The organism is Streptomyces sp. NPDC001634 (genome assembly GCF_040298185.1).
Classification (GTDB): domain Bacteria; phylum Actinomycetota; class Actinomycetes; order Streptomycetales; family Streptomycetaceae; genus Streptomyces.
The window spans coordinates 1-57,007 of the sequence record NZ_JBEOZU010000006.1; the positions used below are offsets into that span (position 1 = coordinate 1).

48 protein-coding genes, 2 tRNA genes and 3 pseudogenes (1 of these 53 cut by a window edge) are annotated in these 57,007 nt (G+C 70.3%); 31 read left to right on the forward strand and 22 right to left on the reverse strand.

The genetic code is table 11. The features are described 5' to 3' along the window. On the forward strand, window positions 1-462 hold a 462-nt coding region (locus tag ABT186_RS05370; protein ID WP_351923821.1), incomplete at its 5' end, for a hypothetical protein. A 129-nt stretch (window positions 463-591) separates the two neighbouring features. On the opposite strand, the pseudogene ABT186_RS05375 reads toward ABT186_RS05370, so the two are convergent. Then, a pseudogene (locus tag ABT186_RS05375) lies at window positions 592-825 on the reverse strand (IS256 family transposase); the annotation flags it as partial. 200 nt (window positions 826-1,025) lie between these two features. After that, window positions 1,026-1,160 (reverse strand): annotated as a pseudogene (locus ABT186_RS47900) (IS110 family transposase); the annotation flags it as partial. A 378-nt stretch (window positions 1,161-1,538) separates the two neighbouring features. On the opposite strand from ABT186_RS47900, the gene ABT186_RS05380 reads away from it, so the two are divergent. Together ABT186_RS05380 and ABT186_RS05385 are read left to right on the forward strand one after the other, a co-directional pair. Continuing rightward, window positions 1,539-1,751, forward strand: coding sequence for a hypothetical protein (locus ABT186_RS05380; protein ID WP_351228790.1), 213 nt, complete (start codon window positions 1,539-1,541; stop codon window positions 1,749-1,751). A 45-nt stretch (window positions 1,752-1,796) separates the two neighbouring features. Then, a pseudogene (locus tag ABT186_RS05385) lies at window positions 1,797-2,290 on the forward strand (tyrosine-type recombinase/integrase); the annotation flags it as partial. Between the two features lie 68 nt (window positions 2,291-2,358). On the opposite strand, the gene ABT186_RS05390 reads toward ABT186_RS05385, so the two are convergent. Together ABT186_RS05390 and ABT186_RS05395 are read right to left on the reverse strand one after the other, a co-directional pair. Further along, window positions 2,359-2,434 (reverse strand) — tRNA-Arg (locus tag ABT186_RS05390). A 324-nt stretch (window positions 2,435-2,758) separates the two neighbouring features. Continuing rightward, the gene (locus ABT186_RS05395; protein ID WP_351923702.1) at window positions 2,759-4,486 is read right to left on the reverse strand and encodes an acyl-CoA dehydrogenase family protein; all 1,728 of its coding nucleotides are present in this window, start codon (window positions 4,484-4,486) and stop codon (window positions 2,759-2,761) included. Window positions 4,487-5,072: 586 nt separating this feature from the next. Here ABT186_RS05395 and ABT186_RS05400 point away from each other — a divergent pair. The 3 genes from ABT186_RS05400 (at window position 5,073) to ABT186_RS05410 (ending at window position 7,940) form a co-directional block, all read left to right on the forward strand. Continuing rightward, complete coding sequence (locus tag ABT186_RS05400) at window positions 5,073-5,765, forward strand: ScbR family autoregulator-binding transcription factor (protein WP_351228794.1); 693 nt, start codon at window positions 5,073-5,075, stop codon at window positions 5,763-5,765. A 204-nt stretch (window positions 5,766-5,969) separates the two neighbouring features. Then, on the forward strand, window positions 5,970-7,202 hold the full coding sequence (locus ABT186_RS05405; RefSeq protein WP_351228796.1) for a cytochrome P450 family protein: 1,233 nt from the start codon (window positions 5,970-5,972) through the stop codon (window positions 7,200-7,202). A gap of 105 nt (window positions 7,203-7,307) precedes the next feature. Next, window positions 7,308-7,940, forward strand: coding sequence for a TetR family transcriptional regulator (locus tag ABT186_RS05410; protein ID WP_351228798.1), 633 nt, complete (start codon window positions 7,308-7,310; stop codon window positions 7,938-7,940). Window positions 7,941-7,972: 32 nt separating this feature from the next. Here the strand turns inward: ABT186_RS05410 and ABT186_RS05415 are convergent, their stop codons facing one another. Both ABT186_RS05415 and ABT186_RS05420 read right to left on the reverse strand, forming a co-directional pair. Further along, on the reverse strand, window positions 7,973-9,640 hold the full coding sequence (locus ABT186_RS05415) for an IclR family transcriptional regulator domain-containing protein (protein WP_351228800.1): 1,668 nt from the start codon (window positions 9,638-9,640) through the stop codon (window positions 7,973-7,975). 485 nt (window positions 9,641-10,125) lie between these two features. Next, the gene (locus ABT186_RS05420) at window positions 10,126-11,403 is read right to left on the reverse strand and encodes a M6 family metalloprotease domain-containing protein (RefSeq protein ID WP_351228802.1); all 1,278 of its coding nucleotides are present in this window, start codon (window positions 11,401-11,403) and stop codon (window positions 10,126-10,128) included. A 292-nt stretch (window positions 11,404-11,695) separates the two neighbouring features. Between ABT186_RS05420 and ABT186_RS05425 the strand changes: the two genes are divergently transcribed. Together ABT186_RS05425 and ABT186_RS05430 are read left to right on the forward strand one after the other, a co-directional pair. Then, complete coding sequence (locus ABT186_RS05425) at window positions 11,696-12,340, forward strand: TetR/AcrR family transcriptional regulator (protein WP_351228804.1); 645 nt, start codon at window positions 11,696-11,698, stop codon at window positions 12,338-12,340. A gap of 344 nt (window positions 12,341-12,684) precedes the next feature. Next, window positions 12,685-14,223, forward strand: a complete 1,539-nt coding sequence (locus ABT186_RS05430; protein WP_351228806.1) for an MFS transporter — start codon at window positions 12,685-12,687, stop codon at window positions 14,221-14,223. 179 nt (window positions 14,224-14,402) lie between these two features. Here the strand turns inward: ABT186_RS05430 and ABT186_RS05435 are convergent, their stop codons facing one another. Next, window positions 14,403-14,906: a MarR family winged helix-turn-helix transcriptional regulator gene (locus ABT186_RS05435; RefSeq protein ID WP_351228808.1), complete on the reverse strand. Its 504-nt coding sequence runs from the start codon at window positions 14,904-14,906 to the stop codon at window positions 14,403-14,405. Window positions 14,907-15,019: 113 nt separating this feature from the next. Here ABT186_RS05435 and ABT186_RS05440 point away from each other — a divergent pair, with 113 nt between their 5' ends. Both ABT186_RS05440 and ABT186_RS05445 read left to right on the forward strand, forming a co-directional pair. Next, the gene (locus ABT186_RS05440) at window positions 15,020-15,826 is read left to right on the forward strand and encodes a dioxygenase family protein (RefSeq protein ID WP_351923704.1); all 807 of its coding nucleotides are present in this window, start codon (window positions 15,020-15,022) and stop codon (window positions 15,824-15,826) included. Between the two features lie 80 nt (window positions 15,827-15,906). Continuing rightward, window positions 15,907-19,902 (forward strand): wHTH domain-containing protein, encoded by a 3,996-nt coding sequence (locus ABT186_RS05445; protein WP_351923706.1) that lies wholly within the window; start codon window positions 15,907-15,909, stop codon window positions 19,900-19,902. Here ABT186_RS05445 and ABT186_RS05450 read toward each other — a convergent pair. Beyond that, on the reverse strand, window positions 19,899-20,417 hold the full coding sequence (locus ABT186_RS05450; RefSeq protein WP_351923708.1) for a GNAT family N-acetyltransferase: 519 nt from the start codon (window positions 20,415-20,417) through the stop codon (window positions 19,899-19,901). The two genes, ABT186_RS05445 and ABT186_RS05450, sit on opposite strands and share 4 nt — an antisense overlap. A gap of 170 nt (window positions 20,418-20,587) precedes the next feature. Between ABT186_RS05450 and ABT186_RS05455 the strand changes: the two genes are divergently transcribed. Then, window positions 20,588-21,586: a sigma-70 family RNA polymerase sigma factor gene (locus tag ABT186_RS05455; RefSeq protein WP_351228814.1), complete on the forward strand. Its 999-nt coding sequence runs from the start codon at window positions 20,588-20,590 to the stop codon at window positions 21,584-21,586. A 590-nt stretch (window positions 21,587-22,176) separates the two neighbouring features. After that, window positions 22,177-22,818 (forward strand): TetR/AcrR family transcriptional regulator, encoded by a 642-nt coding sequence (locus ABT186_RS05460; protein ID WP_351228824.1) that lies wholly within the window; start codon window positions 22,177-22,179, stop codon window positions 22,816-22,818. 10 nt (window positions 22,819-22,828) lie between these two features. Here ABT186_RS05460 and ABT186_RS05465 read toward each other — a convergent pair whose 3' ends face one another. After that, window positions 22,829-23,803, reverse strand: a complete 975-nt coding sequence (locus ABT186_RS05465) for a helix-turn-helix transcriptional regulator (protein WP_351228816.1) — start codon at window positions 23,801-23,803, stop codon at window positions 22,829-22,831. Between the two features lie 62 nt (window positions 23,804-23,865). Here ABT186_RS05465 and ABT186_RS05470 point away from each other — a divergent pair, with 62 nt between their 5' ends. From ABT186_RS05470 to ABT186_RS05490, 5 genes are all read left to right on the forward strand, one after another. Continuing rightward, entirely contained in the window at window positions 23,866-25,380 is a 1,515-nt protein-coding gene (locus tag ABT186_RS05470; RefSeq protein WP_351228818.1) for an MFS transporter, read from the forward strand. Window positions 25,381-25,613: 233 nt separating this feature from the next. Further along, window positions 25,614-26,375 carry a DeoR/GlpR family DNA-binding transcription regulator gene (locus ABT186_RS05475; RefSeq protein ID WP_351228826.1) on the forward strand — a complete coding sequence of 254 codons (762 nt, stop codon included), beginning with the start codon at window positions 25,614-25,616 and terminating at the stop codon, window positions 26,373-26,375. Continuing rightward, on the forward strand, window positions 26,372-27,325 hold the full coding sequence (gene pfkB / locus ABT186_RS05480; RefSeq protein ID WP_351228820.1) for a 1-phosphofructokinase: 954 nt from the start codon (window positions 26,372-26,374) through the stop codon (window positions 27,323-27,325). Before ABT186_RS05475 ends, pfkB begins: the two co-directional genes overlap by 4 nt. Before the next feature lie 211 nt (window positions 27,326-27,536). Continuing rightward, on the forward strand, window positions 27,537-29,636 hold the full coding sequence (locus ABT186_RS05485) for a PTS fructose transporter subunit IIABC (protein WP_351923710.1): 2,100 nt from the start codon (window positions 27,537-27,539) through the stop codon (window positions 29,634-29,636). 206 nt (window positions 29,637-29,842) lie between these two features. Beyond that, complete coding sequence (locus tag ABT186_RS05490; RefSeq protein WP_351235889.1) at window positions 29,843-30,100, forward strand: hypothetical protein; 258 nt, start codon at window positions 29,843-29,845, stop codon at window positions 30,098-30,100. Window positions 30,101-30,142: 42 nt separating this feature from the next. Here the strand turns inward: ABT186_RS05490 and ABT186_RS05495 are convergent, their stop codons facing one another. The 3 genes from ABT186_RS05495 to ABT186_RS05505 all read right to left on the reverse strand — a co-directional run bounded on the left by ABT186_RS05495 (window position 30,143) and on the right by ABT186_RS05505 (window position 33,458). Beyond that, on the reverse strand, window positions 30,143-30,892 hold the full coding sequence (locus tag ABT186_RS05495) for a DUF6227 family protein (protein WP_351923712.1): 750 nt from the start codon (window positions 30,890-30,892) through the stop codon (window positions 30,143-30,145). A 157-nt stretch (window positions 30,893-31,049) separates the two neighbouring features. Beyond that, complete coding sequence (locus tag ABT186_RS05500; protein WP_351235893.1) at window positions 31,050-32,279, reverse strand: L,D-transpeptidase; 1,230 nt, start codon at window positions 32,277-32,279, stop codon at window positions 31,050-31,052. Window positions 32,280-32,429: 150 nt separating this feature from the next. Next, window positions 32,430-33,458 carry a P1 family peptidase gene (locus tag ABT186_RS05505; protein ID WP_351235895.1) on the reverse strand — a complete coding sequence of 343 codons (1,029 nt, stop codon included), beginning with the start codon at window positions 33,456-33,458 and terminating at the stop codon, window positions 32,430-32,432. Window positions 33,459-33,553: 95 nt separating this feature from the next. Here ABT186_RS05505 and ABT186_RS05510 point away from each other — a divergent pair, with 95 nt between their 5' ends. Continuing rightward, window positions 33,554-33,748, forward strand: a complete 195-nt coding sequence (locus tag ABT186_RS05510; protein ID WP_351235897.1) for a hypothetical protein — start codon at window positions 33,554-33,556, stop codon at window positions 33,746-33,748. An 83-nt stretch (window positions 33,749-33,831) separates the two neighbouring features. Here the strand turns inward: ABT186_RS05510 and mscL are convergent, their stop codons facing one another. From mscL to ABT186_RS05540, 6 genes are all read right to left on the reverse strand, one after another. Continuing rightward, entirely contained in the window at window positions 33,832-34,302 is a 471-nt protein-coding gene (gene mscL, locus ABT186_RS05515; RefSeq protein WP_351235899.1) for a large conductance mechanosensitive channel protein MscL, read from the reverse strand. A gap of 135 nt (window positions 34,303-34,437) precedes the next feature. Further along, the gene (locus ABT186_RS05520; RefSeq protein ID WP_502973141.1) at window positions 34,438-34,908 is read right to left on the reverse strand and encodes a hypothetical protein; all 471 of its coding nucleotides are present in this window, start codon (window positions 34,906-34,908) and stop codon (window positions 34,438-34,440) included. A 275-nt stretch (window positions 34,909-35,183) separates the two neighbouring features. Next, complete coding sequence (locus ABT186_RS05525) at window positions 35,184-36,017, reverse strand: S-methyl-5'-thioadenosine phosphorylase (protein WP_351235903.1); 834 nt, start codon at window positions 36,015-36,017, stop codon at window positions 35,184-35,186. A 75-nt stretch (window positions 36,018-36,092) separates the two neighbouring features. Further along, the gene (locus ABT186_RS05530) at window positions 36,093-36,404 is read right to left on the reverse strand and encodes an FmdB family zinc ribbon protein (protein WP_351235905.1); all 312 of its coding nucleotides are present in this window, start codon (window positions 36,402-36,404) and stop codon (window positions 36,093-36,095) included. A 68-nt stretch (window positions 36,405-36,472) separates the two neighbouring features. After that, complete coding sequence (locus ABT186_RS05535) at window positions 36,473-37,744, reverse strand: MFS transporter (RefSeq protein ID WP_351923716.1); 1,272 nt, start codon at window positions 37,742-37,744, stop codon at window positions 36,473-36,475. Between the two features lie 275 nt (window positions 37,745-38,019). After that, a complete protein-coding gene (locus ABT186_RS05540) occupies window positions 38,020-39,552 on the reverse strand; it encodes a potassium/proton antiporter (RefSeq protein WP_351235909.1) in 1,533 nt (510 codons plus the stop codon). A 257-nt stretch (window positions 39,553-39,809) separates the two neighbouring features. Here ABT186_RS05540 and ABT186_RS05545 point away from each other — a divergent pair, with 257 nt between their 5' ends. After that, entirely contained in the window at window positions 39,810-42,596 is a 2,787-nt protein-coding gene (locus ABT186_RS05545; RefSeq protein ID WP_351923718.1) for a penicillin acylase family protein, read from the forward strand. Between the two features lie 85 nt (window positions 42,597-42,681). On the opposite strand, the gene ABT186_RS05550 is transcribed toward ABT186_RS05545, so the two are convergent. After that, window positions 42,682-43,275: a 5-formyltetrahydrofolate cyclo-ligase gene (locus ABT186_RS05550; protein WP_502973144.1), complete on the reverse strand. Its 594-nt coding sequence runs from the start codon at window positions 43,273-43,275 to the stop codon at window positions 42,682-42,684. 132 nt (window positions 43,276-43,407) lie between these two features. On the opposite strand from ABT186_RS05550, the gene galU reads away from it, so the two are divergent. The 7 genes from galU (at window position 43,408) to ABT186_RS05585 (ending at window position 49,415) form a co-directional block, all read left to right on the forward strand. Continuing rightward, window positions 43,408-44,310, forward strand: a complete 903-nt coding sequence (gene galU, locus ABT186_RS05555) for a UTP--glucose-1-phosphate uridylyltransferase GalU (RefSeq protein WP_351234052.1) — start codon at window positions 43,408-43,410, stop codon at window positions 44,308-44,310. A 5-nt stretch (window positions 44,311-44,315) separates the two neighbouring features. Then, complete coding sequence (glp, locus tag ABT186_RS05560) at window positions 44,316-45,638, forward strand: molybdotransferase-like divisome protein Glp (protein ID WP_351234051.1); 1,323 nt, start codon at window positions 44,316-44,318, stop codon at window positions 45,636-45,638. A 468-nt stretch (window positions 45,639-46,106) separates the two neighbouring features. Further along, window positions 46,107-46,586 carry a cyclic pyranopterin monophosphate synthase MoaC gene (gene moaC / locus ABT186_RS05565; RefSeq protein ID WP_351234050.1) on the forward strand — a complete coding sequence of 160 codons (480 nt, stop codon included), beginning with the start codon at window positions 46,107-46,109 and terminating at the stop codon, window positions 46,584-46,586. Beyond that, window positions 46,583-47,164: a MogA/MoaB family molybdenum cofactor biosynthesis protein gene (locus tag ABT186_RS05570; protein WP_351923720.1), complete on the forward strand. Its 582-nt coding sequence runs from the start codon at window positions 46,583-46,585 to the stop codon at window positions 47,162-47,164. The genes moaC and ABT186_RS05570 overlap by 4 nt, the downstream gene beginning before the upstream one ends. Then, entirely contained in the window at window positions 47,161-47,853 is a 693-nt protein-coding gene (locus ABT186_RS05575; RefSeq protein ID WP_351234056.1) for a GNAT family N-acetyltransferase, read from the forward strand. The genes ABT186_RS05570 and ABT186_RS05575 overlap by 4 nt, the downstream gene beginning before the upstream one ends. Before the next feature lie 173 nt (window positions 47,854-48,026). Next, on the forward strand, window positions 48,027-49,247 hold the full coding sequence (gene sepX, locus ABT186_RS05580) for a divisome protein SepX/GlpR (RefSeq protein WP_351234048.1): 1,221 nt from the start codon (window positions 48,027-48,029) through the stop codon (window positions 49,245-49,247). A 94-nt stretch (window positions 49,248-49,341) separates the two neighbouring features. Further along, window positions 49,342-49,415 (forward strand) — tRNA-Ala (locus tag ABT186_RS05585). Window positions 49,416-49,634: 219 nt separating this feature from the next. Here the strand turns inward: ABT186_RS05585 and ABT186_RS05590 are convergent. Continuing rightward, window positions 49,635-50,111: a GNAT family N-acetyltransferase gene (locus ABT186_RS05590; RefSeq protein ID WP_351923722.1), complete on the reverse strand. Its 477-nt coding sequence runs from the start codon at window positions 50,109-50,111 to the stop codon at window positions 49,635-49,637. Window positions 50,112-50,178: 67 nt separating this feature from the next. Here ABT186_RS05590 and ABT186_RS05595 point away from each other — a divergent pair, with 67 nt between their 5' ends. Further along, a complete protein-coding gene (locus ABT186_RS05595; RefSeq protein WP_351923724.1) occupies window positions 50,179-50,982 on the forward strand; it encodes an exodeoxyribonuclease III in 804 nt (267 codons plus the stop codon). Window positions 50,983-50,985: 3 nt separating this feature from the next. Here ABT186_RS05595 and ABT186_RS05600 read toward each other — a convergent pair whose 3' ends face one another. Beyond that, entirely contained in the window at window positions 50,986-51,642 is a 657-nt protein-coding gene (locus ABT186_RS05600) for a MerR family transcriptional regulator (protein WP_351234042.1), read from the reverse strand. 175 nt (window positions 51,643-51,817) lie between these two features. On the opposite strand from ABT186_RS05600, the gene ABT186_RS05605 reads away from it, so the two are divergent. The 4 genes from ABT186_RS05605 (at window position 51,818) to ABT186_RS05620 (ending at window position 55,507) form a co-directional block, all read left to right on the forward strand. After that, window positions 51,818-53,353 carry a flavin-containing monooxygenase gene (locus ABT186_RS05605; protein WP_351923726.1) on the forward strand — a complete coding sequence of 512 codons (1,536 nt, stop codon included), beginning with the start codon at window positions 51,818-51,820 and terminating at the stop codon, window positions 53,351-53,353. Continuing rightward, window positions 53,350-54,348 (forward strand): alpha/beta fold hydrolase, encoded by a 999-nt coding sequence (locus ABT186_RS05610; RefSeq protein ID WP_351923728.1) that lies wholly within the window; start codon window positions 53,350-53,352, stop codon window positions 54,346-54,348. The genes ABT186_RS05605 and ABT186_RS05610 overlap by 4 nt, the downstream gene beginning before the upstream one ends. After that, complete coding sequence (locus ABT186_RS05615; protein ID WP_351234036.1) at window positions 54,345-55,229, forward strand: SDR family oxidoreductase; 885 nt, start codon at window positions 54,345-54,347, stop codon at window positions 55,227-55,229. The genes ABT186_RS05610 and ABT186_RS05615 overlap by 4 nt, the downstream gene beginning before the upstream one ends. A gap of 77 nt (window positions 55,230-55,306) precedes the next feature. Then, a complete protein-coding gene (locus tag ABT186_RS05620; RefSeq protein ID WP_351923730.1) occupies window positions 55,307-55,507 on the forward strand; it encodes a hypothetical protein in 201 nt (66 codons plus the stop codon). 82 nt (window positions 55,508-55,589) lie between these two features. Here ABT186_RS05620 and ABT186_RS05625 read toward each other — a convergent pair whose 3' ends face one another. Next, window positions 55,590-57,007: the final stretch of a S41 family peptidase gene (locus ABT186_RS05625; protein ID WP_351923732.1), read on the reverse strand. It continues 1,990 nt past the right edge of the window; only the last 1,418 of its 3,408 coding nucleotides appear in the window; its start codon lies off the right edge, out of view; the stop codon is at window positions 55,590-55,592.

Sequence of the window (57,007 nt, forward strand, 5' to 3'; positions counted from 1 at the left end):
CCACCCCCCAGATCATGGTCAACAGGGGGGACCAGTCATGCCGGGCCCGGAGGCCGGGAACCCCATTGCGGGGCCGATCAAAAAGGTAATGGGGGAGTACGCGCCCACCGCTACGACTCGCGGCCACACTGGGATGAGGAGATCGCCGACGGCACACCCGAGGATGCCGACCCCGCCGCGTTCCTGGACTTCGCGGCCGGCCCCGTGGACAGCCACCGCTTGGCCTGTGCGCTCGCGGACACTCCGATCGACGTCGAGGACATGGACGTTGACGGCGAACCGGGCTACGTCTGGGCCCAGGCCCTGCACTGGGACGTGCTGTGCGCGCTCGGCCACCCGGACCAGGTGATCCTGCGCGCGCAGTGGGACTACTTCCACGTACGCCGCGAGCCGCAGGCGTTCGGGAAGGTGCTGGACAGCACCGAACTCGTCGTCCTGGGTACGACCGATCGACCGTTCTGAAGTCCCACCAGCCCGCGCCGCCCCACCTGTCGCACTTTCCCCGGGTAGCCCCGGCCGACAACGCGCCCGGCGCCGGGAAGCTCCCCACTACGTTGAACGCCGGACCGAATGGGGCGACGAGCATGCCTGGCCGTTTTCAAGGATCCTCATCAGCACCTCGCTGATCTTCGGGGACTTGCGGCACCAAGGCGGCAGGATCGCGGAGGAGAACTGCTTGCGCTCGCCCGAGGCCTCGTCGACGCGCTTGCCGTTCACCCGTGGTGCCTTCACCTCGACCGCCCCGGCCGCGGTCGTGACCTTCCTCGGCTGGTGATAGCCGTTGCGGACCACCCGGCGGCGCCCGTGCTCGTCGCGCTGACCGGCCAACTTGCCGCACCATCTGTCGTTAGCAGCCGGACAGACCAACTCAAGGACAGCCCAGCAGGACGTCAGTCAGTGCCCGAGCCACGACCACCAGAACCTGCCTAGCAATATCAATGATCCGTTCCTTTTGGCGATATCCGGGCGCCGATGAAATACGTAGGTCGGCGGAGTCTGATTCGAAAATCTAACGTTCCCGCAGGTCATCCCACTTCCGCTGATTGGAGGGACACCTGATAACCGAGCATGTTGAGCTGGCTGACCAGGCGCCGTGTCTGGCGTGCCCGGCCGGTTCGCTGGAGGAAGTAGTCCGCTCCGAGATCGGCGTACTCAATGACCGAGTCAAGCTGCACTGAGGTGCGATCAGCAGCCGAAGAAGTGAAGGCCAGGGTCTCTGACCTGCGACCGCGTGATTGGCCAACGCTGTGACCTGCGACTTAGCCGTCGGCGGTTGTCAGCGTTGGTCGTCGTTGAGCGCCCCCGCACGGCCCAGGGGCGGCCCGAGCGGGGGCGTCGCGTGTTGCTGAGGCATGCCGGGCATGTCAGACGATCTATTCAGGGCGGTGACGGCTAAGGGCCTGTCCGACGGGTCGCGTCACCGACCCCACACCTGGCAGTCCTGTCACCCGAATGGCGCAACATGACGTGCCACCCACATGGGTGAAGATCAAGCTGGCTAGTGCCCCAACCGAGGCAATCCGCGAAAGGGGAACCACATGCGCAGTCGACGAATCCTCGCCGCCGTCATCGCCACGGCAGCCCTCGCCGGACTCGGCCTCACAGGCGCCGCCGCCGCCACCGCCGCCACCTCACAGAGTGCCTCCGTCGTCAGCCCTGGCCAGTGCCGGGACGGCGGCGGAACGCCCCGGATCGACTTGCCGGGCAACCCCTGCGTGGGCGGTAAGTACGACGGGCAGTCGGTCGACTAAAACCCACAAGGCGCCCCGCAGCCACGGCGCGCGGGGCGCTCCCACCTCGACAACCGCGTGCTCTACGTCCGCCACCAGGTCCAGCGCCGCCGTGGCGTCCTCTACGACGACGATCCCAAGAGCCGCCGTCGCCGAGCGTCCCGCTGCCCGCCCTCTGCATCGCGCCGTTGCGCTGGCATCGCATGCGGCAGGCGGGCGCCCGCGCCAAGGCGGGGGAGAGGTGGCAGGAGTCCGACTACGTCTTCGCCACCCGCACCGGCCGCCCCGTCGAGCCGCGCAACCTCTACCGCTCCTTCACCCGCGTCGCCGAGTCAGCCGGCCTCCGCGTCATCCGCCTGCACGACGCCCGCCACGGCACCGCCACCCTCCTCACGGCTGCCGGAGTCGCGCCTCGCGTCGTGATGGAGATCCTTGGGCACTCCCAGATCAGCATCACCATGGACGTGCACACGCACGTCGTGCAGGACACCCAGCGGGAAGCCATGAGCCACATGGACCGGCTGCTCAGGAACAGCAAGAGGCGCCCCGGTCGTGAGTGACCGCCCACGTTGATGTCAAAAGTGGATGTCAAAGGCCCCGGACCATGATCGGTCCGGGGCCTTTTGCCTGGTGCCCCCGGCAGGATTCGAACCTGCGACACCCGCTTTAGGAGAGCGGTGCTCTATCCCCTGAGCTACGAAGGCGTGTGGTCGGCCGACCGGGCCGGGCGTCCTTGGGGTGCGCCGCGGGTGGGTAGCCGACCGGTGACAGCCTAGCGGATACCCTGCGTGGTGGTCGCACCGGTTCTGTCGCAGTCGTGTCTTCGGTCCGTTCAGCCTGCGCTCCGATCCGTGCAGGGGCCGTGCCCCTGTGCCGACCGCCGGCTTCTCCCCGCCGTTGCGTGTAGCCCCTGCGCGACGCGGTAGGCCTGGGCCCCGCCCGGCGTTGCCATGTGCGCGGCATGCGGCGCCCCGTAACCGACAGTCATCAGGCGTGTGCAATTGGTCGTCAGTATGTCGGCCCGGCCCTCAGTGCTGCACCGGCGACGGCTTCGGCGTCTCTTCCTCTTCTGCCAACCAGCCGATCGACCCTCCACTCGCGATCGGAATCGCCGACAACATCTCCGCCGGGAAGTCGAACGCGTCCACCAGGGTCATCATCTGCGGCGCGAGGTCGGCCACGGTCGTGTCCAGTGTCTTCGGCAGGGTCCTTACCTGGTCCGGCGTCAGATGGCCCTCGGCCAGCAGGTCGCCGGTGTGGTTGCGGATCTGGTGGAGCAGGAACAGGCGGCACAGGGAGTGGAGGAGGGCGCGGGTTCCCGGGGCCGTCGCCCGGTCGGCCGCCGTGGTGAACGCGTCCGCGGCCTGGAGGCGGGCGTGGGCGGAGACCATCTCCAGGGCGGCTTCCGAAGTGACGTTCCAGCGGCCGAGCGGGTCGTCGGAGGGGCCCTCGCGCAGGGCCGTGCGGGCCCGGGTCTGCCAGATCGTCTCGACCTGGGCGAGCAGGCCGCGGAGGTGGGGGAGGTCGGAAAGGTCTCCCGGCGGTCGCGCGTCCGGGGGCGCCGACCGGTGGCCGAAGACCATCTCGGAGGCGGCCTTGACCCAGATCACCAGGTTGTCGCCCTCGGCGGTGATGCCGCCCTCGATGTTCGCCGACAGCTCCGAGATGCCGTTGGCGGGGAACAGGCCCTGTGCGCCGCAGCGTTCGCGGCACTCGGTGGTGATTCGGCGCGCCTGCCAGGTGATCCAGCCCTTGGTGATCGCCGCGAGCCGCTCGACCTCCTCACGGTCCTCCTCGGTGTGCGCGGCGAACCGGTCCACGACCGTGCGGTGCAGGAACGTCATCGCGTACGCCGTCGCCAGCGCGTCGAGCAGCCGGCTGTGGTGGCTGCGATGCGCGGCGAGCGCTATGCGTTCGCCGGTACCGGTCCCGGCGATCAGACGGCTGTGGGCGTGGCGGACCGCGATGGTGAGCGCGGCGCGGGCCATGCCCAGGGTGCCGGCGCTCATGCACAGCTTGCCCATGGTGACCCGGTTGATGGAGCGCAGGAACCGCTTGCGTCTGTTGCCCAGGTTGCTCGTCAGCATGCCGTCGTGGTCGAGGCGGCCGTGGTCCGCCTGCAGAAGTGCCTCGCGCGGAAGCCACTTGTGCTCGAAGGCCGTGAGGGCGTGGTCGACCGGGGTGCCCGTGCGCTCCGGCAGCCGGCGGACCGTGACCCCGGGCAGGTGTCCGTTCTCGTCGCTGAGCGGCGTGAGGAAGAGAAAGATGCCCTGGTCGTTGTCGTCCACGATGAGCCGGGCCGCTACGACCGCGCTCTTGGGGCCGCCCGTGAGGCTGGTGTTGGGCATGAACTTCTGCGCGCCGGGCGTCGGCGTGTGCAGGTGGAAGCCGCCGCTCGTGCGGTCCAAGACCGCCACGGTCTCCATCGCCGCCACATCGTTGCCATGCTCAAGCTCCGTGCACAGAAACGTTCCTGTGTGCTGGAGCGAGGCGAAGGCGGACAGGTCGCGACCCGCGTCGTCGTGGTCGACGAGGCTGCCCAGGAACAGGTTGTAGTGGATGCTCGCCAGGGTCGTCAGCCCGCCGTCCACGGGGCCGATCCACTCGTGCAGTGCCGCCAGCCGGTGTGGGTCCGCCGCGAACCCGATCGGGTCGTCGACAGTGTCGTTGAGGAGGCGCAGGCGGTCGTACGAGAGGGTCGTCCGCTCGGTGGGGGAGAGGCCGGGCCGGAACGCGAAGGCGCGGCCGGAGATCATCCTGCGCCAGGTGCCGTGCGTACGCTCGCGGCTCTCGCCCTCGAAGAGGAGGTCGGCCAGTTCGGCGGCTGCCGAGTGTCCCGTGGCGCATGGGAGTGAGTCCTGAGAGTCCTCCGAGTACCGCAGGTTCTGTAAGTTCCGCGGGGCCCATGGGTCCTGCGAGCCCCATGAGCCCCATGAGTCCCACGAGTCCCGTGACTCCTGTGAGTCCCATGAGTCCTGTGAGTCCCGCGAACCCGGTGAGCCGGTCTGGTTCGGCGCGTCCCTCGCGTCCGCCGGGGCTGTCGCGTGCGTCGCGTCTCTGGCGCCCGTTGTGCCTGTCGCTTCGGTCGCTTCGGTCGCTTCGGTCGCTTCGGCCGCTTCGGGCTCTTTCGTTTCTCCCGTTTCCAAGACCTCGTGCGTCATGGTCGTCATCGTGAGCTTCCCCCTGGTGTGGGTTCGGTCAGGTGTGAAGCACGGGACTGAAGATACGTACCATCCGGTTTTGTTTTCAACCCCTCCCCGTACTCCTTCCGGATGTCAGCGTTGTTGAAAAACCGTACGGCTGGTTTTATCGTCCGAAGACGACGGCAGAGAGGACTCTCTTGTGGCGCGGCAGGAGCGGGCCATTCGGACGCGGCAGGCGATCCTGGTTGCCGCGGCCGAGGTGTTCGACGAGGTCGGATACGAGGCGGCGACGATCTCCGACGTGCTGGAGAGGTCGGGGGTCACCAAAGGTGCCCTCTACTTCCACTTCGCGTCGAAGGAGGAGCTCGCCCAGGCGGTCCTGGCCGCGCAGGTCTCCTCGCTGCCGCGCGTCCCGGAGCAGGCTCTGAAGCTGCAGGAGTCGCTGGACGAGGCGTTGCTGCTGGCTCATCTGCTCATGAAGGGCACCGGTGACCCGATCGTCCAGGGCAGCGTGCGCCTGACCGTGGATCAGGGATCGCCCAAGGACCACCTCAACCGACGGGTCCCGATGCAGGCATGGACCGAGCACACGGAGGCTGTGTTCGAAGAGGCCAGGCGGAGGGGGGAGATCCTGCCGCACGCCGATGTTCCCGCGCTGGCCAAGCTGTTCGTCGGCGGGTTCACCGGCGTTCAGGTCCTTTCGCGGATCATGACCGAGCGGGCGGATCTGGCCGAGCGCGTGGCCGACCTCTACCGGCATCTGATGCCGTCCGTCGCCATGCCGGGGGTCCTGGTCCGTCTGGACTTCTCCCCTGAGCGGGGTTCGAAGGTGTACGAAGCCGCCGTACGGCAGCGTGAGTTGGAAGCAGAAGCGGCGGATCAGGCGGAGTGACGTCCGGACGGCATGCAGCCTGCACGCTTCGGCGGCGGCCCCGCGTGCCATGGTGCCACCGAGCCTCGATGGCGGCCCGGCGTGCCTCGGTGCCACCGCGCCTCGGCGGCAGGCTGCCGTCCCGCCGTGGCTCCGCGTCACGCCGGCTCCGTGCCGCTGGGCGCAGACCGGCCGTAAGACCGACCAACCGAACGGAGTGCACGGATGGACATGACCGCATGCCCGTACGCCCTCGACGTGACCGGGCGGGACCTGGCCGGCGAGACCGGGAAGCTGCGGGCGCAGGGGCCGGCCGTCGAGGTGATGCTGCCGGGCGGGGTGCGCGCCTGGGCTGTTGTGCGGCAGAAGTACGTCAAGCAGCTCCTCATGGACTCCCGGGTGTCGAAGGACGCCCGGCAGCACTGGCCCGACTTCGTCGAGGGCCGTATCGGCGAGGAGTGGCCGCTGTACCCGTGGGTCGCGAACGAGAACATGCTCTTCGCCTACGGAGAGCGCCATGCGCGGCTGCGCCGGCTGGTCGCCGCCGCGTTCACCGCCCGGCGCACGGAGGCTCTGCGGCCCCGTGTCGAGGAGATCACCGGGGCGCTGCTCGACGAGCTGGCCGCGGTGCCCCACGGTGAAGCGGTCGATCTGCGGGCCCGGTTCGCCAAGGTGCTGCCCATGCGGGTGATCTGCGAGCTGTTCGGTGTCGCCGAGGAAGCACGCGAACCGTTGTGTACGGCACTGGAGTTGGTGTTCGGTACGGCGGTTCCCGGTGACGAGATGGCCGCGGCGCAGGTGAGGGTGTTCGGGATGCTGGCCGAGCTTGCCGCCGAGAAGCGGGCGAGCCCGCGCGACGATCTGACGACGGCTCTGATCGAGGCCCGCGACAGCGACGACGGCCGGCTGACCGAGCAGGAACTCCTCGGCACGCTCTATCTGATGATCGCCGCCGGGCAGGAGACGACCTGCACGCTCATCACCAACGCCATCGGCGCGCTGTGCGCCCACCCGGAGCAGCGCGCGCACCTGCTCGAGGGCCGCGCCGACTGGGCCGAAGCGGTTGCCGAGACGCTGCGCACGCACAGCCCCGCAGCGTATTCGCCCATGCGGTTCGCGGTCGAGGACATCGAGCTGGACGGCGTACTCATCAAGAAGGGCGACCCGATCCTGGTCTCCTTCGCCGGAGCGGCCTCCGACCCCGCGGCTTACGGGGACGACGTAGGCGTCTTCGATGTGCTGCGGACGGGCCGGCGGGACGACCTGGGCTTCGGCTACGGCGTGCACCGTTGTCTGGGGGCGCCGTTGGCCCGGCTGGAGGCGACCTCCGCGCTGGCGGCGCTCTTCACTCGATTCCCGGATCTGGAGTCTGTAACTCCGATTCATGCGGTCGAGCCGGTGCAGTCCTTCATCATCCATGGATACGGGGCGCTGCCCGTCGTGCTGCGGCCGAACTGAACCGGGAGGTCCGCCTGTTCAGGACCCTCTTTGCAGATGCATGCTCCCTGGCAAACCGCATGCGCGGTTTGTTAAGCTCCCGATCCCGGCAGTACGGAGCGTTTGATGGCCAAGCAGGAACGTGCGTTACGAACGCGCAAAGTCTTGATCGAGTCCGCCGCCGAGCTCTTCAGCCGGGACGGCTTCGAGGTGGTCACGCTGGCGGCCATCAGCACCAGAGCCGGGGTCAGCAACGGCGCGCTGCACTTCCACTTCCCCAGCAAGGCCATCCTCGCCGCGGCGGTGCGCGAGGAGGCGGCCCAGCGCTTCGAGCGGATCATCTCCGGAGAGCGGCCGCCGCCGCAGTTCGGCGGCTCGCTCCAGGCGCTCGTCGACACGAGCCACGCCCTGCTGCAGAGCCTCGGCCATGACGCCGTCCTGCGCGCCGGGTTCGGCCTCGGGGACGGCGCGGCGGGCGTCGGCGGTGGCCGGGACCTCCACAAGCGCTGGCACGCATGGGTGGACGACGCCGTCGCCCGGTCCGCGCACGAGGGGCTGCTCTCCGACGTGTCCCCCCGGGACCTGGTGGCCACGGTGGTCGGCGCGACTGCCGGCTTCGCCGCACTCGGCGGGCACGACGTGCGCTGGCTGTCGCGCACCACCCTCACCCGCTTCTGGACGCTGCTCCTGCCGCGTATCGCCTCGGGGCAGGGGCTGCGGGGAGTGGTGGCCGCCGGAAGGCAGGCGGAGGCGAGCTGAACCAGCCACCGCGGGCCGCCCGAGCGGGTCCGTCAGCCGCTCGGCACCTTCCTGAACCGGCCCGCCACGTGCAGGTCCGCCTCGATGCGGCTCGCCGTCGCGCGCAGCTCCGGCAGCACCTCGGTCACGCACTCCTCGGCCGTACGGCGGCTGCTGTGCATGGCGACGTTGACCGCCGCCACCACCCGGCCCCCGCGGTCCCGCACCGGCACCGCGATCGACCGGAGCCCTTCCTCCAACTCCCCGTCGACCAGGGCGTATCCCTGGCGCCGTACGCGATCCAGTACGGCCCTCAGCTCGCCCGGGTCCGTGACCGTCCGGGCCGTCAGCGCGGCCGGCTCGGGCAGCGACGGCTCCGGCAGGTCGGCCAACATCACGCGGCCCATTGACGTCGCATACGCCGGCAGCCGGGTCCCCACGGTGACGTTGACGCTCATGATGCGGCTCGGGGCCACCCGGGCGGTGTACTGGATGTCGTCACCCGTCAGCACCGCGAACGAGGCCGACTCGTGCACCAGCTGGGAGAGTGCGTTCAGGTGCGGGGTCGCGATGTCCGACAGCGTCGTCCGGGACAGCGGCGGGAAGCCGAGGCCCAGGACGCGCGGGGTGAGCCGGAAGACCCTGTCGTGCGCGGTGACGTACCCGAGGTGCTGCAGCGTGATCAGCGCCCGGCGCGCCGTCGCACGCGCCAGCCCCGTCGCCTCCGCGACCTCGGTCAGCGTCAGCTCGGAGCGCCCCTCCCCGAACGCCGTGATCACCGTCAGCCCGCGGGCCAGCGACTCCACGAACTCCCGGCCCAGCTCCTGCTTGGACGCCCCCGTCCAGGTCGCGAGCCCGGACGGGGCGGTGGGCAGGGCGGGCGGCGCCTCGCGCAGCTCCCGCTCCATCACCGCGACCGCAGTGCGCAGCCGCGGCAGCAGCGCCCGGCGCAGATCGTCCGCCGAGTGCCGGCTGGTGTGGCTCACCACGCTGACCACACACGCGATCCGTCCGCCGTCCTCCCGTACGGGCATCGACAGCGCCACCAGACCCGGCTCGATCAACTGGTCGTCCAGCGCCCACCCCTGCGCCCGCGCCTGCTCCGTGCGCTCCTCGAAGTCGGCGCCCAGGGTGCCCTCGTCGGATCCGTCGAGCGGGCGGCTGCGGGCCGGCACCGCCGGGAAGCCGCGGTCCTCGGGGTCCGCGGCCCGCCGCTCGTGCCACCGCTTCCAGTCCGCGTCGTCCCACTCCGTCGCGAACAGCGGCCCGGGCGCGGTCCGTTCGGCGGGCAGCAGATCGCCGATGCGGAAGCTCAGCGACATCGCGCGGCGCCGGGTCGCCTGGTGGATGAAGCGGATGCCGTCGCGGTCGGCCACGGCGAGCGACACCGACTCGTCCAGCTCGTCGGCGAGCGCGTCCGCGTGCGGGTCGAGCAGCCCCGGCAGCCGCAGGGCCGCCAGGTAGGCGTTGCCCAGCTCCATCAGCCGCGGCGCGAGAACGGCGTCCCGTCCGTCGAGCCGGACGTACCCCATGCGCGCGAGCGTCGCCGTGATCCGGTCCACCGTGGACCGGGCGAGCCCGCTGGCCCGCTCCAGCGCGCTGAGGCTGCAGATGCCGTCGGCGTCGGTGAGCCGGCGCAGCACGGTGAGCCCGCGCATGAGGGGGGCGACGGCTTCGGGTGGTACGGCGCTGTCCGGGGCCGGGGTGACGTTCAGGGGCATGGGGTCACGGTAATGCGCGGGTCGCCGCATCCGCCGCGTTCACATGCGCCGTACGGAGGCCGAGGGCCCGGCCTCCGTGCGGGGTCGGCCGCCTCGGCCTCCGTGCGGGGGCGGGGTGCCTCGGCCTCCGTGCGTGGGCGGGTTGCCTCTGGCTCGGGTGCGTGGGCGGGTTGCCTCTGGCTCGGGTGCGGGGGCGGGGTGCTCCTGGCTCGGGTGCGGGGGCGGGGTGCTCCTGGCTCGGGTGCGTGGGCGGGTTGCCCCTGGCCCCGGTGCAGGGGCCGGCTGTCCTGGCCTCCGTGCGCGGGTCGGCGGGCCGCCGCTCCGACCTCCCTGCGCGGGCCTGCCCTCGGCGTCGGTACTTCGGGCCTGCCCTCGACGTCGGTACTTGAAGTGCCTCCCGGCTCCGGGGTCGCGGCTCGTCGGGAGTGGAAGGTGCGGACCCGCCCCCGTACCCCCAGGCGCCCGTCATCCCCCCGGCCGTCCCCTCACCTCCGCGTCACATGCACCCGATAGTTCCCGGACGGATCCGACCCCACCACCGTGATCACGACCCCCGTCTTCGCGTCCTTGAAGGTCTCCCCGGGGGCGAACGGCGCGTCGGACAGTTCGGCCTGGACGTTCGGGCTGCGGGTGCAGCCCCCGCTGTTGCGCTGGGAGTCGTAGACCGTGATGGGGCCGCTGCCCGTGTCGACGTCCGCGTCGACCTTGTAGATGAGGATGCCGGGTCGGCACACCGCCTCGTCGTTGCCCTCGCGGGTGCGCAGTTCGAGGGCGAAGCCGGACCGGGAGTTGATCGGTACGAAGACCAGCTTGCGGCCGCCGGGGCGGCCCAGCGGGGTCAGTATGTACTCGGTGGTGCCCGCTGTGGTCGCACAGCCGACCTGGGAGTCGTCGAGCCAGCCGAGCTTCCACTTGTGCCAGCCGAGCAGGTCGTTGTCGGCTCCCCAGTCCTCGCTCATGATGTCCCAGTGCCCTACGGCACCCCCGCCCTCCTGGGTGTAGAGGTCCGGCAGCCCGAAGACATGGCCGTTCTCGTGCGGCAGGACCCGGTAGCCGGTCAGGGCGTAGGAGCCTGAGCCGTCGTCCTGGCGGCTGTAGATGAAGGACGCGTTCGAGATCGGCACGCCGTCGGCGACGGGCGCGTCGGTGTTGCCCGCGAAGGTCACCGACAGCACGGTGTCCAGGGCGGCGGGCCCCGCATTCGGGGTGATCAGCACGTTCACTATGTCGTAGTGGTGGAAGTCCACCTGCGGGCCGACGGCTTCCACGATGTCCTGGATCAGTTGGCGGTAGCCGGGGTCGAAGGGGGCGCCCCGTTCTATCCCGTACGCCTTGAACGGCTTGGGCATGCGCAGCCAGTGGCCGATCGGGGCCTCCTGGCGATAGTCGAGGCGGCCGTAGGAGCTGGTGGCGAACCACTTCTGCGTCTGCGGGAAGAAATCCGCGACGCGGTCGAGCGCGCTGCCCTGGCCGGGCGCGTCGGAGAAGTCGACCATCAGGTTCAGGGCGTGGACGGTGCCGGTGGAGCGGGCGTAGCCGGAGGCGGTCGGGATGCCTTCCGACATCTGGACGCCGAGGCGGCCGTGGATCATGCAGGGGCGGAGCGCCGAGGAACGGGCCGGTGCGATCGGGCCCGCCGTCGCGGAGCCTGCCGTCAGGTGTCCCGTGGTGGCGGAGGTGGAGACTGCCAGCGTCAGGGTGGTCACCGAGGCGAGCGTGGCGACGCGGCGCGGGCGTATCCGGCGGCGGGTGGACAACGGCATGCAGTGGCCCTTCACTCCACGGCAGCCGCCGGTCTCCGGCTGCACCCTTGCGATCACCCTGTGTCGAGGGGTGTGCGGACGCGCGCTGGAGGAGACCGAACGAGGGGGCACTCCGATGGCCGTCACCCGGAATCCCGAAGCCTTGAAGTGTGATCCAGGTCACGAGAAATCGCTGCCGGACCGGGAAATAACCGGGGACCGAATCCCCGTTTAGACCTGTGTCCGACCGAAACGGGGATTCAATCCCCGGATCGAACCCAGGAACACACCCAGCTCACCCGAGGAGTACGCCGTGCAGACCGCGACCCCCGTACAGCGCCGAGTGACCCGGCCTCGTGCCGATGCCCTGCGCAACCGGGAGCGGATCGTCACCGCCGCCCGGGAGATGTTCGTCGAGTACGGCCCCGATGTGCCGTTCGACGAGATCGCCCGCCGGGCCGGCGTCGGCAACGCCACGGTGTACCGCAACTTCCCCGATCGCGACGCGCTCGTCCGCGAGGTCGTCTGCTCGGTCCTGGACCGCACGTCCGAGGAAGCCGAACGGGCGATCGCCGAGAGCAGCGACGCCTTCGAGGTGCTGGAGCGCTTCGCGCACGCCGCCGCCGATGAGCGGGTCTCCGCGCTGTGCCCGATGGTCTCCAGCACGTTCGACCAGTTCCACCCGGATCTGGAAGCGGCGCGCGAACGGATCGAAGGGCTCATCGAGGAGATCATGGACCGCGCCAAGGCGGCCGGACAGCTCCGTCCCGACGTGGGCGTCGGCGACGTGATGGTCGCGGTGGCGCAGCTCAGCCGGCCCCCGGCCGGTACCGCATGCCTCAGCGCCGACCGTTTCGTGCACCGTCATCTGCAGCTGTTCCTGGACGGGTTGCGGGCCCCCGCCCGCTCCGAACTGCCGGGCACGGCCGTGACCATAAAGGAGCTGCGCCAGTCCTGAGCGATGAGTTCCGCGCACTTCGACCGTCTGTACCGACGGCAGACGTTCCGCACCAGCAGACGTTCCGTACCGACAGACCTTCCGCCATCGACACACGTTCCGTACTGACCGGCCTCCGGCCATCGACACACGTTCCGTACTGACCGGCCTCCGGCCACCGACACACGTTCCGTACTGATCGACCTGCCGTACTGACCGACCTGCCGTACTGACCGACCTTCTGTACTGATCGACCTTCTGTACTGATCGACCTTCCGTACTGATCGACTTCCGGCCGTCACCGTCGACGAGCCGTGTCTTTCGACAGCTTTTTTCCGTCACGAAGTCCCGAAGTGGGTACCCCCATGTCTCAAACGGCCCGAAGTGTCCCCGACGCTTCCGCTGACTCCAATCGCTGGAAGGCGCTCGCCTTCATCGCGCTCGCCCAGCTGATGGTCGTCCTCGACGCGACCATCGTGAACATCGCGCTCCCGTCCGCCCAGAAGGACCTGGGGATATCGGACGGCAACCGCCAGTGGGTCGTGACCGCCTACGCCCTCGCCTTCGGCGGACTCCTCCTCTTCGGCGGCCGGATCGCCGACCTGTGGGGCCGCAAGCGTGCCTTCGTCATCGGCCTGACCGGCTTCGCCGCGGCCTCCGCGCTCGGCGGCGTGGCCCAGAGCGGGGCGATGATGTTCGGCGCCCGCGCCCTCCAGGGCGCCTTCGGCGCCCTCCTTGCCCCGGCCGCTCTGTCCCTGCTGGCGGTGATGTTCACGGACGCCAAGGAGCGTGCCAAGGCCTTCGGCATCTACGGCGCGATCGCCGGTGGTGGCGGCGCCGTCGGCCTGATCCTCGGTGGTTTCCTCACCGAGTACCTGGACTGGCGCTGGACGTTCTTCGTCAACATCCCGTTCGCCGTTGTCGCCGCGGCCGGCGCGTACTTCGTCATCCGTGAGCCGGAGGGCGGCCGCAACCGCTCGCCGCTCGACATCCCCGGCGTGATCCTCTCCACCCTGGGTCTGGTCTCCCTCGTCTACGGCTTCACGCGCGCCGAGTCCGACGGCTGGGGCGACTCCCTGACGATCGGCCTGTTCGTCGCGGCGGCCGTCCTGCTCGCGGCGTTCGTGGTGACCGAGTCCAGGGTCAAGGCCCCGCTGCTGCCCCTGCGCGTGGTCACCGACCGCAACCGCGGCGGCGTCTATCTCTCCCTCGGCCTCGCGATCATCGCGATGTTCGGCACGTTCCTCTTCCTGACCTACTACCTGCAGGTCGTGAAGGGCTACTCGCCGGTCAAGACCGGCTTCGCCTTCCTTCCGATGATCGCGGGCATGATCACGGGTTCCACCCAGATCGGCACCCGGCTGATGACCCGCGTCCCGGCGCGGCTGCTGATGGGTCCCGGCTTCCTGGTCGCCGCCACCGGCATGTTCCTGCTGGCGCAGCTGGAGATCGGTTCGTCGTACGCCTCCACGGTGCTGCCGGCCATGCTGCTGCTCGGCCTCGGTATGGGTACGGCGTTCATGCCGGCCATGTCCCTGGCCACCTACGGCGTGCAGCCGCGGGACGCCGGTGTCGCCTCCGCGATGGTCAACACCTCGCAGCAGGTGGGCGGCGCGATCGGTACGGCCCTGCTGAACACGATCGCCTCCTCGGCGACCACGTCCTACATCAAGGACCACATCGCCACCGCCACGACCAAGCCGCAGCAGCAGCTGGTCCAGCTGCAGGGCATGGTGCACGGCTACGCGAACGCGATCTGGTTCGCCGTCGGCATCCTCGTGGTCGCCGCGGCGGCCGCCCTGACGCTCGTCAACGCCGGCCGCCCGGGCGCCGCGTCCGCCTCCGGCCAGGGTGCGGGCGAGGGTGTCGAGGACGAGGTGCAGGTGCCGGTGGTCGCCCACTGACCGCAACCGCATCTGCCGGGTACCCGCACATCGGCACTTCCGGTACGGAACGTCGCGTACGCGTACGGAACTTCGCGTAGGGACGAGGGGTGGGGACGCCTCGCCCGTACGCCTTCGGGGTCCGCCCCGGCTCCGCCACTCGGCGGGGCCGGGGCGGACCCATGTCCGGGCCGGCGGGATCAGCGCAGCCAGGGCAGGTCCGCGCCCGCCTCCTTCGGCTGGAGTCCCTCCGCGATGATCGTCATGATGTCGCCGAGGGACTTCTGCTGCTCCGGGGTGAGCCGGTCGAAGAGTGCCTGGCGGACGGCCGTCACATGGCCGGGCGCGGTGCGCGCCAGCACCTCGTACCCCTCGTCCGTGAGGACAGCGAGCTGCCCGCGCTTGTCGGAGGGACAGTCCTCGCGCCGCACCCACCCGTTCTTCTCCAGGCGGGCGATGGCGTGCGAGAGCCGGGAGCGCGTGATCTTCGCCCGCATGGCCAGCTCGGTCATCCGCAGCCGCCGACGCGGCGCCTCGGCGAGCTGGACGAGCAGTCCGTAGTACACGTGCGGCATGCCCGCGTCGCGCTGCAGCTGGCGGTCGAGGTGGTCCTCGAGAAGGGTCACGGCGTGCATGTACGCGCGCCAGATGCGCTGCTCCTCGTCGGTGAGCCAGCGTGTGTCTTCAGCGGGTGCCGTCTTCATGTACTCCACTCTACGAGCCCCCTTCTTGAAAATTAAACAAGTGCGGGTTACCCTTCCTCCAGGAAAGCTTGATATTTCAAGTAAGTCTGGTCAGCCGGAAGGGAGCCGCCGCCATGGCCGCCGTCATCGAGGAGCGCACCGCGCCCGAGCGCATGCCCGCCCTCTACCTCAGTCATGGTGCGCCTCCGCTGGCCGACGACCCGATCTGGCCCGGACAGCTTGCCGCCTGGTCCGCCGACCTGCCGCGCCCCAAGGCGATACTCATGGTCTCCGCCCACTGGGAGGAGGCTCCGCTCGCCCTGGGCGCGGTGGAGGCGGTCCCGCTGGTCTACGACTTCTGGGGCTTCCCCGAGCACTACTACCAGGTGAAGTACGCGGCCCCGGGCGCACCCGAACTCGCCGAGTCCGTACGCAAGTTGCTGCGCGCCCCCGGTGTGCCGGTCCAGGACATCCCGGACCGCGGCCTCGACCACGGCGCGTACGTCCCCCTGGTCGAGATGTTCCCCGAGGCCGACATCCCGGTCCTGCAGATCTCCCTGCCGACCCTCGACCCGGTGAAGCTGATGGAGATCGGCCGCAAGCTGGCGCCGCTGCGCGACGAGGGCGTCCTGATCATCGGCTCCGGCTTCTTCACCCACAACCTGGCCGCCCTGCGTCATATGGGCGGGGGAGTGCCGGGCTGGTCGGCGGAGTTCGACGACTGGGGCCACCGCGCGCTGGACGCCGGCGACATCGACGCGCTGCTCGACTTCACCCGCAAGTCCCCGGCGGGCCGCCTCGCCCACCCACGCACGGAGCACTTCGCCCCGCTGTTCGTCACGATGGGCGCGGCGGACGCGACGGGAGAACTGGACGGGCAGCGGTCGGTGATCGACGGGTTCTGGATGGGGCTGGCGAAGAGGTCGGTGCAGTTCGGCTAGACGTCCACGAGGCGGCTGTCCTGCCGGTTTTCCCTGCGTTTTCCCTGCTGGGGCAAGGGAGTTGCTTCTACTCTTGAGAGGTGACGGAGCGGGGCGGGACGGACAACCGGATCAGTGGCGGCACGGTCAACGGGTCGCCCGTCCAGGCGCAGAGCGTGGGATCGGTGGAGATCCACCATCACTATGGCCTGCCGTCCTCGCCCGCGGCTCCGGAAGAGGCGCCCCACCCCTGGGTGAGCCAGGTGGCGCAGCCGTATCTGTGGACGCGTATACCCCAGGACCGCGACAGCGCTCCGACACTCGCGGCGGCCCGGGACATCGCGAGCGTCCTGGCCGCGCTGCACGACGACGGTGAACGGCAACTCGCCGACGACCCATGGTGGGACCGCGGCTTCGCCGGCCGGTTCCTCGGCCACATCGTCCAGTTGGTGTGCAGCGACACGGACGAGGACTGGGACTTCCACCCCGTGGAGGTCCTGCTGCTGACGCTCACCCCGTATCTGTCGCAGACGTTGTGGGTGCGTACCGCGGGGGACCGGGTCGCAGTGCGGCCCGACGACCTGCGGGAGCGAGGCGGGGACGACCTGCGCACCTCGTTCGAGAAGTTCTGCCGCGACGGCCACGAACGTCTTGTCCGCCGGGCCACGCTCGGGCTGCCCAGCCGGCCGGGCGCAGAGTCGGACATCGGCTGGTGGCTGTTCCACCAGTGGCTCGACCACGACCTGCGGGGCCGCACGGACCACTGGGCGGCGTACGAGGACCTGGTGGGCCTGCTGCCGCTGCACGAACCTCCGCTGCGCGACGCGTTCGCCCGCAAAAGGGCCGGGCAGCTCCTGTACGGGCTGCGCCTCCCGCTGTGGGAGATGTGCCGGGACGAGCGGCTGAAAGGGCGCTACGACACGTATCTGGCGGGTGGCAGCCTTCCGGTGCCGCAGAAGCTCCGTCTCAAACGGGTCGCACTGCTGCTGGCCGTGGCCCGTGCCCGAGCCCTGGATGCGCCCGCGCTCCCGGACGACCTGGTGGAGAACCTCGGCATTCCGCACCCGGTGGACCTCGAACAGCTCCGCACGACCGTGGCGGAGGCCGGCTGGACCAGTGAGCACGGATCCATGGTGCTCAAGGCGGACGACTGCCGGCACGAGGCGGTGGTGGAGTCACTGCGCCAGCACGTCGAGCAGGTGGACGGACTGCTGGACGACGTCCATCGCGCGGCACGTGCCGACGAGGAACTGCGGCCGCTGCGGGCGCTGCCCCATCGGGCCCTGGCGGACGGCGTGGAGCCCGCGCGGGACGAGAACGGCCGGTTCATGTTCGAGAGCTACAGCAAGTTCCGGGTCGACCCCCGGCGGGTGCAGACGCTGCTGATGGGCGACCAGCTCTACCGCAGCCCCGGCCTGGCCGTCCGGGAGCTGTACCAGAACGCGCTGGACGCGTGCCGGTACCGGGCGGCGCGCACCAGGTACCTGGAGGAGACACGCGAGGACGGCTTCACCCCGGACGAGGACGGATGGCGGGGGCAGATCCGCTTCAAGCAGGATGTGTCGAACGACGGACGCCCGTATCTCGAGTGCTGGGACAACGGCATCGGGATGGGCGAGTCCGAGCTGACCCGGGTCTTCGCCCGCGCAGGCACGCGCTTCACGGACCTCACGGACGTACGCAACGAACGCGGCAGCTGGGAAGCCGTGGGCATCCGCATGTATCCCGTCAGCCGTTTCGGCATCGGCGTGCTCAGCTACTTCATGATCGCCGACGAGATCGAGGTGGTCACGCGGAAGATGGAGGAGGACGGCTCGACCGGGGAGTGCTACAAGGTCGCGATCTACGGGCCCAACCATCTGTTCCGCATCCAGCCGGTCAACGGCCGCAGGGAAGCGGGGACGACGGTGCGGCTGTATCTGCGGGACAGGGCGCCGTCGTGTGTCCAGGAGCTGAAGCGGCTGCTGGGGTTCGCGGAGTTCGACACGTACGCACGTCACCGGGCGCTCACCGCGGAATGGGAAGCCGGGGAGTTCCGGCTGCGGCAGGAGTGGCGCGCGGACGAAGTGGACGAAGGGGACAGTCTGCGTGCTTACGGCAGGCAGGTGCCCGGAGCGCGGGGAGCGGACGCAGGCCCACCGCAGGTGGTCTGGTGCGAGACGGGCGGCGGTGTACTGGTCGACGGGATCCTTACCAGGCCCACGCGGCGGAGAGGGGTCCTCGCGGATGGGGGAAGGCACAGACGGCGTTACTGGGAGCCGGGGACGCCTCGGAACGAAATCCTGCGCGGAGCTGTCGTAAACCTCACCGGGACGCGCGTTCCCAGGCTCTCCATCGACCGTCTGCAGATCCTCGACGACGTGTCGAAGGACGTGGAGAGCCTGCTGCGGGTCGCTGCGGACGATCTGGCCCGCTCGACGTCCCCGCTGCTCGACTTCGAGTGGGTCGCGCAGGTCGCCGGTTCCAGCCCGAAGGTCGCCGACATCATCATCACGGCGGTCATGAGGGCCGGCCGGGTACTCAGGCTGCCTGGCGGCCGTCCCTTCCGGCCGGCTGAGGTGGGCTTCCTCAAAGAGGACCCGGAGCTGATCGCCTGGAGCAGGGGTGACATGGAAAGCGGTGTGGCCAGTCAGGTGCCGGACCACATCCTGTTGTGGCGTCTCATCGCCCATGGCGAGACGGAGCGACTGGTCGAAGTGGTCCCCGAGCTGTCCGAGGTGGGCGCGCTCCTGCCTGCGATGCCTTCGGACGGCACCGTTTTCGACGACTACGGACTGTGGACCGACTTGGACAGCTGGACACCCGGCTACGTCCTCGAAGTGGCTGTACGGACCGGCATCTCGCCCCGGAACATCGTCCTGCGTGCGTCACGCTTGCACACGACCCCCCTTTCGGCCGACCGGTTCCCGGACGCCGAGCCGGATCCTCTCGACCTGGCACTGCTCAGCCGCCGTCTGGACGGGGGGCCGGGCTGGCTCTCCACCGGCGATCCGGTGCCACTGGAGCACTTCATCGTGGCCCAGCTGCGGCACGGCTTGAGCATCTCCGAGAGCGTCCGACGTCTGGAAGCGTACGGATTCGACGTCTCCCTGGCCTCGGGGCTTCCGGAGATGCTCGGGGAGACCGACCTCGAGCTGTTGAGCGTCGACGGCGACTTCGACGACTGGTGGGGCGCCGAGGATCCGGTTCCGCCCGGGCATGTGCTTGCGGTGGCCGGGCGCACGGGACTCACAGTCGCCGCCGTCTGCGAGAGGTTGCGGCAGTACGGCTTGACCGTCAGCGACCTGCCCGAGCAGCAGGGGCCCGATGACCTGCGACTTCTCAGCTGGAACCTGAAGGCGAGACCTGCGTGGATCAGCCCGCGCGGTACGGTTCCGTACGAGCATCTGCTGACAGCTGCGGAGCTGCTCGGCATGGACGTGTCCGCCGTGGCTGCCGTTCTGCGCGCCTACGGCCTGCATCCGCAGACCGTCCCGCCGACCGAGTGGTCGGAGCCGGAACGATTGCTGCTCAGGGCCGTCCGAGCTCCGGACAGGTGGTCCGGGTCTGTGCCCATCAACTGCTCGCGCTTGTGGGACGCGGCGGAGGAGCTCGGGATCTCACTGACGGCTGTGATGGACCAACTGCGCCGGCTCGGCATGGCCGGCCCGTTGACCTTTCCCGAACAGCCGACAGATCTCGACGAAGCGCTCCTCGTTTCCGGCCTGGCCCTCTGGGACCGTCGAATCGATGAAGCAGACGTCTCCATTCGTGAACTGCTCGTGACCGCGCACAGTGTGGGGAAGGATCCGAGCCTGGTCGCTGAGCGCCTGGTGTCGTACGGACTCAGAGTCCCCGCTTACGAGGAGCTGGAGGCGCACGACATCCGCGACGGCCTGCTCCTGCTCAGCTCCGACCTGGACAGCCAGTCTCCCTGGATCGAACCCGAAGGGCCGGTCCGCCTGGGCCACCTCTGTGGCGCCGCCGGCCGCCTGGGCATCACCATCCCCGAGGCCGCCGACCGCCTCCGCCGCCTCGGCCTGGACGTCCCCGACGTCAGGGACATGATCCGCGCCGCGATGGAGAAACTGCCGGGACGCGACGCCCCGAACCCCTAGAGCTCCTTCTCGTACCAGGCCACATCCCAGTACCGCCCGAACTTCCGCCCCACCTCGCGATACGTACCCACGTGCCGGAAGCCGAAGTGTTCGTGCAGGCGGGCCGACGCCTCGTTCGGCTGGGCGATGCCCGCGTATGCGCGGTGGAGGTCCTCGCCTGCCAGGGCCTCGAAGAGGGCTTTGTAGAGGAGCGTGCCGACGCCGCGGCCCGTCGCGTGCGGGGCGAGGTAGATCGTGACCTCCACCGAGGTCGTGTACGCCGGCTTGGGGCGGAAGGCGCTGGATGTGGCGTACCCCAGAATCTCCTGTGAGCCCGGGGCCACGGCAACCATCAGCCGGTGCGGGCCGTCTTCAGGGTGGGAGAGCAGCCAAGGTCGTCGCTCTTCCGGCGTGAAGACTGCGGTATCGAAGGTGATGGGCGTCTCACGTACGTAGTGATTGTAGATGTCCGTGAGGGCTTCGAGGTCGTCCTCGACTCCTGGTCTGACCTGCGCCTCTGTACGTTCCGGCAACACCGTGCCTCCCTCGTGGCGGGACAGGGTACTGCATGATCAGAAAAATTGAGGCGAGGGTTGGGAATTCTGTCCTGATTCCAGTCGTTGTTTCCATCAGATGCCGGGCACCCGGAAGGGTGTCCGAAGCGTCACAGGACCATCCGCTAGCCCACCATCGCAAGGGAGCACGCATGGCAACCCGTGCCGTCGCCCGTCGCAAGGCCTCCGAAGGCGAGACCGTGGACGCGGCAAACAGTGTTCGCGCCCATGGCGGCGAGATCGCCGATCGCGACCTGGTCGGCATGTACCTCGACGAGATCGCGCGCACACCGCTGCTCGATGCCGCCAAGGAGGTCGAGCTGTCCCAGGTCATCGAGGCGGGCGTGTTCGCGCAGCAGATCCTCGACGGTGAGGAGGAGGCCAAGGCCGAAGCCACCCGCGAGGAGCTTCAGGCCCTGGTCGCGGAGGGGGAGCGGGCGAAGGACATCTTCATCCGTTCGAACCTCCGGCTGGTCGTCGCTGTGGCGCGCCGCTACCCGCGCAGCGGTCTCCCGCTGCTCGATCTGGTCCAGGAGGGCAACGCCGGCCTGGTGCGCGCGGTCGAGAAGTTCGACTACCGCAAGGGCTTCAAGTTCTCGACGTACGCCACCTGGTGGATCCGCCAGGCCATCACGCGGTCGATCGCCGACCAGTCGCGGACCATCCGGCTGCCCGTCCATCTGGTCGAGGAGCTGGGCCGGATTCGCCGCGTCCAGCGCGAGTTCAACCGTGAGAACGGGCGCGAACCCGAGCCGTCCGAGATCGCGGCCGAGCTGGGCTCGACCGCGGAGCGCATCACCGACGTGCTCGACTGGGCGCGCGACCCGGTCTCGCTGAACATGTCGGTGGACGACGAGGGTGAGACGCAGTTCGGTGACCTGCTGGAGGACACGTCGGCGGTGTCGCCGGAGCAGTCGGTGCTCACGCTGCTGCGCAGCGAGGAACTCGACGACCTCATCGGCCGGCTCGACCAGCGCACGGCCTCGATCATCAAGATGCGGTACGGCATCGAGGACGGCCGGGAGCGCACGCTGACGGAGGTCGGCAAGGAGCACGGCCTGACGCGCGAGCGGATCCGGCAGATCGAGAAGCATGCGCTGCTGGAGCTGAAGAAGCTCGCACGGCAGACGGGGTTCGACGCGGCGGCGTAACGGTATCCGCGCGGCCGGGGCGTGATTCCGGCCGGGCGGCGGGCGCCTTGGTCGTAGGACTTGGCGGTGTTCCGTCGCTTCAACCCTCCGGGTCCGGGGCACAAGACCTCCGGGTCCTCCGCAGGCATGGGCCGGGCCGTAGGGTCCGCGCCCCGCAGAGCCGAGTCCCGACGCACTCCCCCCGGCGCCGGGACTCTCCCCGAGCCGGGCTTCGGCGCCACTCCCCCCTGGCGCCGGGGCCCGGCTCCTCCCTGTCCGTGGGCAGGTCTCCCCGTGCCGTTTCCGGGCAGGGGCGGGCTGACGGGTCGCCCCGGACCTGAACCCCGGGGCGGCCCGGATGGCAGATTGTGCCACAGCGGCATAACCTGCCGTTCGTGACCGGTACCAAGCGTGTGACCAGGACTTCGTCCGGCCGCACGGAGCAAGAACCCGAGGGCGCGTCCGCGAGCCGCCGGAGCGTGTCCCGGGACGAACGTGATGCGTCCATGAACGAACGTGACGCGTCCGCGAACGAACCTCACGCATCCCTGAGCGAACGTGACAGGTCCTCGAACGAACGTGGAACGTCCGCGAACGACGTCAGCGCATCCATGAACGAACGCGGCACCTCCCTGACCGAGCGCCGTAAGGCAGCGACCCGCATGGAGATCGCCCGTGCCGCCGCGAAGCTCTTCATGGCGAACGGCCTGCGGGCCACCCGGGCCGAGGACATCGCCCGTGCCGCGGGGGTCGCCCCGCGCACCTTCTACCGCTACTTCGCTACCAAGGAGGAGGCGCTCGCCCCGCTGTTCACGGCGGGTGCCCACAGGTGGGCGGAGGCCGTCCGGGACGCCCCCGACGATCTCCCCGTCGCCGCCGCCCTGCACCACGCGGCGGTCAGCACGCTGACCCCCGGTGTCGGCGTCTCCGCGACATCCCTGGAGTGGGTCCGCGCCCTTCTTCGTCTCATCGACACCAACCCCGCGCTCACCAAGGTCTGGGCGGAGATCTGCCGTGCGGCGGAACAGGAGCTGGCCGAGGTGATGGCCGTACGGATGGGGGCTGGTGACGGAGCGTCGGCACAGATCGCCCCGGACCTCCGTTTCGCCGCCGCCGTCGCCAGTGCCGCCGTCCGCGTGGCCATGGAGAGCTGGGCCACGGGCGACGAACCGGCCGGCGGTCCGCAAGGGCCGGCCGCTCTCGCCGTACGCAACCTCGAAGCCCTGCGGGACTTCGTGTGGAAGAGCGGCTGAGCCGGGCCCCTCAGAGCTCTCGTGCGTCCGCCGCCCGTGTCATACGTGCCCCCAAGTCCCGTACGCACGCGACCAGTTCGGACGGACGGTGCACCGTGAACTCGCAGTCGACCAGGGCGAGCCGCACCGCCAGCCACTCCACGGAGTCGCTCACCGCGCCACGCAGCCGGCAGCTGTCCTCGCCGAGCGGCTCGGGCGCGTCGAACCACCGGGGCAGACGCGCCGCGACAAAGTCCGCGGGCGCGGCGAAGGTCGCCTCGAACTCGTAGGTCTCCTGCCGCTGGTACATCGACCGGCGCAGATACTCCGCCGCGTTGCCCGCCGGCAGCTCCCTCGGTGCGAACCGCGCGCCCGTCGCGAACGGCTCGGTGACCCGGTCGACCCGGAACGTACGCCAGTCCTCGCGCTCCAGGTCGTATGCGACGAGGTACCAGCGGCGTCCGGTCGACACCAGCCGGTACGGCTCTGTGAGGCGCCGTGAGGGTGTTCCGTCCCCGGAGCGGTACGCGAACCGCAGCCGCTCGTGGCCCGCGATCGTCGAGGCCATCACGGTCAGTGTCTCGGGCGCGATGCTCGCCCCGTCGCCACTGGTGAGGGGGGTGGTGGCGGCCTGGAGCGTGGACACGCGGTGGCGCAGCCGGCTCGGCAGCACCTGTTCCAGCTTGGCCAGGGCCCGTACGGACGCCTCGTCCACGCCCTCGACCGCGTGCCCGGCGCCGGCGCGCAGCCCGACCGCGATCGCCACGGCCTCCTCGTCGTCGAGCACGAGCGGCGGCATGGCCTTCCCGGCGACCAGCCGGTACCCGCCGTCGGCCCCCTTGCTGGCCTGGACCGGATAGCCGATCTCGCGCAGCCGGTCGATGTCCCGCCGGACCGTGCGCCGGGACACTCCGAGCCGCTCGGCGAGCTCGCCGCCCGGCCATTCGCGCGGGGTCTGGAGCAGAGAGAGCAGCTGGAGGAGCCGAGCCGGAGTGTCGGTCGTCATGAGTTCGAGGATGCCTGAGAACTAGGACGTGATCTGACCTAATGCACTCCTAATGTCGAAGCATGACCTCCACCGAGACCACTCTCAGCAGCAGCCCTGCGGGCGCGGGCGACCGCCGTCGCTGGTTCGCCCTCGCCATCGTGATGACCGCCGCCTTCATGGACCTGGTGGACGTCACGATCGTCAACATCGCGATCCCGTCGATCCAGCGGGACGCGGGTGCGTCGTTCAGCCAGATCCAGTGGATCACCGCGGGTTATGCGCTCGCCTTCGCCGCCGGGCTCATCACCGGCGGCCGGCTCGGCGACATCCACGGCCGCAAGCGTCTGTTCCTCATCGGCATAGGCGGTTTCACGCTCGCCTCGGCCCTGTGCGGCTTCGCCGCGAATCCGGAGATGCTCGTCGCCTCGCGGATCCTGCAGGGTGCGATGGCCGCGATGATGGTGCCGCAGGTGCTGTCGATCGTGCACGCCACCTTCCCGGCGCACGAGCGGGGCAAGGTCTTCGGCCTGTTCGGCGCGATCGTCGGGCTCGGGGCCGTCTCCGGTCCGCTGCTGGGCGCACTGCTCACCGAGTGGAACCTGTTCGGCCTCGAATGGCGGCCCATCTTCCTCATCAACCTGCCGGTCGGCATCGCGGCCTTCGCCCTGGGCCGTCGCTTCATCAGGGAGTCGAAGGCGCCGCGGGCCCTGCGTCTCGACCTCGTCGGCGTCGCCCTGGTCACCCTCGGTCTGCTGATGCTGCTCTACCCGCTCACCCGTGGCCGCGAGCTGGGCTGGCCGCTGTGGGGGTACGCGTCGATGGCGGGCGCGCTCGTCGTCTTCGCGGCGCTGGTGGCGTACGAGAAGCGGAAGACCGCGCGCGACGGTTCCCCGCTCGTCGAGTTGTCTCTCTTCCGGGTGAAGAGCTTCGCGGCGGGCATCGCGGTGCAGACGGTGTTCGGTGTCGGCCTCGGCATCTTCTTCCTGGTCTGGACGCTGTACATGCAGGTCGGGCTGGGCTGGAGCGCGCTGCGGGCCGGGCTGACGGGCGTGCCGTTCTCGATCGCGGTCTCGACGGCGGCCGGGATGTCCGTGCAGAAGCTGGTACCGCGCTTCGGCCGCAAGGTGCTCCAGGCGGGCGCGCTGGTGATGGCGGCGGGCGTCCTCCTCTACATCTGGGAGTCCCACCGGTACGGCCTGGCCATCGCCTCCTGGCAGATGGCGCTGCCGCTGGTGGTCATGGGCGCCGGTATGGGCCTGATCGTCGCCCCGCTGACGGACGCGGTTCTCTCCGAGGTGCCGAAGGAGCACTCCGGCTCGGCATCCGGCCTGATCAACACGGTGCAGCAGATGGGCAACGCGCTGGGCCTCGGGCTCGTGTCGGTGGTCTTCTTCGGCGAGATCGGCGACCGGCTGACCCCGCGGCAGGTGGGCCCGGCCTTCGTGCACGCCTTCCAGCACGCGCTGGGCTGGGTCGTGGCGGTGATGGCGGTGATCTTCCTGCTGATGTTCGCCCTGCCGAAGCGGCCGGCCCAGCATGTGGAGGGTTCGGAGAACGAGGCGGAGGCGGTCGAGGAGCCGGTGCTCGTTTCCTGAGCCGTGCCCTTGTCCTGAGCGGTAGGTCGGTGGCGCCCGGCGGGTCGCGTTCTGCGCGACAACTGCCGGGCGCCGCCGCGTGTGGGGCATGGGACATGCACGTTCTTCGCCCGCCGCAGGATCGATGCCCGTTTGTGTCCGGACCCCCGCCCGAACCTGTTTACTTTTCGGAAATCCGGTCGTAGCCTCCTAGTGAAACCACACGTTCGGGCATGACTCGGAGGCGAACGGACATGTACGCACCGGAGCGGCAGCAGGAGATTCTCCGGCTTGCCCGTGACGGCGGCAGGGTGGACGTGATCTCGCTGGCCGAGGAGTTCCAGGTCACGGCGGAGACGATCCGCCGCGATCTCAAGGCCCTCGACCGCGCCGGCCTCGTGCGCCGGGTGCACGGCGGTGCCATTCCCGTTGGACGCCTGGACTTCGAGCCGGACCTCGCGGAGCGGGAGTCCACCGCGGCCGACGAGAAGGACCGGATAGCGAAGGCGGCGCTTGCGGAGCTGCCGAGTGAGGGGACGATGATCCTCGACGCCGGCTCCACCGTCGCCCGACTTGCGGGGGCCATCCCTCTGGACGCCACGCTCACCGTCGTCACCCACAGCCTGCCCACCGCGGCCCGCCTCGCGGATCACCCGGGGATCCAGCTCCATCTGGTCGGGGGACGCGTGCGGCACCGTACGCGCGCGGCCGTGGACGCCTGGGCGCTGCGCGCGTACGGCGAGATCCGTGCCGATGTCATGTTCATCGCCGCCAACGGCTTCTCCGCCGACCACGGACTGACCACGCCCGACCTCGCCGAGGCCGCCGTCAAGCGCGCCGCGATCCAGGCCGCGCGCCGGGTGGTGCTGCTCGCCGACTCCTCCAAGCACGGCCAGGAGCACTTCGCCCGCTTCGGCGACCTCGGCGATGTGGACCTGCTGATCACCGACAGCGGGCTGAGCCCCGAGGACGCGGCCGCGATCGAGCGCGGTGGCACGGAAGTGGTGCGCGCATGATTCTCACCGTCACCCCGAACCCCTCCCTCGACCGCACCTACGAGGTCCCGTCCCTCGACCGCGGCGAGGTCATCCGGGCCACCGGCGAACGCATGGACCCGGGTGGCAAGGGTGTGAACGTCTCGCGCGCGGTCGCGGCGGCCGGGCAGCGCACGGTCGCCGTGCTGCCCCTGGGCGGTGCGCCGGGCGCGCTCGTCGCCAATCTGCTCCACGCCCAGGGCATCGACGTCGCCGCGGTCCCGATCACCGGAGCCACCCGCTCCAACATCGCCGTCGCCGAGCCCGACGGAACGCTCACCAAGATCAACGCGCCCGGCCCGGAACTCTCCGCCGCCGAGGCCGAACTCCTCCTGGAGGCGGTCCGCGAGCAGTACCGCGCCGCCGACACCACCTGGATCACCTGCTGCGGCAGCCTTCCGCGCGGCCTCGCCCCGTCCTGGTACGCCGATCTGGTCGCCCGCGCCCACGCGGCGGGCGCCCGGATCGCGCTCGACACCTCGGGGCCCGCGCTGATCGAGGCGCTGCGCGAGCGCCCGGACGTGGTGAAGCCGAACGCCGAGGAGCTCGCGGAGGCCGTGGGGCGCCCCCTGGCCACCGTGGGCGACGCGGTCAAGGCGGCCGAGGAGCTTCGGGAGATGGGCGCGGGCGCCGTGCTCGCGAGCCTCGGCGCTGACGGACAGTTGCTCGTGGACGGCGCCGGCACGTGGTTCGGCAGCGCCCGCGTCGATGTCGTACGCTCCAACGTCGGCGCCGGTGACTCCTCCCTCGCCGGTTTCCTGATCGCGGGCGGCGGTGGGCCGGAGGCCCTGGCCTCGGCCGTCGCTCACGGTGCCGCGGCCGTTCAGCTGCCCGGCAGCGTGATGCCGACCCCGGCCGACCTCGACCTCGCCGCCGTGACGGTCACGGCAGGGGTACCCGTGGACCGCGTTCTGACGGAGCCGGTGTCATGAACGTTCTGACCTCCACGACCACGCAACCGTCCCTCGAGCGGCGAGGCTCCCCGTTACTCGCCGCAACCGGGAGGCAGGGCACCCTGAGCCGCCCTGCCGCCCAGCGGAGGCGGGGTTCCCCCGGCCCCGCCTCCGCCACCCCCCACAGGACCCCCGTCCCCACCACCGCCCACGAATCCCCCCGGGCGATACGCGTGCGAAGGAGCCCGCGATGAGCGAGATGATCACCGCGGACCTGGTCGACCTCGACCTGTCCGCCGACACCAAGGAAGCGGCGGCGCGTGCCCTCGCCGAGCGGATGGTGGCCCAGGGCCGGGTGACCGACCTGGACGGCTTCCTCGCCGACGTCGCGGCGCGCGAGGCGCAGATGCCGACCGGCCTCGACGGCGGCATCGGCATCCCGCACTGCCGCAGCGAGCACGTCACCGAGCCGACGCTCGCCTTCGGGCGCAGCGCGCAGGGCATCGACTTCGGCGCCCCGGACGGCCCGGCCGACCTGATCTTCCTGATCGCCGCCCCGGCGGGCGCGGACGACGCGCACCTCACGATCCTGTCGTCCCTGGCTCGTCAGCTGATGAACGCCGAGTTCACGTCCGCGCTGCGGGCCGTGGGCGAGCCGGCGGCCGCGGCCGCTCTCATCCGCGGGGAAGAGGCCCCGGCGGAGGGCGGCTCCGAGGACTCCGCGGTGGCGCCGGCCGGAAAGGCCTCCTCCGGCGCCACCGCGGACGGAACGGCCCCGGTGCCGGGTGCGCGCGTCGAGGACGCGGCTGCCCCGGCTCCGGGCGCCCCCGGTGCCCCGGCCGAGCGTCAGTTCCGTATCGTCGCCGTCACCTCCTGCCCCACCGGCATCGCGCACACCTACATGGCCGCCGAATCGCTGGAGAACGCGGGCCGTGAGGCGGGCATCGAGGTCGTCGTCGAGACGCAGGGCTCGGCCGGCTTCACCCGGCTCGACCCGGCCGTCATCGAGGCCGCCGACGGCGTGATCTTCGCCCACGACGTGCCCGTGCGGGACAAGGACCGCTTCGCCGGCAAGCCGACCGTCGACGTCGGTGTGAAGGCGGGCATCAACCGCCCCGCCGAGCTGATCGCCGAGGTGCGCGACAAGGCCGCGCGCGGCGAGGTCACCGCGGCGGCCGCCCCGGGGACGGGGACGCCGGTGGAGCGTGCCGGTGACGCCGGCGAGGGCTACGGCACCAAGCTGCGCAAGTGGCTGATGTCCGGCGTGAGTTACATGGTTCCGTTCGTCGCCGCCGGCGGTCTGCTCATCGCCCTCGGCTTCGCGATCGGCGGCTACAAGATCAACAAGGCGCCGTCGGTCATGGACCACTTCGTGTGGACCCAGGCGGACAGCTGGGCCGCGCTGATGTTCCAGATCGGCGTGGTGTCCTTCGGCTTCCTCGTTCCGGTCCTGGCCGGCTACATCGCCTACGGCATGGCGGACCGCCCAGGTCTCGTGCCCGGCTTCGTCGGCGGCTCGATCGCCCTGACCATCAACGCGGGCTTCCTCGGCGGTCTGGTGGCCGGTCTCCTCGCCGGTGGTGTGGTGCTGGGGATCCAGAAGGTCAAGATCCCTCCGACCCTGCGCGGCATCATGCCGGTGGTGGTGATCCCGCTGATCTCGGCGGCGGTCGTCGGATTCCTGATGTTCGTCGTCGTCGGAAAGCCCATCGCGTCCGCGCAGAAGGGCCTGACCGACTGGCTGAACGGCCTCACCGGCACCAACGCCGTCCTGCTCGGCGCGCTGCTCGGCCTGATGATGTGCTTCGACCTCGGCGGCCCGGTCAACAAGGTCGCCTACACCTTCGCCACCGCCGGTATCGCGGTCTCCAACCCGAGCGACTCCGCGATGAAGATCATGGCCGCGGTGATGGCCGCCGGCATGGTTCCGCCGTTGGCGATGGCGCTGGCCACGACCGTGCGCGGCAAGCTCTTCACGCAGACCGAGCGTGAGAACGGCAAGGCCGCATGGGTGCTGGGTGCCTCCTTCATCTCCGAGGGCGCGATTCCGTTCGCGGCGGCCGACCCGCTGCGGGTCATCCCCTCGTCGATGGTCGGCGGCGCGATCACCGGTGCCCTGTCGATGGCCTTCGGCGCCACCCTGCGCGCCCCGCACGGCGGCATCTTCGTGGTCCCGCTGATCGGCAACCCGTTCCTCTACCTGATCGCCCTCGTCGTCGGCGTGTGTGTGAGCACGGCCCTGGTGGTGGTCCTGAAGGGCATGCGCAAGCAGAACCCGGAGGCCGCGAAGGATGCGGCGGGGGCGCCGATATCGGCCCGGGGTGACTCCAAGCAGCCGGTCGCTGCCTGATCGGGCTCCTCACCGCAACGTCTGTCGGCCGCAACCCCGCTCGGAGGGGTTGCGGCCGACACGCGTATCCGCAGCTCGATCATCTGCCCGGGTCGGTCTCCCATGCCCCATTACGGCATCTCTGAACCCTTCACGGTGCTCGTCGGATCTGCGATATGCGTCACGGTCCAGGGCTAAAGGCCCGGATCGTGGTGTCTACTTGGGGCATGCCTGCGCACGTGTCGATCCTCCAGCTGTTGGGTGTTCCCGTACTCGCCCTGATCACCGCTGCCTGGATCGTCTACGTGGGACGCGTTGTGCAACGCCGCCGTATCGAGGACGCGGTACGGCGCCACAGCAGGTTGCTCAGGGCCCTGCCCCACCAGCCGCGGACGGGCCCGGAGCTGGAGTCCGTCGAACTCACCCCGGCCGAACGGGACGCCTTCGCAGGCCTTGTACGGCGGTTCGGCGAGGGCCGTTCCTGACGCCGGAGGCGGCGACGGCACTTCGGCCCTGGCTCCGCAGTGTCAGCCGAGCGTTGCCGCGCGCCGTTCCATGGCCTCCCGGGCCGCCTCCTCCGTCGCGTACACCTCGCACATGTGCCGGCCGTCCGGAGTCGCCGTGTGCTCGACCTCCCACAGGGACAGCTCCCGGCCGTCGCGCAGCAGGAACGCGTGCTCGTAGAGCGAGAAGCACAGCCCGCCCTGACCGGCCCGGCACGGCCGTCCGAAGGCCTGCGTGATCTCGTGCGCAAAAGCCGAGTGCAGCAGTAACGTCGCCAGGTCCGCGCCCGGCCGGTCCGGGTTCTCCGCCCGGCGCAGCAGACGGCGAGCGTGGTCGGCCGAGTCGTCGGGCACATACGCGTGCCGGGGCTCGGGGACCGGCGACAGCTGCACCAGCACGGGCAGTTCGAAGTCGGGCGCGTCCGGCGGCAGCGGAAGCCGGGCCGTGGCGGCGCGCAGCTCCTCCTCGTCCACATACACCTCGTGTTCGAGGTGACCGCCCGCCGCGGTGTTGTGAACGAGCTCCCACAGCGTGACCGCCGAGCCGTCCGCGAGCAGCCATGTGTGCCGGTAGGTCTCCCGGTGCAGTCCCGCGCTGTGGTGCGCGGAGTGCAGCGAACTGTCGTACGCCAGCGCGCAGTCGAGCTGCCCTACCGTTTCGTCGGGCAGTTCGAAGGAGTTCAGGGCGCGGCCGAGGAGTCGCGCGAGGTGCTCCTCCGGAGGCTCGGGCGACTCGGGTGGCTCGTACGCTGCCGTCTCGTACGGAACGCTCAAGGCATCTCCCGGCGTTGCTGCATGTCACCTTGTGGGTGCATACCGTAGCCCCTCGGCCGGACATCATGTCCGGGAACCGAGAAAACGTACGGCGGGAAAACGCGCGGGCCGCGCCGGAAGTTCCCGCGCGGCCCGATCGAACGTCATTCTGCCCTGGTCAGACGGCACTTCCCGCGGTCCACTCGCTCCACGGCATGTTCCAGCCGTTGAGCCCGTTGTCCGGCGCGACCGTCTTGTCCGGGGAGTTCTTGACGATCACGACGTCCCCGATGAGCGAGTTGTCGTAGAACCACTTGGCGGTCGTGTCCCCCTGCGCCCCCTGAACGTCGGCGAGCCCGACGCAGCCGTGGCTGGTGCCCTCGCGCCCGAAGGGCGGGTTGCCCTTGTTGTACCAGTAGTTGCCATGGATGAACGTTCCCGAGGTCGTCAGACGCATCGCGTGCGGCACGTCCGGGATGTCGTACTCACCGCCCAGACCGACCGTCTGGCTGTTCATGCGCGTCTGCACGAACTTCTCGGAGATCACCATCTGCCCGTTGTACGTGGTGTGCTGCGCGCTGCCCGTCGAGACCGGGACCGTCTTGAAGGTCTTGCCGTCCCGCACGATCGTCATGGTCTGCGTGTTGGCGTCGACCGTGGAGACCTGCGAGCGGCCGATGGTGAACGTCACGGTCTTCTTCTGCACCCCGTAGACGCCGTTCGCGCCCTGGACCCCGTCCAGGTCGATCTTCATCGTGACCTTGGAGCCCGCCTTCCAGTACTCCTGGGGCCGGAAGTCCAGCCGCTGCGCATCGAACCAGTGCCCCACGACCTGCTGCCCGCTGCTGGAGGTCACCGTGATGTGCGACTGCACGGCCTTCTTGTCGCTGATCGCCTTGTCGAAGGTGAAGGACACCGGCATGCCGACACCGACCGTCGCCCCGTTGTCGGGCGTGTAGGTCCCGATGAAGCTGTTGGCCGAGGTGACCGTGGTGAAGATGGAGTTGGCGGCCGCGGTGCGGTTGGCCGAGTCCTTGGCGGTGGCGGAGATCTCGTACTTCGTCCCGCGCTCCAGCTGCTCCTTCGGCTTCCAGGACGTCCCGTCCGCCGACAGCTCACCCGGAACGGCCGTGCCCGTCCCCGCCACCGTCATCGTCACCTGGGTCAGCTTCCCGTCGCTGACCTTCACTCCGGTCGCGTTGATCGACGCGTCCGTCGAACCGTCCTTCGCGGAGATGGTGATCTTCGCGGTGGAGGTCTTGGCCGAGTTCTTGTCGTCCTTGTCGTCCTTGCCGTTCTTGTTGTCGGCAGTGGCGCTGCCGCCGCAGGCAGTGAGGGTCAGGGCGCCGACCATCAGGGCGGCACAGGCCCCCAGTACGCGCCGCGCTCGCATGTCCGGCGTTGTCACGGGCTTCTCCAGATCGTTGTGTGGTGCGTGGTCCGCTCGAGTACGTGGAGAAAGAGCAGGCGTCGCGAAAAGGGGTTCCCGCAGAACCGCGTTGAACGCCATCAGTGACATAACCGGGACAATCCAGGGAAGCCTGTGCGGAACCTGTGCCTACCGGCTCCCGTACAACTCCTCGTACGACGGCCACGTTCCACCCGGTCCGTCCACCGACTCGGCCGCGCGCACCGCCCGTACGATCGCACGCGTCACGAGGTCCGCGCCCGCCTCGAGTACCTCGTTGAGCGCCAAGGGGCTTGTGGAGGCGAGCGGACGCGCGCCGGTCGCCAGGGCAAACACCGTGTCCCCGTCGTTGAGCAGATGCACCGGCCGCACGGCGCGCGCGATGCCGTCGTGCGCCACACCCGCGAGCTTCTGCGCCTGCGCCTTGGTGAGATCGGCGTCGGTCCCCACGACCGCGACGGTCGTGTTCAGCGGGGGGTGCGGGATCTTCGCGGCGATCTCCGCGAGCCGCCGCTGCGCAGCCTCGTGCACATCGCGCGCCGGGTGGTCGACCCTGCCCTGGAGCATCTCCCCGTACAGGGCGCCGGTTGCCGGATCCACCGCCGAGCCCACCGCGTTGCACACGACCAGGGCCCCCACCGTGACACCCGAGTCGAGCACGGTGCTCGCGCTCCCGACGCCGCCCTTGAGAGATCCGGTCGTCGCTCCCGTGCCCGCGCCGACACAGCCTTCCGCCACGGGTGCGCCCGGCTCGCTCGCGGCGGCCGCCTCGACCGCCGCCCGGCCGACGGCCGCATCCGGCCGGGCCCTGAAGTCGCCGCCGCGTCCCAGATCGAAGATGCAGGCGGCGGGCACGACCGGCACCACCTGCGTCGGCCCGGGGCCGACCCGCACCCCGCGCCCGCGCTCCTCCAGCCAGGCCATCACGCCCGACGCCGAGTCGAGTCCGTACGCGCTGCCGCCCGTCAGGACCACCGCCTCGACCCTCTGCACCAGGTTGCGCGGATCGAGCGCGTCGGTCTCCTTCGTGCCGGGCCCGCCGCCGCGCACGTCCACGGACGCGACCGCGCCACCCTCGGGGGCCAGGACGACCGTGGTGCCGGTGAGCCAGCCGTCCCCGATCCGCGTGGCATGACCCACCCGCAGGCCCGTCACATCTGTCAGAGCGTCAACTGTCATGGGGCCATGATCCTTCGCCACCCGTCGGTCGTGACCTCACGTGCGATGAATTCGAGCCGTCCGTGTCACCGCCGACGCCGACGTACGCTGGGGGTATGAGCAGCACCCCTGCCCGCGAGCCGCGCGACGCCAAGCCCGATCCCAAGGACGCCATCGTCTTCGACGACCCGCTGAGCCGGCAGTCCTCGGACGACACGGACCGGGGATGGGGCGAGGGGTCCGGACCGAGCGGCGACAGCGCCGCCGACCTGGCACGCTTCCTCGACGAGAAGCCGCCCCACCACCTGTGAGCACCTGCCCACCGTCTGTGCAGCCCCGCCGACTGTGAGCCCCGCGGACGGTGAGCCCCGCGGACGGTGAGCCCCGCGGTGGGCTACGGCCTGCCGGGACCCGAGTCGCGCTGCGCCACCAGGGCGTCGCGGATCTCCTTGAGCACCTCCAGTTCGGTCACCTCCATCACCTCGTGCGCGCCTTCCTTCCCCTTGCGGCGGGCTTCCTGCCGGGCCAGGAACTTGGACATCGGCAGAACCATCAGGAAGTAGACGACGGCCGCGGTGATCACGAAGTTGAGCGTGGAGCCGAGGACCGAGCCCCACAGGATGCGGACGCCCGTCGCACTGTCGCCGGTGCCCGTGCACGGAGCCTTGAGGCAGGAGCTGTAACTGTCCAGGCTCTTGGTGCCGAGTGCACCCACCACCGGGTTGATGATCCCCTTCACCACCGAGTTGACGATATTGGTGAACGCGGCGCCGATGACCACCGCGACTGCCAGGTCGACGACGTTTCCGCGCATCAGGAAGGCCTTGAAGCCCTGCCAGACGCCCGGGACCTTCTTCTCGCTCACCAGTGGGCCCCTCCTCGACTGCACAAGCTGTGGAACGAACAGCTCCGCAACCTACGGCAGGGGTACCCGCACCTGTCCACTCCTTCGCCCCCGGCAAGTGCTCCGGCTCCCGGGCGACGAGCTGCCCCTGCCTGCTCAGCACAGCGTCACCGCCAGCCGTGAGGAGGCGCCGGCACCTGCCAGGCGCGTGGCCGTGGTGCGCGGTACGGAGAGCACCACCAGCGCGCCGCTTTCTGCGGGGTCGACGTCCGGCACCCGCGAAACCCGCGCCCCGGCCGCGACCACCTGCGCGGGTCCGGTGCCTTCGGCAGCGATCACATCGACCCGGTCGCCCGGCCGAAGCAGCCGTACCGTCGCCCCGTCCGCGATCCGCACCGGCGCCGTCACCATCTCGACCGCGCGGTGCGGCCGTACGGACTCCGCCGCCGGCGGGTGTGCCGCGGCGTCCGGATGCCCCCGCGCCCCGTCGGAGCCGCGCGGCCCCGCCGTCACCAGCGCGACCGCGGTGACCGCCAGGCCCACGGCCACCGCCCGCCTCCGGTGCCGCACCAGACGCCGCAGCTGATGCAGCCCGCCGCGCACCCGCACGGGAGCGAAGTGCGGCACCGCACATGTCGGAGGCGTGTCCGCCCGTGACGCGAGGTCCGCCTCCGGCGGGCGTACGGAAGCTGCTGCATACGCGGGCGCCACGGAATGGGTCGGGGGCAACGGGCGTAGGGGAATGGAGAGCTGAGCCATGCTGATCACCACCTGCATCGCGAGATCGGGACGCGATCCACGATGAGGCTTCGCGGCGGAGCCCGCCGACGGCCGTGGACTACCGGCCGGTTGTGGACAACTCGCTCACCCGAACGGGACGTTCCGCCTGCCCGCGGTCAGGGTCAGGGCAGCTCGAACCCCGGATCCATCCCGCCCAGTGCCGTTGTGCACAGGCAGTCCCGCTTCTCGTTCGCCGGCAGTCCCGCCACCGCGTCGAACAGCACGCCGCGCAGCCGGTCCACGTTCGCCGCGAACACCTTCAGCACCTCGTCGTGCGAGACGCCCTCGCCGGTCTCGGCCCCCGCGTCGAGGTCGGTGACCAGGGTCAAGGACGTGTAGCAGAGCTCCAGTTCACGGGCGAGCGCCGCCTCCGGGTGGCCGGTCATGCCCACCACGGACCAGCCCTGTGCCTGGTGCCACAACGATTCGGCACGGGTGGAGAACCGCGGCCCCTCGACCACCACCAGCGTGCCGCCGTCCACCGGCTCCCAGCCCTGCCCGCGCGCCGCCTCCAGCGCGGCCCCGCGGCCGACGGGGCAGTAAGGGTCGGCGAGCGAGACGTGCACCACATTCGGCACGGTGCCGTCGGGCAGCGGCAGCCCGTCGAAGAACGTCTGCGTGCGGGCCTTGGTGCGGTCCACCAGCTGGTCGGGGACGAGCAGTGTGCCGGGACCGTACTCGGGGCGCAGCCCGCCCACCGCGCACGGGCCGAGCACCTGCCGTACACCGACGGAGCGCAGTGCCCACAGATTGGCGCGGTAGTTGATGCGGTGCGGCGGCAGATGGTGGCCGCGGCCGTGGCGGGGGAGGAAGGCGACCCGCCGGCCGGCTATCTCGCCGAGGAACAGGGAGTCGCTGGGTGCCCCGTACGGGGTGTCTACCTGGACCTCGGTCACGTCGTCGAGGAAGGAGTAGAAGCCCGAGCCGCCGATGACACCGATCTCTGCGTTCGCCATGACGAGCACAGTAGCTGGCTCCGGAAACACCGAGGACCCCGCCGTCGTACGACGGCAGGGTCCGGGCGAAGGGCCTTAAGCGGCGGAGCTGGAGGAAGTGCTCGTGGACGACGAGCTCGACGAACCGGACGAGCTCGACGAACCGGACGAGTCGGACGACGAGGAGGAGCTGGACGACTTCGACGACGCCGGGCTGCTGCTCGACGACGAGCCGCGGCTGTCGTTGCGGTAGAAGCCGGAGCCCTTGAAGACGATGCCGACGGCGGAGAACACCTTCTTGAGGCGGCCACCGCAGTTGGGGCACTCGGTCAGGGCGTCGTCGGTGAACTTCTGCACCGCCTCGAGGCCCTCGCCGCACTCGGTGCACTGGTACTGGTAGGTCGGCACTTGTCTTCCTCCTGGCACTCTGACTCGATGAGTGCTAACGACGGTCCATAGTGACGTATTCCTCGGGATCAGTCCACCGTCACCGGCGTGCGGTGACCGACGCCACGTGCGACGGTGCGGCCGTGCGAACGTGTCGCCAGCCGTGACCGGAGGGACACCAGGGTCACCAGTGCCAGCACGGTACCGGCCATCGGGACGAGGAAGCCGGCGCCGCCCCAGAGGCGGTCCTCCAGCTGCCCGGCCACCGTGACGGCGGCCGCCTGGCCGAGCGCGACCGCGCCGGTCAGCCAGGTGAAGGCCTCGGTGCGGGCACCGGCCGGGACCAGACCCTCGACCAGCGTGTAGCCGGTGATCAGCGCAGGCGCGATGCACATGCCCACCAGGAGGCCGAGGCCGGCCAGGGCGGCCACGGAGTGCGCGGTCCACAGGCCGGAGGCTGCCAGCGCGAGGCCCGTGTAGCCGATGACGAGACGGCGCTGGGGAGCGGACTTCCAGGCGACCGCGCCGCACACGATGCCCGAGAGCATGTTGCCGGCGGCGAAGACGCCGTACAGGACGCCGTTCAGGCCGGGCTCGCCGATCGACTCGCTGAACGCGGCGAGCGAGACCTGCATACCGCCGAAGACGGAGCCGATGCCCAGGAAGGTCACGACCAGCACACGCACCCCGGGGACGCGCAGCGCGGAAGCGTGCTCCACGCGCGCGTGCGTCACGGAGGCGACGGGCGGCTGCGTGCTCTTCTGCGCCGCGAACAGCACACCGCCGACCAGCGTCAGCGTCGCCTCGGTGAGCAGGCCCGCGGCCGGGGCCACGGTGGTGCACAGGGCCGTCGCCAGCAGCGGGCCGAGCACGAAGGTCAGCTCGTCGGTGACGGACTCGAAGGCAGCCGCCGTCGTCATCAGGGGCGAGTCCTGGAGCTTCACGCCCCAGCGGGCGCGCACCATGGGGCCGATCTGCGGCACCGAGGCGCCGGTCGGGACGGCCGCGGCGAACAGTGCCCACAGGGGCGCATGGGCCAGCGCGAGCGCTGTCAGGGACGCGGCCGACAGGGCGTGCACCAGGACGCCGGGGAGCAGCACGGCACGCTGGCCGTGGCGGTCGGCGAGACGGCCGCTGTACGGCGCGAACAGTGCCATGGAGACGCCGGTGGCCGCCGCGACGGCGCCCGCGGCCCCGTACGAGCCGGTCGTGTGCTGGACGAGCAGCACGATGGAGAGGGTGAGCATCGCGAACGGCTGACGCGCCGCGAAGCCGGGGAGCAGGAACGTCCAGGCGCCGCGGGTGCGCAGCAGCTGTGCGTAGCCCGGACGGGACGACTTCGAGGTGACCGTGGACGCCACGGCCCGTGCCTTTCTGCCGCCTGGTAGCGCGGTTCCTTTACCGGACCCGGGCGCCGAGAGCTGTCCTCTTGCGCGGACTGCGGTAGATGCCGGCGCCCACAGCTCAGGGCGTCCCGACCGCCATACGGTCGCGCCAGCTCTGCGTCAGGCAGAGTTGGTTCGATCAGGTGCGCCTTGATTGTACAGGGGCAAAGGGCCGGGACGCCTGTGAAACGGGGCACCATGTGTGCCTTCACCTGGGATTATCTGGGGTGTGAACCGTACGAAACGTGTCCTTAACGTCTGCCGGGCGTCCCGTTCCCGTTCGTTCCCAGCCACCCGGCCAGCTTGCCGCCCTGGCCTACGGCCCGCAGACGCTTCTCCGCCGCGTCGCGGACCTGGTCCGTGGCGACCACGAGGAGTTCGTCCCCGTGCCGCAGCACCGTCGTGGGCAGTGGCACAAACGATTTTCCGTCCCGGACGACGAGCGTGACCGCGGCCCCGGCCGGCAGCCGCAGCTCGTTGATCTCGACGCCGTGCATCCGCGAACCCTCGGGGATCGCGACGGACAGCAGATGTCCGCGCAGCCGCTCCAGGGGCGCCGACTCGATGCCGAGGTCGGCGGCCTCCGGGCCCTCGCCCAGGCGCAGTGTGCGCGCCACCCACGGCAGCGTCGGCCCCTGGACCAGGGTGTAGACGACGACCAGCACGAAGACGATGTTGAAGATGTGGCGGCTGGCGTCGACGCCGTTCACCATGGGGATCGTCGCCAGGATGATGGGCACCGCACCGCGCAGCCCGGCCCATGACATCAGTGTCTGTTCCTGCCATGGCAGCCGGAATGGCGTCAGGCTCACCACCACGCTCAGTGGGCGGGCCACCGCGGTCAGTACAAGGCCGATGACGAGGGCGGGCAGGACGTCGTCACCCAGATCGTGCGGGGTCACCAGCAGACCGAGCAGGACGAACATGCCGATCTGGGCGATCCAGCCGAGCCCCTCGGCGAAACCGCGCGTCGCGGGCCAGTGCGGCAGCTTCGCGTTGCCCAGCACCATCGATGCGAGGTAGACGGCGAGGAAGCCGCTGCCGTGCGCCAGCGCGCCGGCCGCGTAGGCCGTGACCGCGATGGCCATGACGGCGATCGGGTAGAGGCCGGAGGCGGGCAGTGCCACATGCCTGAGACCCCAGGAGCCGAGCCAGCCCACGGCGAGGCCGATGGCGGCGCCGATGGCGAGTTCCAGGAGTATCACGCCCAGCAGCACATACCAGTGCTCCACCGGGCCGGCCGTGGAGAACGCGACGACAAGGATGACCACCGGGGCGTCGTTGAAACCGGACTCGGCCTCGAGGACACCCGTCACGCGCGCGGGTAGGGGGACTCGCCGCAGCACCGAGAAGACCGCCGCAGCGTCGGTCGACGACACCACCGCTCCGATGATGAGTGACTGCCGCCACTCCAGACCGCTCAGGTAGTGCGCGCCGGCGGCTGTGACGCCGACGCTCACCGCGACGCCGACGAGCGCCATGGAGGAGGCCGCCGGGAGGACCGGTTTGATCTCTTTCCATTTCGTGCCGAGACCGCCCTCGGCCAGGATCACGACCAGGGCCGCGTAGCCGATGACCTGGGTCAGCTCGGCGTTGTTGAAGTGGATGCCGCCGATCCCGTCCTGGCCCATGGCGATGCCGATGCCCAGGTAGACGAGCAGGCTGGGGAGCCCGCTGCGCGACGAGATGCGAACCGCTGCCACCGCGATGAGCAGAACGAGCGAGCAGACGAGCAGGAGCTGGTTGAGGTGGTGGACAGTCAGCGGCCGTTCCCTTCTCGCCAATACGGGCGCCGCAGCGCGAACGCCTCGATCCGAGCATGTGAAGCCCGGTGCTGCCGCGGACTTCGGTACAACTACTTCATTAGCTTACCTAAGTCTTGACGGTTTCTTGACGCTTCAGGGCGCATGATCGAACTCCCGTCCGGGCCGGTTCCCGACTCCGCGTCAAGGCGGGCCGGGCCCTGCGCCTATGGTTGCTCCAGCGCTCAGTAGAAAGCACAGCCCGCCCTGCCGCTCGTGTTAGGACAGCAAGGACAGCGATGCCCCCCAACACCACCGCCTCTTCCGGCCAGAAGCCCGGCAAGTCCGGCAGGAAGAAGGGGCGCAGAGCCCGTCTGCTCTTGATCGTCCTGGTTCTGGCCCTCGTGGGAGGCTTCGGTTACGGCGGGTACTGGTCCGTCAGCACCGTGCGCGCCTCCTTCCCGCAGACCAGGGGTTCGATCACCCTCGAAGGACTGTCGGGCCCTGTCGACGTCAAGCGCGACGGCTACGGGATCCCGCAGATCTACGCGTCGTCCGACGAGGACCTGTTCATGGCGCAGGGCTACGTCCAGGCGCAGGACCGCTTCTACGAGATGGATGTGCGCCGCCACATGACGTCCGGGCGTCTGTCCGAGATGTTCGGCAAGAGCCAGGTCAAGAACGACGAGTTCCTGCGCACCCTGGGCTGGGACCGGGTGGCTCAGAAGGAGTACGACACCAAGCTGTCGGCCTCCACGAAGAAGTACCTCCAGGCGTACGCCAAGGGTGTCAACGCATATCTGAAGGGCAAGGACGGCAAGGACATCTCCCTGGAGTACGCGGCCCTGGGATTCACCAACGACTACAAGCCCGAGGCGTGGACCCCCGTCGACTCGGTCTCCTGGCTCAAGGCGATGGCCTGGGACCTGCGCGGCAACATGCAGGACGAGATCGATCGCTCCCTGATGACCAGCCGGCTCGGCCCGAAGCAGATCGCGGACCTGTACCCGGACTACCCGTACAGCCGCAACAAGCCGATCGTCCAGGAGGGCGAGTACCACACCGTCACCAAGACGTTCGAGCAGAGCGCCTCGACGGGCACGCAGTCCTCGACCGGGACCTCGACGTCGACCGGGGCCGCGACCTCCACCGGGGCCTCGTCGTCGACCGGGACCTCGGCCTCCTCGTCCCTGCAGAGCCAGCTCGCGGGCCTGACCAAGGTCCTGGACACCGTTCCGACGGCCGTCGGCGTGAACGGCAACGGCATCGGCTCCAACTCCTGGGTCGTCGACGGCAGGCACACCATCACCGGCAAGCCGTTGCTGGCGAACGACCCGCACCTGTCGGCCTCGCTGCCGTCCGTCTGGTACCAGATGGGCCTGCACTGCACAGCCGTCTCCAGCAAGTGCCAGTACGACGTCACCGGGTACACCTTCGCCGGTATGCCCGGTGTGATCATCGGACACAACCAGAACATCGCCTGGGGCATGACCAACTCCGGCGTCGACGTCACCGACCTCTACCTGGAGAAGCTGTCCGGCGACGGCTACCTGTTCGACGGCAAGGTGAAGCCGTTCACCACCCGCGTCGAGACGATCAAGGTCGCCGGGGCCGACCCCAAGCAGATCGTCGTCCGTGAGACGAACAACGGGCCCCTGCTGTCCGACCGCGACGACGAGCTCGTCAAGGTCGGCAAGAAGGCGACCGTCGACACCGCGGCGCCCGACCGCGGCGACGGCTACGCCATCGCGCTGCGCTGGACCGCACTGGACCCCAGCACCTCCATGGACGCCGTCTTCGCCATCGACAGGGCGTCGAACTGGAAGGAGTTCCGCACGGCGTCCCAGTCCTTCGACGTGCCGTCGCAGAACCTGATCTACGCCGACACCAAGGGCAACATCGGCTACCAGCTGCCCGGCAAGATCCCCACCCGAGCCTCCGGCGACGACGGTTCGCTCCCGGCGCCCGGCTGGGACTCCAAGTACCAGTGGACCGGGTACATCCCGAAGGCCGCCCTGCCGTACGAGTACAACCCGAAGCGCGGCTATATCGTCACCGCCAACCAGGCCGTGATCGACAAGGACAAGTACCCCTACACGCTCACCACGGACTGGGGCTACGGCACGCGCAGCCAGCGGATCACCGACCTGATCGAGTCGAAGATCAAGGGCGGCGGCAAGATCTCGACCGACGACATGCGGCAGATGCAGCTCGACAACAGCAGCGAGATCGCCAAGCTCCTGGTGCCCAAGCTGCTCAAGATCGATGTCGCCGACAAGCACGTCCGTGAGACGCAGAAGCTGCTGGAGGGCTGGGACTACACCCAGGACGCCGACTCGGCGGCGGCCGCCTACTTCAATGCCGTCTGGCGCAACATCCTCAAGCTCGCCTTCGGCAACAAGCTGCCCAAGGAGCTGCGGGTCGAGGGCCAGTGCCTGTGGGTCGAGCCGGCCGACAACACCGGGCCCGCGGACGCGGACCGGAAGGTGCGCGAATGCGGCGAGCGCGACGCGGACCAGGCGCAGCCGGACGGCGGCGACCGCTGGTTCGAGGTGGTGCGCAACATCATCGACGACGAGAGGAACGACTGGTGGCAGACGCCCAAGACGCGCACCCGGAAGGCCACCACGACGCGTGACGAGCTGTTCGCGCGCGCCATGGAGGACGCGCGCTGGGAGCTGACCGCCAAGCTCGGCAAGGACATCGACACCTGGAGCTGGGGCCGGCTGCACCGCCTGTTCCTGAAGAACCAGACGCTGGGCACCGACGGTCCCGGCTTCCTGCAGTACATGCTCAACCGCGGCCCCTGGAAGCTCGACGGTGGCGAGGCGACCGTGAACGCCACTGGCTGGAACGCGGCGGGCGGCTACGGCGTCGTCTGGGTGCCGTCGATGCGGATGGTGGTCAACCTGGACGACCTCGACAAGTCCAAGTGGATCAACCTCTCGGGTGCCTCCGGGCACGCCTACAGCGCCCACTACACCGACCAGACGGACAAGTGGGCCAATGGTGAGCTGCTGTCGTGGAGCTTCTCGAAGAGCGCGGTCGACAAGAGCACGACCGACACGCTGGTACTCAAACCCTGACGGTCGCCATCCGGTGAATCCGGCCACCGTTGGTGAAACCGCCCTCCACGCGCGCGTGGAGGGCGGTTTCACATGACAGGGGATTTCAGGGCCTGTGTGAAGGTCCGCCGAAGCGGCGCACGCCCGACGGCGTCACCACCGCGTGCACCGGACGGTCGTGCGCCTCTTCGGGAACGCGCTCGACGACCTCGGCGTCGTACAGGAGCACCACCAGCGCGGGGTCGGCACCCGCACGCTCCAGTCGGGCCAGTACGCGGTCGTACGAGCCTCCACCGCGTCCCAGGCGCATGCCGCGCGCGTCGACGGCCAGTCCGGGCAGCAGCACGGCGTCGGCCTGCTGGACGGCTTCGGGGCCGAGGCGCTCGCCCGCGGGCTCCTGAAGTGCCATCTTCCCGCCGTGCTGGATACGTACGAGAGAGCCGGGCCCGTCGTATGCGCCCCAGTCGAGGTCGTTGTCCGGCAGAAGCACCGGGAGCAGCACGCGCACGCCCCGCGCGCGCAGCGCGTCCAGGAGCACGAGGGTGCCGGGTTCGCTCCCCACGGAGACGTACGCCGCCACCGTGCCCGCGTCTGCAAGCTCGGGCAGCTCCAGTGCCCGCCGGGCGAGCACGGCCGCAGCTTCGCGCACGTCATCGGCCGTAAACGCGCTTCTCACCGCAAGGAACCCTCGCCGCAACATTCGCTTGTCAGGCTCGGTCTCGTCCTCCATGGGAACCACAGGTCAGGCCTTACCTTTCTCAATGCGCTCATATGAGAGCAAATTAATCAGGGCCACAGATTCCGCACATATCCACCGGTTATGGTTGCGGGCATGACTGAGTCTCACCCCAGGATCACCAAGGCTGTCATTCCCGCAGCAGGCCTTGGCACCCGGTTCCTGCCGGCCACCAAAGCCACCCCCAAAGAGATGCTGCCGGTCGTCGACAAGCCCGCGATCCAGTACGTGGTCGAGGAGGCTGTGTCCGCGGGGCTCGACGACGTCCTGATGGTCACCGGCCGCAACAAGCGTCCCCTCGAGGACCACTTCGACCGCAACTACGAGCTCGAGTCGGCCCTGGAGAAGAAGGGTGACGCGAAGCGGCTCGCGAAGGTCCGGGAGTCCAGTGACCTGGCCACCATGCACTACGTCCGCCAGGGCGACCCCAAGGGACTCGGTCACGCCGTTCTGTGCGCAGCCCCGCATGTCGGCCACGAGCCCTTCGCCGTCCTCCTCGGCGACGACCTGATCGACCCGCGTGACCCGCTGCTGGCCCGTATGGTCGACGTCCAGGAGCAGTCCGGCGGCAGCGTCATCGCGCTCATGGAGGTCGCTCCGGAGCAGATCCACCTCTACGGGTGTGCGGCCGTCGAGCCCACCGAGAACGGTGACGTCGTCAGGGTGACCGGCCTGGTGGAGAAGCCCGACCCGGCCGACGCGCCGTCGAACTACGCGGTCATCGGCCGCTATGTCCTCGACCCGAACATCTTCGACATACTGCGCAAGACGGAGCCCGGCCGCGGCGGCGAGATCCAGCTCACCGACGCCCTCCAGCAGCTCGCCGAGGACGAGAAGGTCGGCGGCCCCGTGCACGGCGTGGTCTTCAAGGGCCGCCGTTATGACACCGGCGACCGTGGCGACTACCTGCGTGCCATTGTCAGACTCGCATGCGAACGTGAAGACCTGGGCCCGGACTTCCGGACCTGGCTTCGCAGTTACGTAGCCGAGGAGATGTAGCGATCTTGAGCGCCGCCGCGACCCGCACCACCGGCCAGGACCACCTCTGGTCGGTGGACGAACACCTGGAGGACATCCTCGCCACCGTCCGCCCGCTGGAGCCCATCGAGCTGCAGCTGCTCGACGCGCAGGGCTGCGTGCTGGTCGAGGACGTCACGGTGCCGGTCTCGCTGCCGCCGTTCGACAACAGCTCGATGGACGGTTACGCGGTGCGGGTGGCGGACGTCGCGGGCGCGAGCGAGGAGTTCCCGGCGGCTCTCACGGTGATCGGGGACGTCGCGGCGGGCTCGGCCGATCGGCTCCATGTGGGGCCCGGCCAGGCCGCGCGCATCATGACGGGTGCGCCGCTGCCGCCCGGCGCCGAGGCCGTCGTGCCCGTGGAATGGACCGACGGCGGGCTGGGCGGCGGCCCCGTCTCCGGGATGCGCGCCCGCAGCCTGTCCCCGGAGGGCGCCTCCGGGCAGGTGCGGGTCCACCGGCCGGCCGAGGCAGGCGCGCACGTGCGCGCGAAGGGCAGCGACGTGAAGGCCGGTGACCGCGCCCTCGAAGCCGGCACCGTCCTCGGCCCGCCGCAGATCGCGCTGCTCGCCGCGATCGGCCGTGGCACGGTACGGGTGCGCCCGCGCCCGCGCGTCGTCGTGCTGTCCACCGGCAGCGAACTCATTCAGCCCGGCGAGCAACTGGCCGCCGGCCAGATCTACGACTCCAACAGCTTCGCCCTCACCGCCGCGGCCCGGGACGCCGGGGCCATCGCGTACCGGGTCGGCGCGGTCGCCGACGACGCGGACACGCTCCGCTCCACCATCGAGGACCAGCTCGTCCGGGCCGACCTCGTGGTCACCACCGGAGGGGTCAGCGTGGGGGCGTACGACGTCGTCAAGGAGGCACTCTCCTCCGTCGGCGACGCGGACGAGGCAGGCAGCGGCATCGATTTCCGCAAGCTCGCCATGCAGCCCGGCAAGCCCCAGGGCTTCGGCTCCATCGGCCCCGACCACACCCCGCTGCTCGCGCTGCCGGGCAACCCTGTGTCGTCGTACGTCTCCTTCGAACTGTTCGTACGCCCCGCGATCCGCACCCTGATGGGCCTCAAGGACGTGCACCGCCCCCGGGTCAGGGCCGTCCTGCAGTCGGAAAAGGCACTGACCTCCCCCGCGGGCCGCCGGCAGTTCCTGCGCGGCACGTACGCCGACGGCACGGTGACGCCGGTCGGCGGCGCAGGATCGCACCTGATCGCGGCCCTCGCACACGCCGACGCACTGATCGTCGTCCCCGAGGACGACACATCGGTCGAGCCGGGCACCGAGGTCGAGGCGGTCCTGCTCGACTGACCGGGCTGGACCTGCGGCGCGTCGCCCTACCCGGGGGTGCGCTCGGCGGTGTTCTGGCCGGGCGTCTGGGGGGTGTTCCGCCGGGCGGTCACCTTGGCCGCAGTGACGGGGGCAGTCCCGGCGGGCCGTCGTTGGTCAGCGGATGGCCGGGGACGGCGGGCCTTGCCCGGCCCGGGTGACCGGGTTCGGGGCCGCTCTCTGCTTCGGTGTCCGGGGCCGGGGCCGGGCCCCCTCCCTGCTTCGGTGTCCGGGCGATGGCCGGGACGGCCGGGCCTTGGCCGGGCCGAGTGTCCCGGTTCGGGGGGTTCGCCCTCCGGGTGGACGGGGCCTGGAGTCCTGTCCTTCGGGATGGGTGGCCGGTCCGTGGGACCTTGGGCGGCTGAGCGTGCCGGGTTGGAGGTACCGTGTCGCGCACAGCAGGCCCGCGCGCCGCACCGCGCCGGGCCCGGACCGGGAGCGCCGCAGCACATGAGTACGCAGGACCGACTGACCCACATCGACGACGCGGGAGCAGCCCGCATGGTCGACGTCTCCGGGAAGGACGTCACCGCGCGCACCGCGCGCGCCAGCGGCCGCGTGCTGGTCTCGCCGCGCGTGGTCGAGCTGCTGCGTGGCGAGGGCGTCCCCAAGGGCGACGTGCTCGCCACGGCGCGCATCGCGGGCATCATGGGCGCCAAGCGCACGCCGGACCTGATTCCCCTGTGCCATCCGCTCGCGATCTCGGGTGTGAAGCTGGATCTGTCCGTCGCGGACGACGCCGTCGAGATCACGGCCACCGTGAAGACCACCGACCGTACAGGCGTCGAGATGGAGGCGCTCACCGCGGTCAGTGTCGCGGCGCTGACCGTGATCGACATGGTCAAGGCGGTCGACAAGGGGGCGGTGATCACGGACGTGTGCGTGGAGGAGAAGACGGGCGGGAAGTCGGGCCACTGGAGCCGGGCATGACGGCACCGCTCGAACCGCCGATCGGCGACGCCCTCACGGCGCCGTACTCGGCCCTGGTGGTGACCGCGTCGAACCGCGCGGCGGCAGGCGTGTACGAGGACAGGGGCGGGCCCCTGATCGCGGAGGCGCTCACCCGGTTCGGCTTCGCGGTCGACGGACCCTGGGTGGTCCCGGACGGCGACCCGGTGGAGAACGCGCTGCGGGCCGGTTCCCGGGCGGGCTACGACGTGATCGTGACGACCGGCGGCACCGGCCTGACGCCCACCGACCGCACCCCCGAGGCGACCCGGGCGGTGATCGACTACGAGGTACCGGGCATTCCCGAGGCCATCAGAGCGTTTGGAACAGAGAAAGTGGCCACCGCTGCGCTCTCGCGGGGACTCGCCGGAGTTGCCGACGGGACGTTGATCGTCAACCTGCCGGGATCCACCGGCGGGGTGAAGGACGGACTGGCCGTCCTGGAACCCCTGTTGGTGCACGCCGTCGACCAGATCCGCGGCGGTGACCACACCAGGGCCGACACGGGCGGGTCCCCGGTCGGCGAGGACCGCTCCAGACCGAGTGGGGGTGCGAGCTGAACAGCCCATCCTGGCCCGTCGAGCTGGCGGACGGCGATGTCGTCCTCCGGCCGATAAAGCTGCGCGACCAGCGGGCCTGGCGCGAGGTCAACCGCCGCAACCGGGAGTGGCTGCGGCCGTGGGAGGCGACCATTCCGCCGCCCACGCCCAGCGGCCCGATAGCGCACCGGCCGACCTACCGCCAGATGGTCCGGCATCTGCGCAGCGAGGCCAACGCGGGCCGGATGCTGCCCTTCGTCATCGAGTACCAGGGGCGGCTGGTCGGGCAGTTGACGGTGGCCGGGATCACCTGGGGCTCGATGTGCTCGGGGCACGTCGGGTACTGGGTGGACCAGGCGGTCGCGGGCCGCGGTGTGATGCCGACGGCCGTCGCACTGGTCGTCGACCACTGCTTCCGGGCGGTGGGGCTGCACCGCATCGAAGTCTGCATTCGCCCCGAGAACGGGCCGAGCCGCCGGGTGGTGGAGAAACTCGGATTCCGGGAGGAAGGGCTCCGGCCGCGTTATCTCCACATCGACGGTGCCTGGCGGGACCATCTCGTCTTCGCGCTCACCGCGGAAGAGGTGCCCGAGGGGTTGCTCGCACGCTGGAACCGGGCACGCTCACAGCAGACGCGCGCGCGGACCACGGGTTCTCACGCGCAGGGCCCGAGCGCGGATCCGAGCAAGCCGGCGCACCCCGGAAAATAAAAAATATGTTCGAAATTGATCGCGCGGCGATCGCCTCGGGCCAATGAATTAGCGGTCCCGTTGGCCTGCTGATCGCATCGGTCCCAAAAAAAGTTCGAAATATCAGCCAGATCGTGCGACACACCGGCCCAATTGGCAGATGGCCTCACGCAAACCCCTCTACCGTGTGAGGCGTGAGCAGCAGCGGCCTCATCTACGCAGTCATTGTCGGGGCCTGGGCCGCCTACTTGGTGCCGATGTGGCTCCGTAGGCAGGACGAGCTCAACGAGTCTCGTCCGACGGAACGCTTCAGCACCGCCATCCGGCTGCTGTCCGGACGGGCGGGCATGGAGCGCCGATACGCCAAGGACCTGCGGGCGCGCTCCACCGAAGAGGGGGAGCGCAGTGCCGATCCGGACGGCGTCACCGACTCGGTGGACGTCCGGGCCTTCGCCATGCCCCCGACCGGGCAGCAGGCGCGGGCGCGGGTGGAGGCGGAGGGTCCGGCCCGGCGGGAGCAGGGAAGCCAAGGGGCGCCAGGGCCCGCGTCGGAGCCGGCGGCCGCGCGTACGCCGACGGGCACGCGCCCACCCAGGGACAAGAGCGTGCCCCAGCCGCGTAAGGCCCCCTCGGCTGAGGCGCTGGCGCGCGCCCGGCGCTCCAAGGTGCTCGCGCGCCGACGGCGTACCACCGTGGTGCTCTTTCTCGCGTTCACGCTCGGTGCCATCGTCGCCGCGGTCGGGGGGCTCGCGTTCCTGTGGGCCCCCGGCGTCCCCGCCGTGATGCTGAGCGCGTACATCGCGTATCTGCGGGCGCAGGAGCGCAAGCGGTTCACGTACACGATGGACCGCCGCAGGGCCGAGGCGGCGGCGCAGCGGCTGCGGGAGCGGCAGCCGAGGCGGCGGCCGCCGGTCGATTCCGAGGCGGACGAGCCGGAGGAGGGCCGCCCCGAGCCGGAGAGCGACCCCGGACTGTCCGCGCTCGCCGCCGACCGCCGGGCGCTCGTCGAGCAGACCGACCACGCGGAGTGGGTGGACCAGCAGCGGGAGCGGCAGCGCAGGCCGGGGCACGGGGAGAGCTGGGATCCGGTGCCCGTACCGCTGCCGACCTATGTGACCGCACCGGTCGCCCCGCGGGCGACGCCGAGCGTGGACCTCGGGGCCCCGGATGCATGGAGCTCCGCCCGGTCGAGCGCGGCAGAGGCGGGGGCGCCCGTTCCGGGGGTGCCCGAGGCCGGCGCCGAGCCGGACCCGGGGAAGCCGGGGGCCGGGGCGGAGGAGCGGACGGAGCCGGCGGAAAGCGGGCGGAGCGACGCCCGGCGGGCGGCGTCCGCGCGCCGGTCCCGCGAGCGGGGGCGCACGCCGCTGTTCGACCAGTACGAGGACGGAGAACGGCCGAGGGCCGCCAACGAGTAGCCGGCGTCGGCGTCCGTCGCACCCCCGTTGTTGACCTGGGCGGAACGGATTTCCAGACCGGCCGATGGGGATGCTAGAGTTTCACTCGTTGCAAGGGCCTGTGGCGCAGTCCGGTAGCGCACCTCGTTCGCATCGAGGGGGCCAGGGGTTCAAATCCCCTCAGGTCCACCGCAACAACTCCCTGAGGATCAGGGCAGTTGAGAAGATCCCGTCCGATCGGAAGATCGGGCGGGATCTTTGTTTTGGTCCCTCACCTTCCGAACACGGCCCGTACGGCCGGGAGTTCGCTGGTGTGAGGGTGCCTGCAGGGGCGCCCACAGGGCGGTGTCCACAGCGCGGTGCCCACGGCGCCGGGCCTGCGTCGGTCTGTGCCGGCCCGGCAGGTCTCTACAGCGGCTTCGCGAAGCACAGGCTGAGTTCGTGGAAGCGGTAATAGCCGAACTTGACGCACGGTTCGTATCCGCTGGAGGTGTAGAGGGCCACGGCCTCCGGCTGCTTGCTGCCCGTCTCCAGCACCATGCGGGTACGGCCGGCCACTCGGGCGTCCTCCTCCAGCGCGGCCAGTATGCGGCGCGCCAGGCCCCGGCCGCGCATCTCCTCTATGACGAACATGCGCTTGAGCTCGGCGTCCCCGTTCCGGTATCCCTCGTCGTTCTCGTCCTGGGTGCGCCATCCGCCCGTGGCGACGGGGCGGTCCTGCTCGTCGTAGACGATCAGGTAGAGCCCGGCCGGGGGTTCGAACATCGCCGGGTCCAGGTGGGTGGCGTCGCCCCCGTCGCCGTAGCGCACGTGGTACTCGGCCTGGACCTGGTCGTTCAGCTTGACGGCGTCGGGGTGGTCGAAGGGGACCCGTCGAATATTCATGCTGAGCATCGTACATTCATGCATTGTCGGGAGCTGGACCATTCCAGTGTGCCGGTAGGGTTCCCGGGTGCTCACTGTGACCTCCGTGAATGTGAACGGGATCCGCGCCGCCGCGAAGAAGGGCTTCGTGGAATGGCTCGACGGAACCTCCGCCGATGTGCTGTGCCTTCAGGAGGTGCGGGCCGAACCGGGGCAGATTCCCGAGGACGTGCGGGCGCCCGAGGGCTGGCACGTCGTGCACGCACCCGCCACCGCGAAGGGGCGCGCGGGGGTGTCGCTGTACCTGCGGCGCGAACCCGACCGCGTACGCGTCGGCTTCGGGTCGGCCGAGTTCGACGGCAGCGGGCGGTATGTGGAGGCCGACCTGCCGGGCGTCACCGTCGCCAGCCTGTACCTGCCCTCCGGTGAAGTCGGGACCGAACGGCAGGACGAGAAGGTCCGGTTCATGGCGGAGTTCCTCGGCCATCTGAAGGAGCTCCGGCAGCGGGCCGCCGCGGACGGTCGTGAGGTGATCGTGTGCGGCGACTGGAACATCGCCCACCGCGAGGCCGACCTCAAGAACTGGCGCGGCAACCAGAAGAACTCCGGGTTCCTGCCCGAGGAGCGGGAGTGGCTGGGCCGGGTCTTCGACCCCGAGGACGGCGGCTATGTCGATGTGGTCCGGGCGCTGCATCCGGACGCCGAGGGGCCGTACACCTGGTGGTCCTACCGCGGGCGTGCCTTCGACAACGACACGGGATGGCGGATCGACCTGGCCGTGGCGACCCCGGGGCTCGCCGGGCGGGCCGTCAAGGCGGTCGTGGAGCGAGCGGCCAGTCACGGGGAACGCTGGTCGGATCATGCCCCGGTGACGGTGACCTTCGAGATGTAGGGGCTACTCCGGCCGGCGCAGTCGGCGGTCCAGGGCCAGTGACACCTCCGCCTCCACCACGCTCTTCGCCAGGGGGCGCAGGCGCTGGGCGTCCTCCGGGGGGCGCTGGTGCCTGGCCATCAGGTCCGTGAAGACATCGGCCAGGGCCTCCGCGTGTTCGCGCACGCGGCGGGCCGCGGCCAGGACGTCCGCGAGCGGGAAGCCCTCGCGGACCAGGGCCGCCGACACCTCCAGCAGACGGCGGCTGATGTGGACGATCTCGCCGCCGTCCGTGCCCAGATAGCCGAGATCGAGGGCCGCGGCCAGGTTCTCCGGGGTCGCCTCGGTGCCGAACACGTCGGCCAGGTCCTCGGGGGTGAGGCGGACCGGGATCTCCTCGGTGGGGGCGCCGACGCCGAGCAGGTCGCCGACGTCACGTCCGTGGTCGAAGGCCTCGGCCAGTTCCGCGATGCCGTTCAGGGTGTGGCCGCGTTCCAGGAGCGCCGAGATCGTGCGCAGCCGGGCCAGGTGCGTGTCGTCGTACCAGGCGATGCGGCCCTCGCGGCGAGGCGGCTGGATCAGCTTGCGCTCGCGGTAGAAGCGCAGGGTGCGCACCGTGATGCCGGCCTCCTTGGCCAGTTCCGCCATGCGGTACTCACGCCGCTCCCCGTCCTCTGCCACTCCCGCACCCTACGTCGTACCCCGGGTAACTTTCCTCGCTCCACCCCCTACCCATCGGTACGCCACTGCCCTACCCTCCCATTGCGCCAGTACTCACTGGCACAGTTATGTCGGCTCTTTTGAACGAGAGTCAATGAGGGCCGGGCCAGGGTTCGTACGGACGGGAGGCTTCGGGATGGCCGAGCACGAGGATGTGCCTCATGTACGAGTGGCGGTGGTCGGGTCCGGGTTCGGCGGGCTCGGGGCCGCCGTGCGGCTGCGCCGCGAGGGCGTGACCGACTTCGTCGTCCTGGAGCGGGCCGGCTCCGTCGGTGGCACCTGGCGCGACAACAGCTACCCCGGTTGCGCCTGCGACGTCCCCTCGCACCTCTACTCGTTCTCGTTCGCGCCCCATCCCGACTGGCCGCGCACCTTCTCCGGGCAGGAGCACATCCGCGCGTACCTGGAGCACGTGACGGACGTCTTCCGGCTGCGGCCCCACCTCCGCTTCGACTCCGAAGTGAAGATGATGAGGTGGGACACGGAACGACTGCGCTGGGCGATCGAGACCAGCAGCGGGGCGCTCACCGCCGACTTCGTCGTCTCCGCCACCGGGCCGCTGTCCGACCCGAAGATCCCGGACATTCCCGGGCTGGACTCCTTCCCCGGCAAGGTCTTCCACTCCGCGCGCTGGGACCACGACTACGACCTGCGCGGCAAGCGGGTCGCCATGGTCGGCACCGGCGCGTCCGCCATCCAGATCGTGCCGTCCATCCAGCCCGAGGTCGCGAAACTCACCGTCTTCCAGCGCACCCCGCCCTGGGTCATGCCGCGCCTCGACCGCGCCATCAGCGGCGCGGAACGACGGCTGCACCGCGCGCTGCCCTTCACCACGCAGCTGCGGCGCGGACTGCTGTGGGGTATCCGGGAGTTGCAGGTCCAGGCGTTCACCAAGCACCCGAACGAACTCGGCTTCATCGAGCAACTGGCCAAGCGCAACATGGCCCGCGCCATCAAGGACCCGGCTCTGCGCGCCAGGCTCACCCCCGACTACCGCATCGGCTGCAAGCGGATCCTGCTGTCCAGCACGTACTATCCGGCCCTCGCGCAGCCCAATGTGGACGTGGTGGCCGGCGGGCTCGGCGAGGTCCGCGGATCGACCGTCGTCGCGGCCGACGGCAGCGAGGCCGAGGTCGACGCGATCATCTTCGGTACGGGCTTCCACGTCACGGACATGCCGATCGCGGAACGGGTCGTCGGCGCGGACGGCCGGACCCTCGCGGAGGCGTGGAAGGACGGGATGCAGGCTCTGCGGGGTGCCTCCGCTGCCGGGTTCCCCAACTGGATGACGATCATCGGTCCCAACACCGGGCTCGGGAACTCCTCGATGATCCTGATGATCGAGGCACAGCTGAACTACCTGGCCGACTTCGTACGGCAGTTGGAGGTGCTCGGCGGCCGGGTCGCGCTCGACGCCCGGCCGGGTGCCGTCGCCGTCTGGAACCACAAAGTGCAGGAGCGCATGAGGCGCACGGTGTGGAACACCGGCGGCTGCACCAGCTGGTACCTCGACGCGAACGGCCGCAACACCACCATCTGGCCCGGTACGACCACGGAGTTCCGCAGCGCGACACGGCGCGTGAACCTGGGGGAGTACGAGGTGATCCGCGCACCCGAGGCACCGAGGCCGCGCAAGAGCTCGGCGACGACGCCGGTGGAGGCGGGCGCATGAGCCGGCTGACGCACGTGGTGAGCGGGCCGTACGCGCCCCCCGTCCCCGCCCGTGAGCTGACCGTCGTCTCCGCCGACGGCGCCCGGCTGCATGCCGAGATGCACGGACCCGAGGGCGCGCCCCCGGTCGTCCTCGCGCACGGCTGGACCTGCTCGACCGCCTTCTGGGCGGCGCAGACACGGGAACTCGCCGCCGACCACCGGGTGATCGCCTATGACCAGCGGGGTCATGGGCGGAGCCCCGCGAGCCCCGTCTGCACCACTCAGGCGCTCGCCGACGACCTCGAAGCGGTGCTCGCCGCCACCCTCGCGCCGGGAGAGAAGGCCGTGGTCGTCGGCCACTCCATGGGCGGGATGACGGTGCTGGCCGCGGCCGCGCGCCCCCGCTTCCGGGCGCACACGGCGGCCGTTCTGTTGTGCAGCACGGGGAGTGCGCGCCTGGTCGCCGAGGCGCGTGTGGTGCCGATACGCGCCGGGCGCCCGCGCACCTGGCTCACGGCGCGCATCCTGGGCTCCCGCGCCCCGCTCGGGCCGGTCACGCCGGTGGCCAAGCGCATCCTCAAGTACGCGACCATGGGCGCCGGTTCGACGCCCGCCATGGTCGAGGCGTGCGCACGGGTCGTGCACGCCTGCCCGCGTGACGTGCGCCACGCCTGGTCGCGCGCGCTCGAAGCGCTGGATCTGAGCGACGGCGTACGGGAGTTGACGGTGCCGACGGAGGTCGTGGTCGGCACGGCGGACCGGCTGACGCCGCCGGTGCACGCGCGGGCGCTGGTCGCCGCGCTGCCCTACTGCGTGGGCAGCACCGAGTTGCCGGGGCTCGGCCATATGACTCCCGTGGAGGCACCGGAACTGGTGACAGGGAAGATCCGGGATCTCGTCATGACGTACGCGGAGAACACGGCCGACGCGGTGGGTACGGGGGACACGGCGGACGTGGCGAACACGGCGAACACGGTGGATACGGCGGACGCACCGATCAAGGAGGGCGCATGAGCAGGGTGAGCCTGGAGGGACAGGTCGCGGTGGTGACGGGCGCCGCGCGGGGCGTCGGTGAGCTGCTGGCCCGCAAGCTGTCGGCGCGCGGCGCAAAGGTCGCACTCGTCGGCCTGGAGGCGGATGCGCTCAAGGAGGTCTCGGAGCAGCTGTACGGGGAGAGCGGCCACTGGCACGCCGATGTCACCGATCACGAGGCGATGACGCGGGTCGCGCGCGAGGTGAAGGAGCGGTTCGGGAAGGTCGACATCGTCGTCGCCAACGCGGGTGTGGCGAACGGCGGGCCGTTCGCCGACTCCGACCCGGAGTCCTGGCGGCGGGTGATCGAGGTCAATCTGATCGGCTCGGCGGTGACGGCCCGCGCCTTCCTGCCGGTGCTGATGGAGAGCCGCGGCTATCTGCTCCAGATCGCCTCGCTCGCGGCGATCACGCCCGCGCCGATGATGACGGCGTACTGCGCCTCCAAGTCGGGCGTGGAGGCGTACGCGCACAGCCTGCGCGCCGAGGTCGCGCACAAGGGCGTACGGGTCGGGGTCGGGTATCTGTCGTGGACCGACACGGACATGGTGCGGGGCGCCGACCGGGACGACGTGATGCGGGAGCTGCGGCAGCGGCTGCCCTGGCCGTCCAACAAGACCTATCCGCTGGGGCCGGCGGTCGACCGGATCGTGGCCGGGATCGAACGGCGGTCGAGCCATGTGTACGCGCAGTGGTGGCTGCGGGGGATGCAGGGCGTGCGCGGGTATCTGCCGGGGATCATCGCGACCGTGGGGCAGCGGGAGATGCGGAGGTTCGAGCCGCGGCTCAAGGGGGTGGGCACGGGGCTGGTGGGTGCCGGTGGGGAGGCCGATGAGCAGCAGCGCAGCACTCTGAGTAACTGATCGAAATGCGTGCGTAGTCGGCGCGTGTAAGTCTGGTCGAGGCCCAATCCCCTCACCCACCACGGGAGTGAACCCACATGGGCATGAAGGACCAGTCCCAGGAAAAGTCCGGGCAGATGAAGCAGCAGGCCAAGCAGAAGGCGGAGCAGGCCAAGCGGCAGGCCCCGCAGCGTGGCCAGCAGTCCCAGCAGTCCCAGCAGCGTGGCCGTCAGTCGGAGGACGAGGCGCGCATGCTGCGGGAGGAAGAGGACCGCTTCAACATGGACTACGACGCGTAGTCGCTGCGCTCGGCTTTGGCCGGTGAGTGGGGTGCCCTCCTTTGACCGGGGGCGCCCCACTTCTGCGTGCCCACAGCGGCACTCAGCCCCTCGTTCTCGGTGGCAGTTTCGGGCGGGCTCTGTTCGGGATCCCGCTGTGGTCGGGGGGTGTTGCCGTCGGGTGGGTCCGGAGGAGGTCCAGGGCCAGTTCGACCGCGTCGTCGAGTTGCTTGTGGCGGCCCTCCGCCCAGTCCAGCGGGGTGCGCAGGATCTCCAGGTCCGGTGCCACGCCGTGGTTCTCGACCGACCAGCCGTACGACTCGAACCATGCCGCGTTCATCGGGACCGTGATCACCGTGCCGTCGCCCAGGCGGTGGCGGCCCGTCATGCCGACGACGCCGCCCCAGGTGCGCGAGCCCACCACCGGGCCGAGTTTCAGCAGTTTGATCGCCGCCGTGATCATGTCTCCGTCGGAGGACGTCGCCTCGTCGGCCAGCGCCACGATCGGTCCCCGCGGCGCGTTCGACGTGTACGACACCGGCTGGGCGTTGCGTGTCAGGTCCCAGCCCAGGATCTTGCGCGTCAGCTTCTCGATGACCAGCTCGCTGATGTTGCCGCCCGCGTTGCCCCGGACGTCCACGATCAGAGCCGGCCGCGAGACCTCCATCCTCAGGTCCCGGTTGAACTGCGCCCAGCCCGAGCCGCCCATGTCCGGGATGTGCAGATACCCGCAGCGGCCGCCGCTCACCTCCCGTACGACCGCACGGCGTTTGGCCACCCAGTCCTGGTAGCGCAGCGGCCGCTCGTCGATGAGGGGGATCACGGCCACCCGGCGGGGCCCGCCCCCCTCCCCTTCCGCCGGGGCGAACGTCAGCTCGACCGTCGTACCGCCCGCCCCTGCCAGCAGTGGATACGGGCCTGTCACCGGGTCCACCGGCCGCCCGTCCACATGGGTCAGGACGGCGCCCTCCCGGATGCCCGTGCCCGCCAGCGGCGAGCGTGCCTTGGAGTCGGAGGACTCGCCCGGCAGGATCCGCTTGATCATCCAACTGCCGTTGCGCCGTACGAGGTTGGCGCCCAGCAGGCCCTGATAGCGCTGATAGTGCGCCGGGCCCTCGTTGCGCCGGGCCGGTGTCACGTACGCGTGCGAGGTGCCCAGCTCGCCCAGCACCTCGCGCAGCAGGTCCGCGAACTCGTCCGGCGACGCGACCCGTTCGACCAGCGGGCGGTACTGCTCCAGGACCGAGTCCCAGTCGATCCCGCTCATGCCGGGCTCCCAGAAGTACGCCCGGATGAGCCGGCCCGCCTCCCCGTACGCCTGGCGCCACTCCGCCGCCGGGTCCACCTCGTGCATGATCCGGCGCATATCGATCCAGACCGTGGTGTCGGCGTCGCCGGACTCGGTGGACGGGACCGCCCGCAGATCGCCCTCGTCGACGACCACCAGCCGCGTCCCGTCCCCGCTCACCGCGAACCAGTCCAGATGGGCGACCAGTTCGGACTTCTTCGCCTTGCTGATGT

What these genes read in the sequence shown, in the direction of transcription:
- ABT186_RS05380 (WP_351228790.1), top strand. Translation starts at nt 1,539, where the DNA reads ATGCGCAGTCGACGAATCCTCGCCGCCGTCATCGCCACGGCAGCCCTC.
- ABT186_RS05395 (WP_351923702.1), bottom strand. Translation starts at nt 4,486, where the DNA reads ATGATCTCCGGCCGCGCCTTCGCGTTCCGGCCCGGCCTCTCCCCCACC.
- ABT186_RS05405 (WP_351228796.1), top strand. Translation starts at nt 5,970, where the DNA reads ATGGACATGACCGCATGCCCGTACGCCCTCGACGTGACCGGGCGGGAC.
- ABT186_RS05410 (WP_351228798.1), top strand. Translation starts at nt 7,308, where the DNA reads ATGGCCAAGCAGGAACGTGCGTTACGAACGCGCAAAGTCTTGATCGAG.
- ABT186_RS05415 (WP_351228800.1), bottom strand. Translation starts at nt 9,640, where the DNA reads ATGCCCCTGAACGTCACCCCGGCCCCGGACAGCGCCGTACCACCCGAA.
- ABT186_RS05420 (WP_351228802.1), bottom strand. Translation starts at nt 11,403, where the DNA reads ATGCCGTTGTCCACCCGCCGCCGGATACGCCCGCGCCGCGTCGCCACG.
- ABT186_RS05430 (WP_351228806.1), top strand. Translation starts at nt 12,685, where the DNA reads ATGTCTCAAACGGCCCGAAGTGTCCCCGACGCTTCCGCTGACTCCAAT.
- ABT186_RS05435 (WP_351228808.1), bottom strand. Translation starts at nt 14,906, where the DNA reads ATGAAGACGGCACCCGCTGAAGACACACGCTGGCTCACCGACGAGGAG.
- ABT186_RS05440 (WP_351923704.1), top strand. Translation starts at nt 15,020, where the DNA reads ATGGCCGCCGTCATCGAGGAGCGCACCGCGCCCGAGCGCATGCCCGCC.
- ABT186_RS05455 (WP_351228814.1), top strand. Translation starts at nt 20,588, where the DNA reads ATGGCAACCCGTGCCGTCGCCCGTCGCAAGGCCTCCGAAGGCGAGACC.
- ABT186_RS05460 (WP_351228824.1), top strand. Translation starts at nt 22,177, where the DNA reads ATGAACGAACGCGGCACCTCCCTGACCGAGCGCCGTAAGGCAGCGACC.
- ABT186_RS05465 (WP_351228816.1), bottom strand. Translation starts at nt 23,803, where the DNA reads ATGACGACCGACACTCCGGCTCGGCTCCTCCAGCTGCTCTCTCTGCTC.
- ABT186_RS05470 (WP_351228818.1), top strand. Translation starts at nt 23,866, where the DNA reads ATGACCTCCACCGAGACCACTCTCAGCAGCAGCCCTGCGGGCGCGGGC.
- ABT186_RS05475 (WP_351228826.1), top strand. Translation starts at nt 25,614, where the DNA reads ATGTACGCACCGGAGCGGCAGCAGGAGATTCTCCGGCTTGCCCGTGAC.
- pfkB (WP_351228820.1), top strand. Translation starts at nt 26,372, where the DNA reads ATGATTCTCACCGTCACCCCGAACCCCTCCCTCGACCGCACCTACGAG.
- ABT186_RS05485 (WP_351923710.1), top strand. Translation starts at nt 27,537, where the DNA reads ATGAGCGAGATGATCACCGCGGACCTGGTCGACCTCGACCTGTCCGCC.
- ABT186_RS05490 (WP_351235889.1), top strand. Translation starts at nt 29,843, where the DNA reads ATGCCTGCGCACGTGTCGATCCTCCAGCTGTTGGGTGTTCCCGTACTC.
- ABT186_RS05505 (WP_351235895.1), bottom strand. Translation starts at nt 33,458, where the DNA reads ATGACAGTTGACGCTCTGACAGATGTGACGGGCCTGCGGGTGGGTCAT.
- ABT186_RS05510 (WP_351235897.1), top strand. Translation starts at nt 33,554, where the DNA reads ATGAGCAGCACCCCTGCCCGCGAGCCGCGCGACGCCAAGCCCGATCCC.
- ABT186_RS05525 (WP_351235903.1), bottom strand. Translation starts at nt 36,017, where the DNA reads ATGGCGAACGCAGAGATCGGTGTCATCGGCGGCTCGGGCTTCTACTCC.
- ABT186_RS05545 (WP_351923718.1), top strand. Translation starts at nt 39,810, where the DNA reads ATGCCCCCCAACACCACCGCCTCTTCCGGCCAGAAGCCCGGCAAGTCC.
- ABT186_RS05550 (WP_502973144.1), bottom strand. Translation starts at nt 43,275, where the DNA reads ATGTTGCGGCGAGGGTTCCTTGCGGTGAGAAGCGCGTTTACGGCCGAT.
- galU (WP_351234052.1), top strand. Translation starts at nt 43,408, where the DNA reads ATGACTGAGTCTCACCCCAGGATCACCAAGGCTGTCATTCCCGCAGCA.
- moaC (WP_351234050.1), top strand. Translation starts at nt 46,107, where the DNA reads ATGAGTACGCAGGACCGACTGACCCACATCGACGACGCGGGAGCAGCC.
- ABT186_RS05570 (WP_351923720.1), top strand. Translation starts at nt 46,583, where the DNA reads ATGACGGCACCGCTCGAACCGCCGATCGGCGACGCCCTCACGGCGCCG.
- ABT186_RS05590 (WP_351923722.1), bottom strand. Translation starts at nt 50,111, where the DNA reads ATGAATATTCGACGGGTCCCCTTCGACCACCCCGACGCCGTCAAGCTG.
- ABT186_RS05605 (WP_351923726.1), top strand. Translation starts at nt 51,818, where the DNA reads ATGGCCGAGCACGAGGATGTGCCTCATGTACGAGTGGCGGTGGTCGGG.
- ABT186_RS05610 (WP_351923728.1), top strand. Translation starts at nt 53,350, where the DNA reads ATGAGCCGGCTGACGCACGTGGTGAGCGGGCCGTACGCGCCCCCCGTC.
- ABT186_RS05615 (WP_351234036.1), top strand. Translation starts at nt 54,345, where the DNA reads ATGAGCAGGGTGAGCCTGGAGGGACAGGTCGCGGTGGTGACGGGCGCC.
- ABT186_RS05620 (WP_351923730.1), top strand. Translation starts at nt 55,307, where the DNA reads ATGGGCATGAAGGACCAGTCCCAGGAAAAGTCCGGGCAGATGAAGCAG.